Here is a 57,671-nt window from a genome sequence, read left to right on the forward strand (position 1 = left end):
TAGGTTTGCAAGATGAAAAAGACGAAACTTCGTTTTTTAATGATAAAATGGTTGGAGGTTCGCTGAACATGACGTCGGTAAAAATCGGTTAATTTTTCACTTCGATATGGGAATTTATTTCCAATAAAGCGTTTATAAACTCTTGCTTTTTCTTTGGAGAAATGTAAATATCATCAAATTTATTGTATTTGATAATCAGTCCTCTTGTACCCAAAGCGGGTTTCAATGTATTGCCGACAAGCCAGTTTTTCTGGTGCTCAATTGTATGGATTCTAAAAATGTCAATCTTTCCTTTTATTGGTCCTGACTTGTATTTTAAATAAGAGCCTTCGATTTTATAATTGGTTGCTAATAAAATCCAAAGCAATAATACGGCACTGACTACACATATAATAATGGGAATAAAAACAGCAATTTTGTCAAGATTATTTGGAGTTAAAAAAGGCGTTGCCAAAAGAAAAATTACGGCCAGCCACAAAAGAGAAACCGTTGGAATATGTTTATCAGAGTAAAATTTTTTCATAATTAAATTTAGGAAATAAATTAGGAACAAAAAAAATTCGGGACTTAAAAAATCCCGAATTTATATCAACCGAAGATTCACTGATTTGTTCTGAAATCTATCAATCTGCGGTAACTTTTAAAGTCCTAATTGCTTTTTAGTTTTCTTTACCAAAGCATCTCTGTGAACCAAAACTGAAATCGCTTTCAATCTCAAGTAAGGAACGCTCATATAAACAAAACCGTCGTTTCCAACGTTTTTTGTTCCCCAAGAATTTTTTACTTTGTAGTAAATGCTTCCGGCTTGGTCACGCACTTTTCCAACAATGTGCATCAAATGGTCGTCTGTCGTATTGAAATTTTCAAATTCTTGCTGACGGTATTCTGGCGTAATTTTTTTCTCAGGTTTGATTTCTGTCAAAATTGCTTTTTCATCAGCTTCATTTTCTGGAATCACGGCAATTCCGTTTCTTCCTGAAAAAGTTTTTTCGCTTACGTCAGCATCTAAAGCCACCGTAAATCCTTTGTCTAAAGCATTGTCGATGTTCGCCACAAATTCATCCAACGGCATATTGTAGAAGCTTCCGTTAGAAAAATTATCTGGAATATCTAAAATGAATTTTGAATAATAAGGCTCGTTTGTAAACGAAGTAATCGTCACATAATCATCCAAATTCAATTTTGTCATTTCTAAGAATGTCTTCGGAGTATATTTTTTAGTTTCATAAGTAAATTCAGTCACATCTTGACCCATATATTTATCAAGAATAACAGTCACTTCATCTTTCCATTTTGGCTCTAATTTTTTTTCTGGATTTGAGTACCATTTTACCACTTTTTCAATTTCGGCCACCATTTTTGTGTGGTCAAGTTTGTCAGCATTTCCAACTAAACCAGAATAAGCAACGTCAGGCACAAGTCCAAATTCTCTCGCGCTATTGATAACATCGTGGTTCAAACCGCCTTCTCCAAATTGTGCGTGACCTTGGCGCATTATAAAATTCCAAGCTTTTTTTGGATACGTATGACGCACGTTGTACATTTCAGAAAGGTCGATTTTTTTGCCCGTGATTCTGATGATTTCTGCCTCTAAAAAAGAAGTGGAAGAAAAGCTCCAGCATGTTCCGGTTGAACCTTGAGAAATTACGGGCGTACACGCGATGTCTTTAATTGATTGGAATTCATACTTTTGGGCGTAGCCCGAAAATGCCAAGCTCAAAAATGCGATGCTTAAAAAAGTCTGCTTCATTATTATTTAGTTTTGTTTATTCGTAGTTGTAAAAAATGAATTATTTTTACGCTAAAATAATAATAAAATGAGTGCAATAAACTGGGAAACTGTTAAAGATTTCGAAGATATAACTTATAAAAAATCAAATGGCGTGGCGAGAATCGCTTTTAACCGCCCGGATGTAAGAAATGCGTTTCGTCCAAAAACCACCGCAGAATTATACCAAGCGTTTTATGACGCGCAAGAAGACACGTCAATTGGCGTAGTTTTGTTGTCTGCAGAAGGCCCGTCGTCAAAAGATGGCGTACATTCTTTTTGTAGTGGCGGAGACCAAAAAGCGCGCGGAAATCAAGGATATGTTGGCGATGATGGAATGCACCGTTTGAATATTTTGGAAGTCCAAAGATTGATTCGTTTTATGCCAAAAGTGGTCATTGCGGTTGTTCCAGGTTGGGCAGTTGGCGGAGGTCATAGTCTTCACGTGGTTTGCGATTTGACTTTGGCAAGCAAGGAACACGCGATTTTCAAACAAACCGACGCTGACGTAACAAGTTTCGACGGAGGTTATGGTTCTGCATATTTGGCCAAAATGGTCGGACAGAAAAAAGCCAGAGAAATTTTCTTTTTAGGAAGAAATTATTCTGCACAGGATGCTTTTGATATGGGAATGGTGAATGCCGTAATTCCCCATGACGAGTTGGAAGATACAGCTTATCAATGGGCACAAGAAATTCTTGAAAAGTCGCCAATGTCAATCAAAATGCTGAAATTTGCCATGAACTTAACAGACGACGGAATGGTTGGACAGCAAGTTTTTGCAGGCGAAGCGACCCGTTTGGCATACATGACCGAAGAAGCAAAAGAAGGAAGAAATGCCTTTTTAGAAAAGAGAAAACCGAACTTTGAGAAGAAATATTTGCCATAATTAGTCGAAGGTCAAAAGTCGAAAGGCTTCACTTTGAGCAGTTCTACCTTGAGCCTTTCACCCAAAACCTAAAACCTTAATGGAAAACTTTACCAACGAAATTGTAGATATAAATTCACTTCCCAAATTCGAGGAAGTGAATTTTTCTCCTTTACATAAAAATTACCACAAAGTAGTTTACATCAATATCGCTATCACGTTGCTTTTATTTGCAATTGCAATCGGCGTTTTGATTTTCACAATTAAAGAATTACAAAATACAACGTCTTATTTAATCTCCGGAATTTCGTATTTTGTTTTTGCAACAATTGTGTTTTTTGCGAGCATTGCCAGCGTAAAAAAGCGCGGTTTTGCCATCAGAGAAAAAGATATTTTGTACAAAAGAGGATTGATTTCAACAACAACCACAATGATTCCGTTTAATCGAGTTCAACATGTGGCTATGCACGAAGGCGTTTTTTCAAGGATTTTTAATTTGGCGCAAATCCAAATATTTACCGCAGGCGGAAGTACAAGCGATGTAAAAATCTCTGGAATTGAAAAGGAAAAAGCAGAAAACATCAAAGAATTATTGATGCAGAAAATACAAAACCACGTTTAATGCAAATCGATTTTAAAATCCCACAAAGACAATCCATTTTGGGAATTGTCATCATGTTTGCCGATACTTTTCAAAGTGTTGTTCGGGCAATGTGGGCGCCATTACTGATTGTTTTATTCAAATTAGAACCTGAAAAATACATTATTGTAGGTTTAAGTTTTATCGGAATTGTGATTTTAGTGGCTGTAATTGCCTTTTTGCAATATCGAAATTTCACCTTTTTTCTCGATGAAGACAACCAAGAATTCATTTTGAGCAAAGGAATTTTAAACAAAAGCCGAATCAATATCCAGCTTTCAAAAATCCAGCAAGTCAACATTAATCAATCCATAATTCAGAAAATTGTTGGCGTTTATAGCCTAAATATCGACACCGCCGGAACCGATAAAAAAGAAATCAGTATTCGCGCGATTGACCAAGATTTGGCTTTAATTCTAAAAGAAAGATTACTCGATTATGATAACAAAGAAGAAGTTGTTTTAGACGAAAATCAAGAGATAATTACAAATGAAAATAGTATTGTAAAGCCCTTTATTAAAATAAGTTACGCGACGTTATTTAAAGTAGGAATTACATCAAAATACGGCAGAACAATTGCCATTTTAATTACATTCATCGTCACTTTGTTCCAAACATTTAAGGATGCTGTCGATACTTTTGAATTAGACGAATCACAAGTCGATTCTGTCTTTGAACAAGGTCTTGGATTAATGTCGGCATTGATTTTAATTTTGGGACTTCTGATTTTAGTTTTATTGATAAACATCGTCAGAACGTTCATCAAACATTTCGATTTTGAGATTGTAAAACAGAAAAATTCGCTTGTGGTGACTTCCGGATTATTAGCTAAGAAAAACACGCTATTAAATCCTTTAAAGGTTCAAATCACTTCTTTTAGTCAGAATTTCTTCCAAAGAAAATTCAAGATTTTAGACATGAATATGAAACAAGCTTCGAACAGCGAAGTGGAAGACAAGCAGAAAAAAAGCAATGTCATTGAGGTTCCGGGCTGTGATTCAGATGAAAGAAATGAAATATTGAAAATCATTTTAGGAAAAATCCCAGAAAAAGGCCAGGAGTTTGTTCCAAATTTTCGCTACCTGATTTTCAGAATTCTTTTCGCAGTGATACTTCCAATTGGCCTTTTTTCTGTGCTTTCGTTTACAGTTATTGACGATTTACAGTTTTATTTACCGCTGATTTTTGTATATTTAGGACTTATTGGAACCATGATTTACTTTGGATATAAAAATTACAGAATGTATTCAAATTCAGAATTTATCATCTTAAAACACGGCGCTTGGGATGTGGAGAACGAAATCATCCAGCCTCATAAAATTCAAGGAATTACGACCAAACAATATTTTTGGCACAAAAGTTCAGACGTCGGCCACCTGACTTTACACACCGCTGCCGGCGACGTTCACTTTCATTTCGGAAATTTTACCGAGATAAAGCAGCTGGTCAATTATTGGCTCTGTCAAGTGGAGACATCTACCGAAAATTGGATGTAACTTTGCAAAAGAAATTATTTACGAATAAACACTAAAAATGAAACATTGGGTTGAAGCAGCGCGTCTGCGAACGTTACCGCTGTCGGTATCAGGAATAATTGTAGGAAGTATGTTTGCGTTGGCTTATCCAACCACAAATATCTTAACGCCAACAGAAGTTTTTAATTGGCAATTATTTGGTTTTTCGATACTTACGACACTTGGCTTGCAGGTTTTGTCGAACTTCGCAAATGACTATGGCGACGGAATGAAAGGCACTGATAATGAAGACAGAATCGGTCCAAAACGTGCTATTCAAAGCGGTGTAATTTCTCCAGAAGCAATGAAACGCGCCATAATTATCACGTCAGTTTTGACGTTTATTTCGGCTCTTTTATTGATTTATTTTGCCTTTGGCGAAGCATATATTTGGTATTCCGTCTTTTTTATAGTTCTCGGATTATTGGCAATTGCGTCGGCAATTCGTTACACAGTGGGCGACACGGCTTACGGTTACAGAGGTTTTGGAGACTTTTTCGTTTTCGTTTTCTTCGGATTGGTAAGTACTTTGGGCGTCAACTTTTTATATTCAAAAGAAGTCGATTATAAATTACTTCTTCCGGCAATTGCAGTTGGATTTTTAAGCGTAGGCGTTTTAAATCTCAACAATATGCGCGACGAAGCTTCTGATAGAAAAGCAGGAAAAAACACAATTGTGGTAAAAATCGGTGGTGCAAAAGCAAAAATCTATCATTATTTCTTGATAATTTCGGCAATGGTTTTGGTTTTGATTTTCGCAATCTTAAAAGATTTCAACTTCGACCAATACATTTTTCTAATCGCTTATTTCCCGTTAATCAAGCATTTAATCACCGTTTCAAAAAATACAGAGCCAAGAGCTTTAGACCCAGAATTGAAAAAATTAGCGCTCAGCACATTCCTTTTATCGGTTTTGCTTTCGCTTTGCATGATCTTTTTCTTTTCAGATATTATTGTAAATAGTTAAAAATTAAGCATATGAAAATCACATTTTACGGACAGTCAAGCTTGGGAATCGAAGTCGCAGGCAAAAATATCATAGTTGATCCATTTATTTCTGCCAACGAAATGGCGAGTCACATCAATATCGACGAGCTTAAAGCAGATTATATTCTGGTGACGCACGCGCATCAAGACCACGTTTTAGATGTGGAGGCAATTGCAAAACGCACTGGCGCGACAATCGTTTCCAATGCAGAAATTGCAACATATTACGAGAAAAAAGGATTTAAAAGCCATCCGATGAATCACGGCGGAAGCTGGAAATTTGACTTCGGAAGCGTGAAATATGTCAGCGCAATTCACTCAAGCGCCTTTCCAGACGGGACTTATGGTGGAAATCCTGGAGGTTTTGTGATTGAAAGCGAGCACAAAAACGTTTACATCGCCGGCGACACCGCGTTGACTTTTGACATGAAACTAATTCCGTTGCGTACAAAGTTGGATTTGGCGATTTTGCCAATCGGAAACAACTTTACAATGGATATCGACGATGCGATAATCGCTTCAGATTTTGTAGAATGCGACAAAGTTTTAGGCTGTCATTATGATACTTTTGGATACATCAAAATAGATCACGAAGAAGCTAAAAAGAAATTTTTCGACAAAGGAAAAGACTTGATGTTGCTGGAAATCGGAGCTTCTTTAGAGCTTTAAAAAATTTTTTTTTGAGCGATTGGCTCGGGCTTTTTCAGCATACCATTTTCCTGCTGGTTGGCGGTATCTTTTATTTTTTAAAGAAAAAAATAAAAGGATACTCACCACCATCAGGGCTATTTAGTAAACCATTCCATAAAATGTCTACAAAAAAATTCTTGCTTTTAATTGTACTTTTTATCTCAAAAACCACTTTTGCACAGCAAGACGGCTATTGGGACAAAGATCGCGCGACTACAAAAGAAATCATCGTCACGGCAGGCGATAGAATGACTGTAAAAACAGAAGAACTCCCAACAGGAACAACTGAAGTTATTTACAGAATTACGTTGCTTGATGAGAATCAGCAGATGGCAAACAGCTTGGTTTCATTATTAAAAGCTATTCCAGATCCATACGGAATCGGGCAAGGTTCAGCAGGAGCCGTTTTTTTAATGTCGAAGGTTTCTGGCGATGATAAATGCAGGTATGCAATATTCTCAAATGATAAATCTGCCGCAGAATATCAAAAATACGGAAAAACGACAAACGCATGTTTGACCCAAAACACGCCATTAAGTAAAGACGCAAAACGATTAACGATTGATAAAACGACCTGTTTTTCAACTGAAAGCGAAACAATTTGGTTTGGTTTTGAAAGCCAAAACTGGATCATGAAGCAAAAAATTGTTTTAGAAGTTGTTCCTTGGGTTGACACGAAGCTTAATAAAGGTTGGAATCTTGAAAACCGCCAAACAATTTTAAAACAAATTAAAACTTCTGAATTAGCCAAGAAAATGATTAATTCAGATGATTTTTCGCTTTGCATATTAGAAAAATTGCAATCTAAATTTAAGTTCAAAGAGTTTCAAAATCTATTGGTCATCGAGAAAGCAAAGAGCTTAAAAGATTTCGGAAACGCCTGTCTTTCTGAAAAACCAGCAAATAAATCTATTTTAACAGCAATTCGATTAGACGCACAACAACTATTCAAAAATAAAAAATACGACGAAGCTATTGACTTAATCCAACTTGGAGTAATCGATAATGGAAACGCGACAGTTTTAGATTACAACGCGTTAGGTCAGTATTATTTGTATTCAAGACAATTTGACAAAGCTTCAAAAGCCTTGAAAGAAGCTGAAAAAATAGATAATTCAGAGCTTTTGGTTCAGTTGAATTTGGCGCATTTGTATTTGTTGAATGACGATTATAAACAAGCAAAAGAACTCCACAAAAAATATAAAACCCAAAATATAACTTCAAAAGTAAGCTGGGTTGAAAAAACAAAATCAGATTTTGCTGAATTGCAAAAAGCAGGTTTTAAGAATGATGGTTTTGAAAAAATTTTAAAATTGCTTGAAGATTAATTTAAGCACCTGCAAGGTTTTCCAAACTTCGTAGGTGTTCGTAGTAAAAGCTATCAAAATACCTACAAGGTTTTATAAACCTTGCAGGATTATGACTTTCTGCGTAAAACTATTAAAAAATGAAAGCTTCTTACAAAAAATATATCCTTGATTTTAAGCGACCTTCAGGAACTTCTCGAGGCGTGATGACTGAAAAAGAAACTTGGTTTCTTATTCTGGAAGAAAACGGCAGAAAAGGAATAGGCGAGTGCGGGATCTTGCGAACCCTGAGCGCCGACGACCGACCTGATTATGAAGAAAAACTACAATGGGTTTGCGATAATATTGATTTAGGAAAAGAAAAACTTTGGGAATCTTTGCTTGAATTTCCTTCCATTCAGTTTGGTGTGGAAATGGCTTTTCAATCTTTTGAAAGTGAAAATCCGTTTGTTTTATTTCCTTCAGAATTTACAAAAGGAGAAAAAAATATTCCTATAAATGGATTGGTTTGGATGGGCGAACCAGCTTTTATGAAAGCGCAAATTGAGGAGAAATTAGCGCAGGGTTTTGACTGCATAAAATTGAAAATTGGAGCGATCGATTTTAATAAAGAATTAGAATTATTACGCTTTATTCGACGAAATTACGACGCTAAAACTATTGAAATTAGGGTTGATGCAAACGGCGGATTTACTTCAAAAGAAGCTTTAATAAAACTAAATCAATTATCTGAATTTGAATTACATAGTATTGAACAACCAATACAGAAAAACCAGACTGACAGTATGTCAGAGTTGTGTAAATCGACTCCTTTTCCTATTGCTTTGGATGAAGAACTGATTGGTGTTTTTAATTACTCAGAAAAAGAAGAATTGCTTCAAAAAATCAAGCCACAATATATCATTTTAAAGCCAAGTTTGGTTGGCGGATTTCGTGGGTCAAGCGAATGGATTGCGCTTGCAGAAAAGTACAATATTGGGTGGTGGATTACTTCAGCTTTAGAAAGTAATATTGGCTTAAATGCGATTGCGCAATGGACATTTTTACAAAATAATCTGATGCCTCAAGGTTTGGGAACAGGCGGACTTTATACCAATAATTTTGATTGTCCGTTAGAAGTTAAAAATGGTGAATTGATTTATAATCCAGATTTGGATTGGAAGGTTTCTTTTTAAATCTTTTTTGAACGCTGATTTTGGCGGATTAAACGGTTTACCGCATATTTTTTTAGGTGTAGTTTATCGCCAAAGATTGGCCCAGAAGATTACAAAAGTGCCTAAAGCTTCTCAAATAACCCTGATGGTGTGATTGTCTGAGCTCTTGCTTTTGCGCTAGAAAAAGCAAAGCAAGTCACACCAGCAGGAAAATGGATGGCTAATTTTTTACTGACCAATCGTTTCAAATAAAATTATTTTTTCGTGATAATCGGTGCGCTCAAACAGCTTTCGGGAATATTATATGCGTTCACCAACGGTACCGCATTTTGGCGAATTTCCCAACATAATTGGTTGACAGCCTTTCTGATAGCCTTGGTTTTAACGCCTTCCATATAACCTTGTTCGAGATACCAACTTGCATTTTTTTCGATTGTGGAAAGTGCATAAAGTTGGCACAATTTCGTCAAAATTGTCTTTAAACCTTCGTCTTTTGTGCTTGCGATTTGATTTTGGAATTGTTCTAAAACGACTCTTTCCAGATAAGCCTGACCGACGTTTATCAAATGATGTTGCGCGATATTGAAAGCGTCAAATGAATCTAAACCACTGTCTAGCAATTTCTTAATTCGTTTTGCAGCAGAAGCTAAAATTTCTTTTTCACGAAATTGAAAAGCATGCAGATGAAATTCGTTGTCAACGAGATGATTTTCGTCAGTGTTTCGTGTGGCAAACGGATTTTTATAAGTTATGGAGGTTTTCGCTTGATCGACAACGTAGTTAAAAAGGCTCAACGCATTCATTTCTCCAAATTGATTTCTGAATTCTGAAAGGCGATTTTTGGCGACCAAATTCATCAAAACGGTATTGTCGCCTTCAAAAGTCGTGTAAACTTCGGTGTCATTTTTTAGCGCGCCAAAGCGGTTTTCAGATAAATAACCCTTGCCACCACAGGCTTCACGGCATTCTTGAATCGTGTCGCGCGTGTTCCAGGTGGAGTATGCCTTCATACCGGCGGCAAGCGCTTCAATTTCTTGCATTTCGGCTTCTTTTCGGTTCATAAAACGTTGTGTGACATATTGCAACGCAAAATGAATCGCGTAAGATTTCGCCAAATAGGGCATCAATCTTCGCTGGTGCATTCTATAATTCAAAATTGGGACTTCAGAACCGCCTTGCGGACCGAATTGTCGGCGTTGATCGCCATAACGAACGGCAATCGTCAACGCAGATTTTGCTGCAGCCAAAGCCGAACGAGGAATCCCGATTCTGCCTCCGACTAAAGTTCCCAGCATCGTGAAAAAACGTCTGTTGTCGCTCGCAATCGGACTTTCAAATTCTCCTTTTGAATTTACAGAAGCGAATCTATCAAGCATATTTTCCTTTGGAATAACTACATTGTTGAAATAGATCACTCCATTATCCACGCCGTTTAAGCCCATTTTGTGACCGCAATCTTCAATGGAAATTCCGTCCAAAACGTTGTTTTTCGAATCACGAATTGGAACTATGAAAGCGTTCACGCCGTGGTCTTTTCCGTCGATAATTAATTTTGCAAAAACAGTAGCCATTTGACCGTCACGCGCGGCGTTTCCGATGTATTCTTTTCGGGCTAATTTATGTGGCGTATTTACCGTAAAAGTTTTGGTTTTATGATCGTAAGTTGCTGTGGTTTCCAGTGATTTTACATTTGAACCGTGGTTGGTTTCAGTCATTGCAAAACATCCGGGAAGCTTTAAAGTTCCCACGTCTTTCAAATATTTTTTATAATGTTTTTCAGTTCCAAGCGATTGAATGCTCATTCCCCAAAGCCCAAATTGCACTCCGAATTTAATGACCAAACTAAGATCGTGGTAGCTCAAGGTTTCCATAATTGAAAAATAAGCTTCTACATCATCTTCACCGCCGTGTTCTTTTGGATAAGCCGTGGAACCGAGTCCTTCTTTGGCCAAAATTTTGCACCATTTCAAAACTTTTTCACGATAAACTTCAATGTCTGTTGATTCTTCGTATTTGAAAGTCGGTCGACTGATGATTTTTTTGACTTTGTTGATGGTTTCAGCTTGACTTCCGTCTAAGATTTCGGTGAGTTTTTCTACCTCAAAAGTGGCTTCTGTAGCATATTTTGAAGTAATCGTGTCGTGTCTTTCTTTGAAAGCAAAAACCGCTTCGTTGCTGATAATTCCTAATGATTTTTCTAATTCTTGCAGGAAAAAATAAAGCTTTTTTAATTTTTCAGTATCGATTTCTGGATTTTCTAGCAAAGCTAATTTTACGGCGACATCAGTTAACAATTCGTCATCGCTGTCTTCGTTTACGCCTTTTGAAATTATCTCTTTCCAATCGCTAATCTCAGTTCTAGAAGGTGGATTTTCGACATTTATTTTGGTAAAAAGTGTTTCTTTTTCAGATTTTGTAAGCCAATTTTGAGAATTGATCGCCTCTTTCATCGTGTTCATTTCTGTTTCTGTCAGCACGTCGTCAAACCACGAAATGTAAAATAAAGGCAGAAAAGAATGTAGTAGTGGATTTGCCATAATTGAAAATTCTAAGAATTGTGTTTCCTTAAAATTAAGCAATTACAGCTTGTTTGGATTTAAATGTATGTTAATTTACGGATTTTTTTGTTGGTATTTTCTTAGAGATTCCAAAGCTTGTTTCTGAACTTTTTTACGAAGAAATGATGTCCAGCCTAATAATAATCCGGTTGTTCCCAAAGCTTGTTTTGACCAATTATAAAAATCAAAATTGTCTGTATGCTTAATAATCAGTCCATCTTTGAACTCAAAATAAGCCTTTATTTTATTCACAACATTTCGGTTGGTTTTTGAAAAGTGATATTTCGCAACCCATTTTGCAGTACCGGATCTGTCGTTTGCTTGAATATCTGAAAACGAAATTTCCAAGTTTCCTTTGGCGCGTTCGATCAACATGTGCCACATATCAGAAGCGTCTTTTCCTTCTAATTTTCCAAACGCAGGATCTTCAAAAACAATGTCAGGATGATAACAGCTGGCCATTGTTTCGGCATTTCCTTCCGCGAAAGCGGCGTAAAATTCTTCTATGATTTGTTCGTTGGAATTCATTTTCAGGTAAATTAGAAACTAAAAATAGTCAAAAAAACAATGCAAATTACGGTACGTAAACATCAACCCAATCCGTAGATTTTATGGCTGAAACTTTATTTTCCTCGTTCATTGTTACTTGCAATTCTTTCTGCGTAAATTTTCGTTGATATTCAGCTTTGTATCTGAAAATTTGAGTGTTATCAGTATTGTTTTTGACAACTTCCACTAATTTGATGTCTTTAAATTGGCCATATTTTAAAAGATATTTTTGGCAAGTGCTTGATAATCTTTCCAATGTGGTGTTTTGGATGACTTTGTCTGTCGCTTCTTCTGTGGTAAATGGTTTAAATTTTGAAGTGTTGCACGTGTTCAAGATTCGTTTTCCCAAATCATACGCTTTTGATTTCAACGCCGGATTCACTTCTTCAGAAGCTAAAACCTCGATTCTGGCTTTTTTTGTTGAAGCTGTGGATGACGATTTTGACTTACACGCACTTAAAGTTGCGATTGCGATAATTACTAAAAATAGTTTTTTCATTTTAATTTATTTTTAAAAGTAGGTTGGGATCTGGGCAGTTTTCTAAGTAATAATCTAATTTATTTTTACTGCAAACACCTGGATAATCGCCAGAGTTTTGGTCTAAGTTTTTTATGATTTGAAAATGCAAATGTGGCGAATAACCTCCGTTGACTTCAGCATTTCCAAGTGTTCCAAGTTTTTCTCCTTTTTTAAATTCATCGCCAATTTGCAAATTCGAGATGCTTTCTAACGAAAGATGCCCATATAAAGTATAAAATTTTTCTTCCTCAAAAAGATGTTCCAAAATAATTGTTGGGCCATAATCTCCGAGTGAATTATTGAAATTGAAGCTGTGAACATTTCCGTTTAACGCTGCAGTAACTTCAGTTCCTTCCTTGGTCCAAAGGTCTAAACCGATGTGAATATTTCTTTCATCAAAATCTTCGCCATTGAAAATTGTACTTCTTTTATACAAATTCCGAACTTCGTTATAACCGCCAAAAGCGACAAGTGCGTTATTTTTTTGGAGATAATCTTCAATATAAATTTCAAATTTTTCAGCATCGGCCAACAGTTCTTTATTCAAATCTGGATTTTTATCAGAAAGATCAATCGTCACATAGTTGTCATAAGAAATTGTCGGTTCAATGACTTTTACATTTTCCAACTGTTTTAAAAATTTTTCGAAAGGAGACATTGGTTCGTTATAAATTATAAATAATTCAGCTAAAAGTTATTGGTTTTTTGGATCAGAAGTTTCCACAGGTGAACCTGGAGCCACGGTTTTTGGTTCTGGTTTTGGCGTTGGATTGTCAACTGGGGGCGTTTTTGGAACCGGCTTTGGTGTTTCTCTGCAGGAAATAAATGCAACTGCGATTATTCCAAATAGGATTACTGACTTTTTCATCTGAAATGATTTTGTGGTAATTTCAATTTTGAATTTACGCTTTTTAAAAATTGCTACCTAAAAAAGTCACTATTTTGACATTTTATTAAGATTCTCAAAACAAAATCATTGTCTAGAACATCCAAAATTTAATTTCCAATGTTAAGAATTGCCTCATAAGTAAAACTTAACATTGGCGAATACTTATTTATTGTAGTTTTGCTAACGTTAAAATAACATTAAGATAACAGTTAATATACCTATCGACTTTTACGTTATTTAATAAAAAATAAAAATCTATTTTAATAAATTAAGAAATTATATGAAACAGCCTGCCAAAAAAGAGTCTGATACAACTCAAGAAGTTTCTCAAGAAGCGAAGCCTAACGAATCTGTTAACGTTGTTAAAAATGCTGAAAATAGTGCCGACACGACACAAACTAAGCCAAAACCAGTTCGTAAACCAAGAGCAACGACAACTGCAAAAACTGTAAAGCCCGTTGCAAATAAAGCTATCGAAGAAGTCGTGAAGGAAGAAGAAGCTACAGTTCCCGCTGAAATTAGCACAGAAGAAACGCAAGAAGTTAATTCGGAAAGTACTGAAGAAGTTAAACCGAAAAAAGATAAATCTGATAAAAAGAAAAACAAAAAGATGAAAGAAAAGGAAAAAGAGAAGAAAGCGAAATTGAAGGCTAAAGCAAAAAAGAAAGAAAAAAAGGCTAAAGAAAAAGAAAAAGCGAAGTCAAAAGCGAAAGCGAAAGCCAAAAAAGACAAGGCGAAAAAGCAAAAAGCAAAAGATAAGGCTAAAGCAAAAAAGAAAGAGAAAGCAAAGAAAAGAGCTAAAGCTAAAAAGAAATCAAAAGCGAAAGGAAAAAAGAAATAATTGAAAACCGATGTTTAAAAGCATCGGTTTTTTATTGCAGTTTGGTGAAATATTCTAGTTGCCATGTTTGGGTTTTGATTGCCTGTTGATTTTCTGCAATATCCCAAGGTGGATAAACTCTAATTGCGCGTTTTCCTTCTTTTTTATCTGTAAAAATTCCTTTTTCTATGAGTACTTTTTTTGGAAAAATAAAGTGACCAAGATTAGCATCTTTTTGAACGGCAATAATTACAAATTCAATGGCATCTGAAACATCAAAAGGTTGAATTGGACCGTTATTTTCTCTTTTCCAAAGAGTTACAAACTGGCCAATTTTCTTCGGAGTTATTTTTGCGAGTCTAAATTTGGCTTTATTTCCTTCAAAATTTATATCACAAGCAACATATTCTGAGCTTTCTTTTTCAGGAATGAAATCAGTAATGTTTATATTATTTTCAGCAAAGTAATTTTTCCAAAAATCAATCATCTGTATCAAAGTGCGTTTTGTTAATAATCAGCGATAATTATAAGATAAAGCTCTCACGATCTTTGCGATTGCATTATCAGACAGCTCATAATTTTCTCGAATAAAACTATGACTAGCCTTGCAAGATAGCACCAAGTCATAATCCCTCCAAAATTCCACACCGCTTACTTTGTTCCAAAGTTCTTCAAATTTTTTTGATTCATCGACACTCAATGCTTTACTTTTTAATATTGTTTCGCGAAAAGTCCAAGGTTGCGACCAATTATCAAATGAAAGAATTGTGTTCTCTAAATTTTTCATAATAAAATTCAATTTTAAGAGTATTAAATTTTCTTAATTTCATCAGAAAGATAAATTGTTATTCCAGGTTTTTTTATTAAAGTTACCGCCATTATTGCCCTTCCGATTATTTTTGCGTGAATTGGTCTGTAGTTTTTTAAAGATCCAACGAACAGCGGACTGATGATTTTTATAATTGCAAGTCCTACTTTTTCTCCAAATCTTTTTTCCTTTCGCTTTCCGTCGATGATTGACGGTCTGAAAATGGATAGGCTTTCAAAACCAATATTTTGCATCGCAATTTCCATTTTTCCTTTAACTTGATTATAGAAAAATACTGAATTTTCATCAGCTCCCATCGCAGAAATTACGGCACTTATTTTGCAACCATTCTCATATAAATTCTTCGCTAAATAAACAGGAAGTTCGAAATCGACTTCTTTAAAAGCTTCCTTTGAGCCGGCTTTTTTTATCGTAGTTCCTAAACAACATATAAAAGCGTCGGCTACAACTTTAGAAGTCAATTGGTTGTCTATTAGAATTACTTCTTCTAACTTTGGATTTTTGATTCCGGTAGATTTTCTTCCGATGGCAATAACTTTTGTGATTTTGATCTGAAGTAAAAGAAAATCAAGGCAATAACTTCCTGTAAGGCCTGTCGCGCCCGCGATTGCTACAATCATAACTTGGGGATTTTACTTAAAGTTAGTCATTAGCCATAAAAAAAGCCGGAATCACTTCCGACTTTAAGAATATTTTATGCAATGTTGAATCAAGCGATTTTTATCTAAAAACTAATTTGCGTTTCCATAAAAACAACCATTCGAAGACCGATGGCCATAACTCCGGCGGCCACTTTCATAAAATCTTCGACTGAACAATTGCAAGTTTTGATCGCTACACTATTATTGTTGTATGGTTCATAAACTTCCGGTTGAGAAATCGAAAATAGTCCAACGGTTGGCGTTTGAACTGAGCTTGCCAAATGCATTATACCGCTGTCTGCGCCGATGAAAAGTTCTGTGTTTGCGATCAAAGCGCCAATTTCGCGAACATTTTTGCTATAAAACGTCGGCGCTTTGAAATTTATTCTCGAAATATTTTCTATTGGCAGCACTTCAATAATATTATAATCTGGATATTTTTTTAGCAATGCGTCATAGAAATTTTCCCACCATTCTTCAGAATAACACTTATCGCCAGTTGCATTGGTAAAAATACAGATAGTTTTTTTGTCATTTTTTACAATTTCTTGCAAAGCATTTTTACCAAAGTCAATTTCCGAATCAGTCAGTTTTAAATCTAAGGAAGGAATTGGTTTTTCATTCAAAGGAAATCCTAGCGCAGTTAAAAACATTCTGTAATTGTAAACAGGATATTTGGCAATGTGCTTTTCGTCATTACACTTTTGTTCTCCAAATGGATCACCAAAAAATTTGAGTTTTGAATTTGAAAATTGCGTTGAAAGACGTCCAGACGAAGAATTTTTGGTAACATTAATTACCAAATCATATTTTTTTCTTCTTAGAGAAATCCAGCTGGCAATATATTTCGCTAAATTCTTAAAAGGTCTTTTTGGAAGTTGGATAATTTTATCGACGTTTTTATAATTTTCAAAAAGGGTGGGAGCCAGTCCGCCTTTTACCAAAAGGTCAATTTTGCAATTTGGGAAAGTGTTTGAAACGTCTTGTAATAAAGGTGTAATTAGCAATAAATTTCCTAAGCGTCCATTTGGTCTGCTAATTAAAATTCGGTTGATTTCGGGTAATTCGCCAAATTCATTTTTGATTTTTGATTGCTTGCCAATATTTTTGGTCAAACCTTGCATAAATTTCCTCCTAATGTGGTTTATTTTCTTTGGAACCTTCATTTTGCTTAACTATAAAATTTTAAATATTCTGAAACATCAAGCTAAGCAACTCGATAATTCTGGAATTTTTTTGGAATTGAATTTACAAAGGGGATAAATTCTTATCACAATATAGAAAGAAAAATAGAGCGAGATGGTTAAGGAAAAGTGAAGATTTATGGTAAATTTGATATAAAAATGGAACAAAAAGCACTTTAACGGCGCTTTAATTACTGACATTTAAGTCAAACCGTGTAATTTCTTTATTTTCAAATATTTTTGGATAAAAAAATCCCAATCGAAATTGGGATTTGATTTTTAAAATAAGTTTTTTTAGAACAAATTTGGATATTTTGAAGGATTAACTTCGCTCATAATTGCATAAACTTTTTCATAAATATCTTCAACAGAAGGTTTTGAAAAATAATCACCATCGGTTCCATAAGCTGGTCGATGTGGTTTTGCAGCTAAAGTTTCTGGTTTGCTATCTAAGTGTTTGTAACCATTTTGAACGTCTAAAATTTCTTGTAAAATATAAGCAGAAGCTCCACCAGGAACATCTTCGTCAATAACCAAAAGTCTATTGGTTTTGGCCAAAGATTTTACTATATCATGATTTACATCAAACGGAAGCAATGATTGAATATCAATAATTTCTGCATCAATGCCAATTTCTAACAATTCTTTTGTCGCCTGTTCTACCAAACGCAATGTCGATCCATAAGAAACTAAAGTTATATCTTTTCCTTCTTTCAAAGTTTCCACAACACCAATCGGAGTTTTAAATTCACCGATGTTTGTTGGCATTTTTTCTTTCAAACGGTATCCATTTAAGCATTCAACAACCAAAGCCGGTTCGTCAGTTTCTAATAAAGTATTGTAAAAACCTGCCGCTTTTGTCATATTTCTTGGAACCAAAACGTGAATTCCACGGATGGCGTTGATGATCATTCCCATTGGAGAACCTGAATGCCAAATTCCTTCTAAACGGTGACCGCGAGTTCTGATTATTAAAGGTGCTTTTTGCTTACCGCGAGTTCTGTATTGCAATGTGGCCAAGTCATCACTCATGATTTGAATTGCATATAAAAGGTAATCCAAATATTGAATTTCGGCAATTGGGCGAAGACCTCTTAAAGCCATCCCGATTCCTTGTCCCAAAATTGTTGCTTCGCGAATTCCAACATCGGCAACTCTGTGTTCGCCATATTTTTCCTGCATTCCTTCCAAACCTTGGTTTACATCGCCAATGTTTCCGGCGTCTTCACCAAAGATCAAAGTTTCTGGATATTTGCTAAAAATCGCATCAAAGTTATCGCGAATGATTAATCTTGCATCAACTTGTTCCGCAGATTCATCATACGTTGGAAGCACTTCTTTTACAGAAAATACATTTTTGTCAGATTCTGAAAATAAATTTGAACTGAATTTTTTCTGAATCGTTTCAGTATAATTTTCAATCCATTTTGCCAATTGATTTCTGCTATTTTCTTTTACGATGATTCGTAGAACTTTTCTAGCAGTCGTCAAAATATCTTTACGAATTGGTTCTTTTAATCCGGCTAATTCGTTGCTATATTTTTGTATAAAAACTTTGTTGTCGCTAGAATCTGCAATAGTTTCCAATAAAGCCACCAATTCTTTTTGTTCTTTTTGAATTGGTTCTACGAAAGCATTCCAAGCCGCTTTTTTTCCTTCCAAAACTTGCTTTTTGATAGTTGCTTCCATTTCATCCAATTCTTCTTGCGAAGCCATATTGGTAGCAATCATCCACAATTTCATCTGACGAAGACAATCAAAATCAGCTTCCCAAGCCAATCTTTCTTCGTTTTTGTAACGTTCGTGCGAACCAGAAGTGGAGTGACCTTGCGGTTGCGTCAATTCTTGAACGTGAATTAAAACCGGCACGTGTTCTTCTCTCGCAATCTGCGATGCTTGCTCATAAGCTGTGATCAAAGCTGGATAATCCCAACCTTTAACGCGAATGATTTCGTATCCTTTATTATCTGAATCTCTTTGAAAACCTTTTAAAATTTCAGAGATATTTTCTTTTGTAGTTTGGTGTCTTGCGTGAACAGAAATTCCATATTCATCGTCCCAAACGCTCATTACCATTGGCACTTGCAAAACTCCGGCAGCATTTATGGTTTCAAAAAACAAGCCTTCAGAAGTACTTGCGTTTCCAATGGTTCCCCAAGCAATTTCGTTTCCGTTGATGGAGAAATTCGTTTTATTATTGATTCCGGTAACGTTTCTGTAAATTTTTGAAGCTTGCGCCAAACCTAATAATCTCGGCATTTGCCCAGCAGTAGGAGAGATGTCAGCACTTGAATTTTTTTGCATTACCAAATTTTTCCAAGAGCCATCTTCGTTCAAACTGTGCGTTGCAAAGTGTCCGCCCATCTGACGTCCCGCTGACATTGGGTCGTGCTCAATATCCGTGTGCCCATACAAACCGGCAAAAAATTGCTGGATTGACATTTGACCAATTGCCATCATAAAAGTCTGGTCGCGGTAGTATCCTGAACGAAAATCTCCGTTTTTGAACGCTTTTGCCATTGCCAGTTGAGGCACTTCTTTTCCGTCACCAAAAATTCCGAATTTTGCCTTTCCTGTCAAGACTTCGCGTCTTCCTAAAAGGCTACATTCTCTACTGGTTACGGCAATTTTATAGTCATTAAGTATTTCTGTTTTGAAATCTTCAAACGAAAGTTCTTTTTTGGAAGCTATTTGTGTCATAAATGAAATTTCTTGTATGTAAAACAAATTTAATCAAATATCCTTATAAAACAAAATAGCGATGATTTAATTATGTGCAATCGATTTGCAATATGAAGTAATTTCAATGAAAGATAATCAGCAAAATTGATTTAAAATTGTTTTAAATGTAATTTTAAGGCAAAATAGCACGAAGTTGAAATTATAAAATCAGGAAATTTAGAATACTACAATTTTATTAGAACCATTTTCTTGTGAAAAGGTTTGTCAGCGTTTTTGGGCTAATTGTAATAATAAATCGAATTTTTTCATTGTAGTTTGGTTGTGAAATTTCCCAGCCGTTATTCGAATAAATAGGGAAATATAGCTCAAAATAATCGGTCACCAGATTTAAACGAATTCCACTGTCATAAACAAAATCGGGATTGCTGGAATGGTCTTTTAAAAAACCGATATCGCCATAAGCTTCAATCCAATTCCAGATGCTGACGCTTCCGTTTAAGGTTGTCATCCATTGACTGGCAAAGGGATTGGCCAATTTCGACTTAAAACCGCCTTCAGAAATAATGTACTGCTGGCTGAACAATCCGGTGCTTTCTGAACGTCCCAAATAGTTGTAATCAAACAAATAATCGGTCGGTCGGTCCAACGCAAAACTAAAGAAATCGGTGTCGGTTTTATTGTAAATAAAAGTTCCGGCGAATAAACGAAGATTCACTTGCCTGTTGCTGTCAAAAAGTTTTCGGTACTCAATTTCTGTCGCTAATTTCCCAAATTTTCCGGATAACTGAAGGTCGGTATTGAAATTAAAATGATTGGTAACTTCTGTTTTTGTATTGAAATATTTGGCATTGAAAACCGTGTAATTTTCGGTTCTTTCCACGTCATACATCGACCTTTCACGTTCCACAATCACTTGCCTGAACTGAATTGCCTGTTTTCTATTGTCACGAAAATCGGGCTCACGAATTCGCATCACTACCGAAGGTGTCAATTTTAAATAAGTTGCATCGGGCGCGTAATGAAAATACGAACCGCCAACACCGTATCGTATATTGTAAAGGTTTGAATCTCTGTTGTTTTGGTTCACGCTCAAGCCAAATGACCCAGAAAGCGACTTTGTTTTCGACGAATAAATTGGGTTGATGTCAAAAGTGAACGGCTTGTCTAAAATCGTCTTGTTGTGAAATCGGATTCCCGGAGAAATTCCGTCGTATAAATTATAAGTAATCGAAGGAACATAAAGAATTTGGTTGTAATAAGGGTCTTCCAAATCCTTCATAAAATTAAATTTTATCGGACGATTTTGCGATAAAAAACCTTTGAGCGATTTCCAATTATTTCTAAGATTGTATTCGGGAACTTCGTTTTTATAATTCAGGATGATTTTGTCCGCATCGTGCCTTGAAACGGTAAAAGTCGAGTCATTTTCAAATCCGTCCAGCCATTTTTTAAACACGACTTCACCTTTTTTTACACCAAAAATAGGAATTGGGACAACAGCATTTGTTTTGTTTCTAACAGTAAAAGTCACGCTGTCTTTGGTTTTTGAAACATCCGTGAATTTGTAATCCACAATATCTCTGGAATCAATAATTGTTTTGAAAAACCAATTAATGTCTTTTTTAGCGTTTGATTTCAAAACAGTTTCCAAGTCATTTCTTGTAGTCAATTTCTGCTGATTCAAACTATAAAATTGCTGAATGCTGTTTTCAACAATGTCGTTTCCAAGATAGTTGTCTAAATATTTCAAGCTCAATCCAGCGCGGTATTTGCTTGCAATTTGTTCGTTGAATTTAATCAAAGCTGTTTTTGGGTCGCCCAGCGATTGGTCTAAATTTTTTCGAGCCATCAGCATATAAAAATAGCTGTACTGCTCGTTAAAATCAATCGTTGTCAAATTATAACTTTTCAGCAAACGCCACTGCGCTACGCGACCCATCATCTTGCTATCCGGATGATTTTCTTCGATATATTTCATCATCGCATAAATCTGGATTCCGTCGTAAACCCAGTTGTCATAACGCGGATTCAGACGTAAAGAAGTCTTGAGGTAATTATTCAGATACGTCTTTAAAAATTTAATTTCAAACAAAAATTCATCTGAAAAAGGACTGATAAAAGCCGGAAGCTGATTCAATCCATAAAACGGACTTCTTTCATAATCTGCCTGCGAAACCGTGATTTTTTCGTGAGGATATTGCCCAATATTTTCATTGACATAATTCACAATTCGGTCAATGACAATCGCCTTTTGAATATCATCCAAACGATTTTCTTTCATATTGGTTTCAATATTTACAACGCTATTTTTATAGCTGTAAAAAGTGGTCTTTGGCTCTATAAATAAGTTGAAATCACTACGATTTTTTCCGGATAATTCATAAGTTGAAATCGTACCTTTTTTAACGCTAATTTCGTTCAAGTCTGAAGTTGCCTGAAGATTTTTTGGCACTTTCAATGAAATTTCATAATCGGCAATTCCGTTAGAAATGTCATCTAAATTATTGTTGCTGTATTTTAAAAATTCGTGATTTTCAAAGCGGGCGGGAGTGAGGTACCAGTTTTTTAAATTGAAATTTCCGTTATCGTCCCAGCCATATTTTGTAAATCGGTCTTTTGGAAATTTTACGACGTAAGTCAATTTCAAAATTACCTTTTGATAAGGCGCCAATTTCTCGTTTAAATTCACTTCAATCACATCAGGATGCTTTTCAAAGCGATGCCATTTTAAGAACGATTGGCTTCCGTCGATGATTGTAACATTGCTTGTATTTCCTCTTTCGCTGTCTTTTGCCAGATGAAAACTACGAACAAATTCATCCGAAAATCGTTTTGCGAAAGGCGTATTTTTATCAGAATAAGCTTGGTTCCAATCGTTTAAAATTATCGAAGAAATCGTGTCGCCAGATTGATTATAAAATGTAATTTCTTGCTGGACATACGCTGATTTTTCTTCATCGTTAATCTCAACATTCATTTTGATATGATGTTGGGCATTTCCTTTTAAAGAAAATAAACTCACGAAAAGCGCGAGGAAAATTTTTAGTATTGTATTCAAGCAGTTTTTTAAATTATATACGGTAAAACGTTTAAACAAGTTTAGTTATAATTAGATACAAATCCTAATAAAGGTTGCTTTAGATTTATAAAAAGAAAAGCCGTCGATGAAGACAGCTTTTGGTATTATTATGACAGCGATTTAAACTTTGCAACTTAGTCGCTTTGCAACTTTGTAACCCTTTTTAAAAATTCGGGCTCAAATTGTATTTCTTGTAGAAATTATCCAAAACCGTCAAAACTTCGTCTTCATTGTCCACAATTTTAATCAAGTCCATATCGCCAGGAGAAACGTTTGCATATTTTTCAATTAGCACAGTTTTTACCCAATTCATTAAGCCAGACCAGAAATCTCTTCCTACCAAAATGATTGGGAATTTACCAATTTTCTTAGTTTGGATTAACGTAATCGCTTCAAATAATTCGTCTAATGTTCCAAAACCTCCCGGCATAACCACGAAACCTTGCGAATATTTCACGAACATCACTTTTCTTACGAAGAAATAATCGAAATTCAAGTTTTTGTCTTTGTCAATATAAGGATTGTAATGCTGTTCAAATGGCAATTCGATGTTCAAACCAACAGAAGTTCCGCCACCTAAATGTGCGCCTTTATTTCCCGCTTCCATAATTCCAGGACCACCGCCAGTGATGACTCCGTAACCTGCTTTACTGATTTTATAAGCAATTTTTTCGGCCAATAAATATTGCGGGTCGTCCGGTTTTGTTCTGGCAGAGCCAAAAATAGAAACACACGGACCAATTCTTCCCATTGTTTCGTAACCGTTCACAAACTCAGACATAATTTTAAAAATTGCCCAAGAATCGTTACTTCGAATTTCGTTCCAAGTTTTTTGTTGTAATTTGTCTTTTATTAAATCGTCTTCGTTATCGAAAATCTCTTTTTTCATCTTTCTTAAATTTTTTTCAGCCTGCTAAAGTAATTCTTTTTTCAAGAATTTGGCAGTGTAGCTTTTTTTATTTTTAGCAACTTCTTCCGGAGTTCCTTTGGCAATCAGCTGTCCGCCACCTTTTCCACCTTCAGGACCAATGTCGATGATGTAATCGGCAAGCTTAATTACGTCCATATTATGTTCAATAATCAAGACCGTATTTCCTTTATCGACCAGTTTTTCAATGACTTCCATCAAAACCCGGATGTCTTCAAAATGCAAACCTGTTGTGGGTTCGTCTAAAATATAAAACGTGTTTCCGGTATCTTTTTTGGATAATTCTCCAGCCAATTTAATTCGTTGCGCTTCTCCTCCAGAAAGCGTCGTACTTTGTTGACCAAGAGTGATATAACCCAAACCAACATCTTCTAAAGCTTTGACTTTTCTGTAAATTTTTGGAATATTTTCAAAGAAAGGTACGGCTTCTGCAACGGTCATATTTAAGACATCAGAAATCGATTTTCCTTTGTACCTAATTTCCAAAGTTTCTCTGTTAAAACGCTTTCCTTGACACGTTTCACATTCCACATAAACATCTGGAAGAAAGCTCATTTCAATTGTTCTCACGCCCGAACCTTCGCAGGTTTCACATCTTCCGCCATTCACATTAAAGCTAAAACGTCCCGGTTTATAACCACGAATCATTGCTTCAGAAGTCATCGTAAACAAACTTCTTATTTCTGAGAAAACTTCGGTATAAGTCGCTGGATTTGAACGCGGTGTACGCCCGATTGGAGATTGGTCAATATCAATAATTTTGTCAATGTGTTCCAAACCTTCAATCTTTTTATAAGGCTGTGGTTTTTTTACGCCATTGAAAAAATGTGCATTTAAAATCGGATACAATGTTTCATTAATCAACGTAGATTTTCCGCTTCCAGAAACTCCTGTCACGCAGATTAATTTTCCTAAAGGCAATTCAATCGAAACATTTTTTAAATTATTTCCAGTTGCTCCAGTCAATTTCAGGAGTTTTCCATTTCCTTCACGACGTTTTTTCGGAACAGCAATTTCCATTTCGCCGTTCAAATACGAAGCTGTTAGAGTGTGTTCTTTCAATAATTCTGCAGGCGTTCCTTTGCTGATAATCTGTCCGCCATATTTTCCTGCTTTTGGTCCGATATCAATCACATAATCAGCGCGTTCAATCATATCTTTGTCATGTTCCACTACGATTACAGAATTTCCGATATCGCGTAATTGTTCCAAAGAATGAATCAGTTTTTCATTGTCTCTTTGGTGCAAACCGATACTTGGTTCGTCTAAAATATATAAAACGCCAACCAACTGCGAGCCAATTTGCGTAGCCAATCGAATACGTTGCGCTTCACCGCCAGAAAGCGATTTCGAACTTCGGCTCAAAGACAAATAATTCAAACCAACATTCACCAAAAAGCTCAATCTCGACTTGATTTCCTTTACAACTTCAGAAGCAATTTTTTTCTGTTTTTCATTCAAATCTCGGTCTAATTCTTCAAACCAAACAGCCAAATCAGAAATGTCCATATCGGTCAATTCAGCAATATTTTTGCCGTTGACCTTAAAATATAATGACTCTTTTTTCAAACGAGAACCTTCACAAACCGGACATTTAACTTCGTCCATAAATTCTTTTGCCCAACGTTTTATAGAAGTGGAACCGCTTTCGTCAAATTGATTTTTGATAAAGCTAGAAATTCCTTCGAAATCAATTTTATAGTCTTTGGTAACACCTAAAGTCTTGGAAGAAACCTCAAATTTTTCTTTTCCGCCGTGCATAATTACTTCCATCGCTTCCGCGGAAATTTTTTCCACTGGGTCAGTTAATTTGAATCCAAATTTCTCTCCGATAATTTCCAATTGCTTGAAAATCCAAGAACTTTTATATTCTCCCAAAGGTGCGAAACCGCCTTGTTTTATAGACAATTTCGGATTTGGGACAATCTTTTTCATATTAATTTCATTAACAGTTCCAAGTCCGTTACAGCTGTCGCAAGCACCTTTTGGCGAGTTGAATGAAAAATTATTTGGCTCCGGATTTGGGTACGAAATTCCAGAAGTCGGGCACATCAAATTACGACTGAAATATCTGGCTTCCTGTGTATCTTGATCGATAATCATCAAAATATCTTCACCATGATACATCGCAGTTTTGATACTTTCGGTCAAACGTTTGTCGTTTTCTGGTGTATTTTCAATCAACATTCTGTCTATAACCGTTTCAATATCGTGCGTTTTATAACGGTCCAATTTCATTCCTGGCGTAATATCTTTGATGTCGCCATTGATTCTGACTTTTAAAAATCCCTGTTTGGAAATTTGTTCAAATAACTCACGGTAATGTCCTTTACGTGAACGAATTATCGGAGCCAAAATATTGATTCGCTTTCCTTCAAAATTCTCAAAAATCAGCTGTTTGATTTGTTCATCGCTATAGCTTACCATCTTTTCTCCAGTCACATAACTGTAAGCGTCGCCGGCTCTTGCGTAAAGCAAACGCAGGAAGTCATAAATTTCTGTAATGGTTCCAACAGTCGAACGCGGACTTTTGCTCGTCGTTTTCTGTTCAATGGCAATTACGGGAGAAAGTCCGTCGATTTTGTCTACATCAGGACGTTCCAAACCGCCAAGAAATTGTCGCGCATACGCAGAAAAAGTTTCGATGTAACGACGTTGACCTTCGGCATAAATCGTGTCAAAAGCCAGTGAAGACTTGCCAGAACCCGAAAGTCCGGTAATCACAACGAGTTTTTCACGAGGAATGGTAACGTCTATATTTTTTAAATTGTGAACGCGGGCGCCCAAAACTTCAATGTTATTTTCAGTATCTAGCATAGATTTTTTGCAAAATGCAAAGGTACAGCTTTGTAATCTAATTTTAGTTAAAGATACTTGCCCAAAAACTTAAATTTGTGTCAAAGAAAGTATTGAGAAGTGAGTTTTTAGAATTAAAAAAAAACGCAAACAATTATCGTTTGCGTTTTCTGTTAGTCATATAATTTTCGATTGCATCTTTTGTGGTGAGCCAATTTCGGCCTTCTTTGTAAGCGTCTATTTTTCCTTGTCGCGCCAAAAGACTGACATATTCTTGACCATAAGGAAAGTTTGGTTCTTCGACAATATTGCTGATTTCCTGAAAGTTATAATCATTATCAGGAAGCGAAGTCACATAAATATTCAGCGTTCGTTCAAGCGATTGCGACATCAGCAAAGTCAGTTTTTGGTAATTTCCTTTATTGGCTTGATTCAGCGCGTCATAATATTTCTTTCTATCATTTTTTAAAATAATCGCCGGCGGAAAACCCTTTCGCATCAATAATAAGTTCATCGCGAGGCGAACCGTTCTGCCGTTTCCATCAAAAAAAGGATGAATCCAAACGAGTTTATGATGAAAAATGGTAGCCAACTCAATATCGTTCAAGCCAAGCGGATTTTCATTCACAAAAGCAATCAATTCATCGAGCAAATCTGAGACTTTGTTGGCATTTGGCGGAACAAAATTGGCTCCGGTAATTCGAACGCCAGCATTTCTAATTCTTCCGGCAAAATCATCCTCAATTGTTCGTAAAACCAATCCGTGGAGCGAAAGAATATCAATGCTTCTCAAAACATAATCTTGGCTTACAATTTCATACAAATAATCAACTGCTTTATCGTGATTTTTTGCTTCGAAATGTTCTCTTAAAGATTTTCCTTTAACGGTAATTCCTTCTTGGATAACCATTTGCGTTTCGCGAAGGCTCAAAGTATTTCCTTCAATGCTGTTTGAATTATAAGTCCATTCGACGGAAAGTGTTTCCTTGATTTTCTGTAAAGCGATGTTTGGCAAGGGTCGGCTTTGGTTTAAGACGGCTTGTTTTTCATACAATCTTTCAAAAGTTGATTGCATTTCTTTGCGATATGTTAAGTCAATATTCCACATACCACAAAGATATAATTAATATCGGATAATTCAAAATTTATATCTATCCGATATTAAGTTATTCGATGACCATTTCTTTGAGTCTTTTTCTATAGGATTCCAAGACTTCGATTTTTGAAATAAATCCGAAATATTTATCGTCTTTTAAAACCGGAAGAAATTCGCAATGGCAGGTTTCAAACTTCTCCATTACGGTTTCCATTCCTTCTTCTACAGAAATTACCTCTTGCGGAATGGTCATGACTTCTTGAACTGTAGTATATTTTATTCGAAATGGATTAAAGACTATCGGTCTTAATTTTTCAAATTCGATAACACCCAAAAGTTCGTTTTTAGCATTCACAACCGGATAAACTTGTTGTCGTGAAGTTGTCAAAAGTTCTACTAAACTTTCCAATTTATCTTCCAAACGAATTGTTTTATATTCCGAATTGATATGACTTAAAATGTCAATATTTGAAAGGATATTTTTGTCTTTATCACTTGTAAAAACGTCACCTTTGTCAGCCAAATGTTTGACATCCATCGAATGCGGTTCCAATTGTTTTGAAACAGCAAAACTTATAGAAGACACAATCATCAACGGCACCATCAAGCCATAACCGCCCGTAATTTCTCCGATAAGGAAAATTGCAGTCAAAGGCGCGTGAAACAATCCGCTCAAAATTCCGGCCATTCCAACAATTGTAAAATTTCCGACAGGCAGTTCTCTTGTAAATCCTAATAAGTTGAAAAATTTGGCTACAAAAAAACCAAGATAAGAACCAACAAAAAGAGAAGGAGCGAAGTTACCTCCGTTTCCACCGCTTCCTAAAGTCAATCCGGTCGCGTAAACCTTTAAAAGCATTGTAATTCCTACGAATAATAACAGAATCCATTCACTACTTTTATATTCAGAAAGCAAAGTATTGTTTAAAATAGCTTGCGGATTTGTATTTGCAAGCGTCTTGATACTTTCATAACCTTCTCCAAAAAGCGTCGGAAAAAAGAAAATCATTACCGCTAAAATACAAGCTCCGAACAATGCCTTTTTGTACGCGCCATTTTTAAACCTTGAAAAAAAGCCCTCAATTTTCTGGAAGTTTCTCGCGTGATAAACAGAAACTAATCCCGCTAAAATTCCAAGAATTATATAAAAAGGAATATTATGATAATCAAAGGTTTGTTGCTTTTTGAAAGACAAAAGAACATCCTCATTCAGCACAATTGTGGAAATCAAAGCGCCAGTTGCGGCAGAAATCATAATAGGGATAAAAGCGGTAATCGCAACATCGGTTAAAACTACTTCAATTGCGAACAAAACTCCTGCAATTGGAGCGTTAAAAGCAGCTGCAATTCCGGCAGCTACACCGCATGCTAGAAGCAAAATTCTGTCTTTTTGGGAAAGTCGATATTTTTGGGCAAAATTCGAACCAAAAGCAGCTCCGGTAATTGTAATTGGTGACTCCAAACCAGCAGAACCGCCGAGTCCTACAGTAAGGGAGCTTGTTATGATTTGGGCATACATTTGCTTCCTTGGTAAAATTCCGCCTTTTTTAGCTACGGCATATAAAATTCTTGAGCTTCCTTTTTCTAGTCTTCCGTTCAAGAAATTTCTGATGACAAAAACGGTCAGCAAAATTCCGATTATTGGCAAAATACTATTAATGAAAGGAAGTTTCAAATATCCGTTGATGTAAGTTGCAAAAACAAAAACAGAATGCGCAAAAGCTTTTAAAATAATCACGGCAAACGCACAAGAAATCGCAACGACCACGCAAGAAAGATATAAAAAGTGTCTTTCTGAAAGAAAATCTTTGGCGATAAAAAATAGCGCTTCAAATTTCTTGGAAATTTTTTTAAAAAATACTTGTGTGCGAGAGGGTTTCTTGTGAGACATTTAACTTGAAAAACGTTAGGAATAAAGTGCTAAAATACGATTTTTGTTAAAATTTACCAGCAAAAAAGGTTATAAAGTTTTCAATTTTTCTTCAGCAAAATCTTTTAATTCTTTGAAAAACAGCGTGAATTCCTGTTCAAATTCGGTGTAAAATTCTTTTAGCTCTTTTACCGAAAGTCCCATATTTGACTGATGTTTTGTGCGATGGTCCATTTGAGAAAGTACTCTCTCAATTTCATCAATAAACTGATAATTGTAAAGCCAATTTCCTTTTTTCATGTAAGGAAGCATATTTTGAGTTTTCAACGTCAGTATTTCAAAATTATCATCTAAAGATTTATAAAAGCGGTTGACAAAACTGGAAAGTTTTTCATCAGAATAATTACCCCAATTTTTAGCCAAAAAATGGTCGTAAAAAACGTCGATAATTACGCCCGAATAATGGCCGTATTTCTCGTGAAGCCTGTGTTTGCTGATTCTAAAAATCGCGTGCGCATCAGTAAATGTATCAATCGCGCGATGCAAAATAATTCCTATTTGAACATCTTTTGGGAAATGTTCATAATCTTTTCCCCGAATTCCATCCGCCATCAAGCCTCCAATTTTAATAAAATCGTTATTTCCGGAAAGATAAATGTGGGCTAAAAAGTTCATATTTTTCGTCGATTATTCTCAAAGATACAAGTTTCAAAATAATTTGGATGTAAATTTTATCTTCTTAAAAATTTTTTACACTAAAACTTTCCAACTTTGTATCTTTGAAACTTAAAATTAAACTCAAACAAATGACCTTAATAAAATCTATATCAGGAATTCGTGGCACAATTGGCGGAAAAGTGGGAGATAACCTGACTCCTGTTGACGCTGTGAAATTCGCTTCGGCTTATGGAACTTGGCTGAAACAACATTCAAAAAAAGAAAAATTGACTGTGGTGATTGGTCGTGACGCCAGAATTTCTGGACCGATGATTCATAATTTGGTGGTCAATACATTAATAGGTCTTGGAATTGACGTAATTGATTTGGGTCTTTCCACAACGCCAACTGTTGAAATTGCTGTGCCTTTGGAAAAAGCGGACGGTGGAATTATCTTGACTGCAAGCCACAATCCAAAACAATGGAACGCATTAAAACTGCTGAATGAAAAAGGAGAATTTTTGAGCGGAGAAGCGGGCGCCATTATTTTAGACATTGCAGAAAGAGAGGCTTTTGATTTTTCTGACGTAGATAATTTGGGAGAAATTACCCAAAATGACGCGTGTATGGATATTCATATTGACGAAGTTTTAGAGTTACCTTTGGTAGATATCGAAGCAGTGAAACAAGCCAAATTTAAAGTGGTTGTTGACGGCGTAAATTCTTCTGGAGGAATTATTATTCCAAAAATTCTTGAATTAATGGGCGTGGAGTGCGTAAAATTATACTGCGAGCCAAACGGACATTTTCCGCACAATCCAGAACCTTTGAAAGAACATTTGACCGATATTTCTGAATTGGTTGTCAAAGAAAAAGCTGATTTCGGAATCGTGGTTGACCCAGATGTGGACCGTTTGGCGTTCATTTCTGAAGACGGCGAAATGTTTGGCGAAGAATATACTTTGGTGGCGATTGCAGATTATGTTTTGAGCAAAACTCCAGGAAATACGGTATCGAATATGTCGTCTTCGCGCGCGTTGCGTGACGTGACGAATCTTCACGGCGGAACGTACGAAGCAAGCGCTGTCGGCGAAGTAAACGTGGTGGAATTGATGAAGAAAAATAACGCGATCATCGGTGGCGAAGGAAATGGCGGTATAATTTATCCAGAGTCACATTATGGCAGAGATTCTATCGTTGGCGTGGCTTTGTTTTTGACACATTTGGCACATAAAAAGATGAAGGTTTCTGAATTGAGAGCGTCGTATTCGCAATATTTTATGAGCAAAAATAAAATTGAATTGACGCCACAAATTGACGTTGACGCGATTTTGGTTGCAATGACTGAAAAATATAAAAACGAAAACATTTCTACGGTTGACGGCGTAAAAATCGACTTTGCCGAAAACTGGGTACACTTGAGAAAGTCAAACACAGAGCCAATTATCAGAATTTATACCGAAGCAAAATCACAAGAAGAAGCTGATAAATTGGCATTGAGAATCATCGACGAAATTAAAGCCGTTGCCGGAATTTAATATGGAAAACCAACAACCAGAATTCCAACAAAGAGAATATTACACACCAAACCGCCGTCCGTCGTTACCAAATTCGACGACGGTTTTGGTTTTGGGAATTATATCAATCCCAACAAGTTTTTGCTATGGTTTCATCGGTATCACGCTGGGAATCATCGCTTTGGTTTTAGCTAAAAGAGACTTGAAATTGTACCGAGAAAATCCAGATTTCTTTTCAGGATACGAAAATTTAAACAGCGGAAAAATTTGTGCAATCATCGGATTGTCAATTGGTTCTGTAATATTTTTAATTTTATTAATGTACATTTTGTTCGCTGCGTCCATCGTTCTTTCGGCTCTTCCTTTTGCAAATTAATTTATGAAAAACGCAATTCAAATACTTTTTCTGCTTCTTGCCGTTTCGGTTTCTGCTCAAAAATTCTCAAAAGAAGAGCGAAAAATAATCGAATCTGGCGACAAAAAAACAATGCTCAAAGTCATTGAAATCACTGACGAAAAAGAACTAAAAATCTTGAAATCGGTTTCAAAAGACATCGACCCAAAAGACGATTTGCTACCATTATTGGCCGAAAAAATGTATTTGTCAATGCGCGACCCAAACAATCCCGGAATCGGAATCGCCGCGCCACAAATTGGCATCAACAGAAATATTATTTGGGTGCAACGTTTTGACAAAGCAGGCGAACCGTTTGAATTATACATCAATCCAAAAATCGTTTGGCGTTCGCAATTGCTCCGAAAAGGACCAGAAGGATGCCTTTCAATCCCAGATATTACGGGCAATGTCTTGAGAAATTACACAATAAAATTGACGTATCAAGACAAAACAGGAAAGCAATTTGAAGAAATAATCGAAGGTTTCACAGCCGTAGTTTTCCAGCACGAAACCGACCATTTAAACGGAATTCTGTTCACAGACCGAATGACGGAGCAAGAAAAAATCGAAGTTTCTTTAATCAACAACGAAGTAAATTTATACCTCGAAAATAAATTAAGAAGACAATAAATCACGCTCGCATAAATCTAAAATCTGAAGTCTGAAATTTTTTAGAAGCGAATCGTCGGGCATTTTCAGGAAAGGCAATTCCCGCTGGATGGCACTCGCTTTTCCCGGCTTTGGTCAGCCGTGAAAGAGCTCAAACAAAGCCACCATCGGGGGCTATTTGAGAAACCATTTGAATTTTTGTAAACTTTCCGAAGATTGCGTGCTAAGCGAACTTAATTAGTTCTCAAAAATAAAACTTTGCGATCTTGCGACTTTGCGAGATATTTTTTTTCAAACAAAAACGTTATCTTTGAAACCAAACTACGATTGCATGACTACAACTGAAATCTCAACTCAATTAGAGCAATATTTTCAAAAATTCCGAAACAATATCATCGGAATTGACCAAGAATTTGTTTCGCCTTTCGGAAAAAAGAAAATAATCTACACCGACTGGACCGCCAGCGGACGATTGTACCGCCCGATTGAAGAAAAATTGATGAACGAATTCGGGCCGTTTGTAGCCAATACGCATACCGAAACCACCGTTTCAGGAACCGCAATGACAATGGCGTATCACCACGCCAGAAATATCATAAAAAAACACGTAAACGCAAATTCTGACGACGTCTTAATCACAGACGGAACAGGAATGACAGGCGTTATCAACAAATTCCAACGAATTTTAGGTTTAAAATTGCCTGAGAATCTTCGTGAGTTTACCAATATTCCAGACGAGAAAAAACCAGTCGTTTTCATTTCCCACATGGAACATCATTCTAACCAAACTTCTTGGCTGGAAACTATCGCAAAAGTGGAAGTGATTCCGGCTTGTGAAAAAGGCTTGCTTTGCTTAGATGGATTTCAAGATTTATTAGAAAAATATAAAAATCATACGATTAAAATCGCTTCGATAACTTCATGTTCAAACGTGACAGGAATCAAAACTCCTTATTATGAAGTAGCAAAATTGATGCACCAAAATAACGGCGTTTGTTTCGTGGATTTCGCGTGTTCGGCACCTTACGTAGAAATAAACATGCATCCAGAAGACAGCGAAGCATATTTAGACGCCATTTTCTTTTCGCCACACAAATTTCTTGGCGGTCCTGGAACTTCAGGCGTTTTGATTTTCAACAAGAAATTGTACAAAAATATGATTCCAGACCATCCGGGTGGTGGAACGGTTTCATGGACAAATCCTTGGGGCGAACATAAATATTTGGACAATATCGAAGAAAGAGAAGATGGCGGAACTCCTGGATTCTTGCAAGTAATAAAAACCGCTTTGGCTGTTCAGTTAAAAGAACAAATGGGTATCAAAAATATCTTGGAAAGAGAACACGAAATCATTGATTATGTGTTTTCTGAACTAGGAGCTGTTTCAAATATTAATATTTTAGCAGACCAACATAAGAATAGGTTAGGCGTAATTTCTTTCTATATTGATGATTTGCATTTCAATTTAGGTGTAAAACTTTTAAACGATAAATTCGGAATCCAAACACGGGGCGGTTGCAGTTGTGCCGGAACTTACGGTCATTATTTGCTTCACGTGGACCAAGAAACTTCAAATGATTTGACCAATTTAATTACAGCCGGAGATTTAATCAGAAAACCAGGCTGGATTAGAATGTCAATTCACCCAACGACCACAAATGCTGAAATTCAGTACGTTTGCGACAGCATAAAATCTTTGGCAGAAAATCACCAAGATTGGAAAAAAGACTACGATTACAATAAAAATTCAAACGAGTTCACGCACAAAAACGCTTTGCATTCTGAAAAAGATTTAGTTAAGCAATGGTTTGGAGAATAATTCTTCGATTTCTATGAAATTTAGAATGTAAATTGCTTAAACCAAACTATGGAAGAATTTTTCGGTTATCTCGGTGCGCTTTTGATTGGTTTGGTTTTAGGGCTGACTGGTGGAGGCGGTTCGATTATGACAGTTCCGGTTTTGGTTTATTTATTAGGGATAAATCCGGTGATAGCAACGGCTTATTCGCTTTTTATTGTGGGATCAACTTCCACATTTGGCTCTATTTTAAACTACAGAAAAGGTCTTGTTGAAGTAAAAACCGGATTGAAATTCGCAATTCCTTCCTTAATAGCTATTTATTTTACGCGCAAAATTGTTGTTCCTGCAATTCCCGAAATACTTTTTACAGTCAAAGAAATTACTGTCACAAAAGAATTTTTTATAATGGTTCTTTTTGCGATTGTAATGATGTTGGCTTCGATTTCAATGCTTTCTGACAGAAAAATTCCAGTTTCGAAAAAAGAACCAAATCTGATTTTCACGATAATTCAAATTTTTATTGTCGGGATAATTATCGGCTTAGTTGGTGCTGGCGGAGGATTTCTTATAATTCCAGCGTTGGTTTTTCTGGCAAAGCTTCCGATGAAAAAAGCAATTGGAACTTCCATTTTTATCATCGCCATAAATTCCTTGATCGGATTTACCGGAGACATCGGCAATATAAATCCAGATTGGAGTTTCTTATTAATTTTCTCTTTTATTTCAATTTTAGGTATCTTTGCAGGGATTTACCTAAATAAGTTTATCAACGAAAAAAATCTCAAAAATGGTTTCGGATGGTTTGTTTTGGCGATGTCAATCTTGATTTTGACCAAAGAATTACTTTTCTAGATTCCAAATTATATTATTATGAAAATCGAACAAATTTATACAGGATGTATCGCTCAAGCGGCTTACTATTTAGAAAGCGATGGCGAAGCGGCGATTTTTGATCCATTGCGTGAAGTTCAGCCTTATTTGGACAAAGCTTCTAAAGATAATGCGACAATAAAATACATTTTCGAGACACATTTTCACGCTGATTTTGTTTCCGGACATTTAGATTTGGCCAAGAAATCAGGAGGGCAAATTGTTTACGGACCTACGGCGAAGCCAAATTTTGAAGCGATAATTGCTGAAGATAACCAAGAATTTAAAGTTGGAAAATATACAATTAAAGCGATCCACACGCCAGGACACACGATGGAAAGCACGTGCTATTTGCTGATTGATGAAAACGGCAAAAACCACGGAATCATTACGGGAGATACCTTGTTTATTGGTGATGTTGGTCGTCCAGATTTGGCGCAGAAGATTTCAGGAGATTTGACCCAAGAGAAATTGGCGTCTTATTTATATGACTCGCTTCGCAATAAAATTATGGTTTTGGAGGATGATTTGATCGTTTATCCAAGCCACGGTGCAGGAAGTGCTTGCGGAAAAAATATGAGCAAGGAAACTACAGACACTTTGGGTAACCAAAAAAGAACCAATTATGCGTTGCGTGCCGATATGACGCGTGACGAATTTATCACGGAACTGCTTGACGGTTTGGGAGCGCCACCGGCCTATTTTCCTCAAAATGTGATGATGAATATTGAAGGTTATGAAAGCTTGGATTCTATTATTGAAAAGTCTGTTAAACCGTTGTCAGCAAAAGAATTTGAAGCAATTGCCAATCAATCAGAAGCTTTGGTTTTAGACGTAAGAAATGAAAATGACTTCGTAAAAAAACATATTCCGGGATCGATTTTCATCGGAATTCAGGGCGGATTTGCTCCTTGGGTTGGCGCTTTAATCAGAGATGTAAAACAGCCACTTTTGTTGGTAATTCCAGCAGGAAGAGAAGAAGAAACAATCACCAGATTATCACGAGTTGGTTTTGATAATGCGCTTGGTTTCCTTGACGGAGGAATTGAATCTTGGGAAAAAGCAGGTTTTGAAATTGATTCAATCGAAAGTATTTCACCAGAGCAATTTGCTTCAGAATTGACTGAAAAAAGTATTATTGTAGATGCCAGAAAACCAGGAGAATTTGAAGCAGAAAATATTGAAGGAGCTGTAAATATTCCGTTGGATTTTGTTAATGAACAATTGGCCGAAGTTCCAAAAGAGGATCAATTTTATATTCATTGTGCTGGCGGTTATCGTTCTGTGATTATGGCTTCTATATTAAAATCGAGAGGTTATCACAACATGATTAACGTGGAAAAGGGGATGAGCGGCATCAGAAATACAGACGTGAAGCTTTCAACTTTTCAATGTCCAACAACAAAATAAATATTATTTAAATTTTGCTTAAATAATCCTTTAAGATTAGAATTTTAAATACTTTTGCAAACTAAAATCAAAAAATTAAATTAAAATGAAAAAAATCCTTTTATTGCTTTCTGTTATGGCAATTATGGTTTCGTGCAACAAAACAGATAATGAATATACTATCACAGGAACAGCGACTGGTTTTGAAAATGGACAAAAAATTATCCTTCAAACAGCTGATTCTGTAGCAATTGGTAAAATGAACCCAATTGATACTATCAAAGTTGAAAACGGAAAATTTGAATTTAAAGGAGTTGCTGGAGAACCAGAAGTTTCGGGTCTTTTAATAGAAGGAAAAGGTAATATCGACTTGATTCTTGAAGGCGGAACAATTGCCGTTGCTCTTGATAAAGATACAATTAGAAATTCAAAAGTTACGGGAACTTATAATAATGACGAATTAACGCAATACAAAAAAGATATTGCTGTTACTCAAAAACAGATTCAGTCAAAAGCAATGGCGTTTCAACAAGCCAACATGAAAAAGTTCCAAGATGCTCAAGCAGCAAAAGATACTGTGGTTATAAATGCTTTGGTTAAAGAAAATCAAGCAATTATGAAGCCAATGGGCGATCAAAATTATACTTATGCAGAATCACACCCAAAGGCATTTTTGAGCGTAATTCTTGTTGAAGGATTTTTATATTCTCCAGATCCAGACTTTGCTAGAATTAAAAAAATCTATAATAGCTTCACTTCTGAGTTGAAAAACACACGTCACGGAAAAGTTATCAAACAAAAATTAGACGCTCACGATTCTGTTGAAGTTGGTAAAATAGCTCCAGATTTTTCTGCAAAATCTCCTGAAGGAAAAACAATTTCATTGAAAGAAGCAAAAGGAAAAGTAACGATCGTTGATTTTTGGGCTTCATGGTGTGTTCCATGTCGTGAAGAAAATCCAAACGTTGTGGCTTTGTATAACGAATTTCATGATAAAGGATTGAACATTATTGGTATTTCATTAGATAATCCAAAGGATGACGCAAAATGGAAAGCTGCAATTGCTCAAGATAAATTAACTTGGACACAAATTTCAAATCTACAAGGTTGGCAAGATCCAATTGTAAAAAAATATAATGTAACAGCGATTCCTGCTACTTTTCTTCTTGATGCATCAGGAAAAATTGTTGCAAAAAACCTTCAAGGTGAGGAATTGAAAGCAAAAGTAAAAGAGCTTTTGGGAGCTTAATTAGCTTTAAAATATAAAATTTAGAAAAATCTCCCTTGTGGAGATTTTTTTATTTTATTCAATTCCAAGAAGTTAAAAAATAGTTCAAAATTATCTTTCAAAAACGTTTGCACAAATAAAAAACAGTACTATATTTGCACCCGTAAGAAGGAAACGCTTATGGGGAGATACTCAAGCGGCCAACGAGGGCAGACTGTAAATCTGCTGTGAAAACTTCGCAGGTTCGAATCCTGCTCTCCCCACAAAAAGAAACCTGAGCAATTAGTTCAGGTTTTTTTGTTTCATATAAATTAATAAAAAAAGCCTCGAATTTCGAGGCTTTTTAAGTTTATAAATTATTTTTTAGTCTAAAACAAAGCTGATTGAAACGTTTGATGTAATCTCGATTTCGCCAATTGCCAAAGTTTCTTGTGGCATTCCGTCTGCGCTTTCTTTCATTGACGCCATTGCATACATTCTTGGTTGAGGGAAATTTGTTTGAGAATTATCTGTAACAAAAATTGCTTTTCCTGTTTTTTGGCCTAATGCAGTTGCATAATCAGAAGCTTTTTTCTTTGCGTCCACAACGGCTGCTTTTCTAGCTTCAGCTTCGTGTTGCGCTAAGTTTGTCGATTTGAATTCCACGCCCTGTATATTGTTAATTCCGGTATCAACCAGTCCCATCATCATTGTATCGTATTTTGTCAAATCTCTTAATGTCACTGAAATTTGCTGTGATGCTACAAAAGATGTTTTCTTTTTATTGTAATCATAATTTTTATGAAGGTACACCTGTTTTGTCTGGTAATCTGCCGGAGCAATTTTAAATCCTTTTAAAAACTTGATTACTGCGTCAACAGTTTGATCGTTTTTCTTTTTCACTTCTGCGGCGTCGTTTCCAGTGTTTTCTACACCTATTGAAATGATTGCGTAATCTGGAGTTACTTTTATTTTTCCTTCGCCAGAAACGCTAATTTGGGGAATTTGCTTGATTTCTTGGGCGCTTGCTAATGTTGTCATAACGATTGTCATTAAAACTAAAATTGTTTTTTTCATAGTGGTTGTATTTATTTTTTTATAGGTTTTCAAATTGCGTGCCAATTGTAAAAGTTTACAGATATTAAAATAATTTCCCAACTAACCCTGATGGTTGCGACTATCCTTTTGTGCTGGGGTTCAGCACAAAAGATAGTGCATCCAGCAGGAAAATGGATTCCAAAAATTCACTGACCATTCGTTCAAAATGATTTTAAAGCTTGCCTAATTTTGCCATTATAAATAAAATAATGATGGGAATTGCCAATAAAATTACGGCCAGCGTGTTTTGCGAAACAAGTTGCGGTACTTGAGAAATGGTGATTAAATAACCGCCAATTGCGCCTCCAAAATGTGCCGTATGGCCGATGTTATCTGCTTTGGCGCGCATTCCATAAATGGAATATAGAAGATAAATTATTCCGAAAATATACCCTGGCATAAAATAAATTTCGAGATTTGGTTCTAATAATATTCCGGCATAAACGATTCCGATTACCGCTCCAGAAGCACCCACAGCGCGATAATTATAGTCGTTTTTGTGGAGAAGCATGGTAAGTAGGTTTCCGAAAATAAGACTTCCGAGGTAAATGATGATGAACGGAGGCATTCCTAAATTACCGATTACATAAGGCGCAAAAAGGTATAAAGTCAACATGTTAAAGGCGAGATGTGCGATGTCAACGTGCAGAAATGCCGATGTAAACATCCGGATTTGCTCGCCGGCACGAATGCTTCCGACGTGAAATTCATATTTTCTAAAAAACGAAAGGTCGTTAAATCCTTTAAAGCTGACAAGGCAGTTGATGGCAATGATAATGATGAGCGAAATATCCATAAAATGTAATTTGTAGGTAAAAATACAAACAGTTTTTGTATGATTTATAAGCGTTGTATTAATATTGTGCTTAATGCTTATATTTGCAAAAACTATCCTCGAATGCAGTTATTAATTTTCATTATTTTCTACCCGATTCTTTGGTTTATTTCGTTGCTTCCGTTTCGAATTCTGTATTTTTTTTCTGATTGTACTTATGTTTTGGTTTACAGAATCATTGGTTACAGAAAAGATACTGTTCGAAAAAATCTGCTGATTGCATTGCCGCATCTTTCAGAAAAGGAACGTAGAATTATTGAGAAAAAGTTTTATCATCATTTTGTAGATGGTTTTTTTGAGATGATTAAAACCAGAACGATTTCGGATAAAGAACTTTATAAGCGTTTTAAATTTACGAATTTAGAGGTTTATCAAAACATGGAAAAACAAGGAAAAAGTATTGCCTTGTTATGCGCTCATTATTCAAGTTATGAATGGTTGGTTTCGATGAATAAGCACATTAGTTTTAAGGGAATTGGTATCTATAAAAAGCTTAGAAATAAGTATTTTGATAAGCTGATCAGAGACATTCGTTCTAAGTTTGACGCGGATTTAGTGGATACAAAGGAAACGATTAATGTGATAGTTGCCAATGAAAGAAAGGGAATAAAAGGTGTTTATGGCTTTGCTGCAGATCAATCTCCAAAACTTTCAAAAGCATATCACTGGGGAGAGTTTTTTGGAGTTAAAGTACCTGTTCACACTGGTGCCGAAATGATTGCAAAGCGTATGAATATGAACGTTATTTTCGTGAAAGGCAGAAAAATTAAACGTGGTTATTTTGAAGCGACTTTTGTGGAAATGGTCGATAATCCAAAGGAAGTTCCGAATTATCAGATTACAGATATGTTTTTGAAAATGGTAGAACAGCAAATTTTAGAGGCGCCAGAATATTATTTATGGACGCACAAACGCTGGAAATATGCTGCAAAAGATCAAGAGTAAATATAAAATACCGATTTAATGTCGGTATTTTTTTTGCCTTGTCATTAAAATTTAGAAACATTCTCTTAACGTTAAAGTGCTTTTAATCAAGCTTTATTTGTTACTTTTGAGGAAAATTTTCCCAATGGTAAAAAAATACATTTTAGGTCTTGTTTTGACTCTCGCAACGTCAATTTCTTATGGACAAATTGTTATCAACGAAATCGATTCTGATACTCCAGGAACTGATACTAAGGAATTTGTGGAACTGAAAACCGCAACTCCAAATTTTCCGCTTGACGGATATGTTTTAGTTTTTTTCAACGGAAATACTTCTTCTGCAAGCACCGGAAACAAGAGTTATTTTGCGATTAGTTTAAACGGAGTTGTTACCGATGCAAATGGTTTGGCGCTTATCGGAAACGAGTTGGTTGCACCGGTTCCTGCAAAAGTATTTGGAAACGCTTCTATTCAAAATGGGCCTGATGCTGTGGCTGTTTACCAAGGTGCTTACGCTGATTTTCCTTTGGGAACGCTTGCTACGACTACAAATTTGATAACGGCTCTTGGTCACGGAACGCATACTGGCGATGAAATGGCCGCGTTATTGGTGTTGCTTGGAAATCCGCCGTATGCGAAAGAAGGAACTACGACGACGCTTTCTCAAGCAAATTCTATCCAAAGAAAACCTGACGGAACTTATGAAGCAAAAGCACCAACTCCGGGCGCAAATAACGACGGAAGCGGTATCACTTTTAACGGAGTTACGATAAGCGTTCCAGCAAATCTTTATAATGAAGGCGATAGTTTTCCTATAACTTTTACCACACAAACTGCAGTTTCAAGCCCGCTTACTTTTACATTTTCTTTGAATAATGAAACGTTTGATACCGCAGATTTTACCGGAAACACAATAGTTACAATTCCGGCTGGTTCGACAACTTTTACGTCCACGATTCAGCTTGTTGATGACACTTTTGACGAAGGCGATGAATTGCTTAAGATTAAATTTGGGACACTTCCTTTCGGTTTTATCCGAATGAATGATAATGTCGAAATTCAAGTTGTGGATAATGATTTCACGACTTCACCTTGGGGAACGCCTTTAAATCCTACGTACGGGAATGTTGCGAATACAATTCCTGCCGGATATTATGATTCTTTAAACGGAAAATCTGGTACTCAATTAAAGCAAGCGGTTCAAGATATTATTGCAAATCCTGCTGTTGTGAGAGCTCACAATTATGGAGATATTGTGGAGATTTTGAAAAAAGCAGACCAAAGTCCGTTGAATAGCAATCAAGTTTGGTTGATGTACAAAGAAGTGCCTCGTGCCAAATATTTGTATCAAGGAGACGAAAGTAGCAGTACCGGAAGATGGAATCGCGAACATATTTATCCGCAATCAAGAGGCGGTTATGCTGGTGGAACTTCAAGCACCGCAGATGGTTTTGATATTTGGGTTTCGTCAAGCGCAGACAGTTTGGCGCACGGTCACGCCGATGCGCATCATTTGAGAGCAGAAGACGGACCTGAAAATAGTTCAAGAAATAACAAAGATTATGGGCTTTCTGACTACAACGGTTTTGCCGGAAATCTTGGAAGTTGGAAGGGCGATGTGGCGCGTGCAGTTTTTTATATGGCCGTTCGTTACAACGGATTGCAGGTTGTGGAAGGAAATCCTGCTGACGCAACCGTTGGGCAATTGGGCGATTTAACAACCTTGCTTCAATGGAACACGATGGATCCGGCGGATGATTTTGAAATGAACCGAAACAATTATATCCAGACTTGGCAGAAAAACAGAAATCCTTTTATTGACCATCCAGAATTGGCGAGTTATATTTGGGGAGCAAATGCCGGACAAGTTTATAATCTTTCTACTGATAATTTTGACGAGCTGAAGTTGGCTTTGTATCCAAATCCTGCGAAAAACATGATTACAATTGCCGGAATAAATGCTGATGCAACAATCGAAATTTACAACGTTTCTGGACAAAAAGTGATGACGAATAATTTTAACGGAACCACATCAATTCCTTTGAATTTGACATCAGGGGTTTACATCGGAAGAATTACTTCAGAAGGAAGAACTTCCGTGAAAAAGATTGTGATACAGTAATTTAAGCTAAATTACTTAAATGAAAAAGCGAATGTCAATCATTCGCTTTTTCTATTTTTAAGAAGTTTTCTAAAGTCAACGGTTTGCTGAAATAACCTGAAATTCCTGCAAAGGTTTTTGCTTTTTCTTTATCAGAATCTGCAATCGAAGAACTGACAATATAAATCACGATTTTCTTAGAAATCATCGGCTTAATTCTGTCAAAGGAAGCCATAAAATCCCAGCCGTCCATAACTGGCATATCGATATCTAAAAGGATTATATTGGGCAACGCATCAGGTTTGTGAACGTTTGAAACAAACGCTTCAATTGCTTCGGCGCCGTTTGAAAAAGAGATAATCTCCTTTTTTGTGTCTGTCTTTTTAATAATTTTTTTTGTAATTATCTGATAAATTGGGTCGTCATCGATAATACAAATCAGGGCATTGTTCATTTAAAGTAGATTTTGAAAGTGGTTCCAATGTTTGGCTCGCTTTCAACGGTCACGTTTCCATCCATCGCATCAATTTGGTTCTTGGTTATAAATAGCCCAATTCCCTTTGAATCTGGATTCTCGTGGAAAGTTTTGTACATTCCAAAGAGCTTATCTCCATATTTTTTTAAGTCAATTCCAATTCCGTTATCAGCGATTTCGAGAACGGTTTTTCCATTTTCGATATAGCTTTTCAGTGAGATTGTAGGCGTTCTCATCGAGTGGCTGTAACGAAGCGCATTGGAAATAAAATTGAGCAAAATACTTTCGAGGTAGGCTGGATTGTAATTTACAAAAACTTCTGGGGCAACATTATTTTGTATGATCGCTTTCTTGAATTGAATCTGCTCAGAAAGGATATTTAAGGTCTTATTTATATTTTTAGCTAAATTTAAACGTTCAATAATCAGATTTATATTGGTCTGAATATTAACTACTTCGTTCAAATTGAGCATCGTTTCGTTTAAAGTTGTCGAAACATTTTGAAGCATATTTACCAATTCAAAACGTTCTTCGTCACTTTCAGAACATTCGATCAGAGATGTTATCGACTGAATATTACTGGTGTGGGAGCGGAGATTATGCGAAACGATATAACTGAAATTCAGTAGGCGTTTGTTCTGTTCCGTTACCAAATTGAAGGAGTTATTGAGGTCTTTTTCGGCTTCTTTGCTTTTGGTAATATCAATCATAATTCCTTTTAAAGAAACCGGTTTTCCGTTTTCTTTAATGACATTTACGATATCGCGAATCCAAATTATGGAGCCGTTTTTGGCTAACATTCGGTACTCAAAATCATATCTGGGGTTAGTTTTTGACTGAATCGAGCAGAAATTTAAAACCCATTCGCGATCTTCAGGGTGAACTGTTTGTCCCCAAAAATCACCGTCGCTCATCCATTCTTCTTTCGAGTAGCCAGTAATTTCTTCAGCTTTATTATTAACATAAGTAAAAATAAAAGTGTCGAAATCGCATTCCCAAACTATTCCGTCGATAGTGTCAATCAACGATTCTAATTTCTTTTGAGATTGTATAATAATTTCTTCGGAAGCCTTTCTGGCAGTAATATCTTCGGTAGATATGATCACGCGGTCAAGGGTTTCTTCGTGGCCAGACATCACATTCCATCGAAGGGAAATATCCCTGTATTCTCCGTCTGATTTTTTTACTTTTGAATCAATGATTAGGCGATTTTCTCCTTTAGAAATTGCCAAAATTTGCGCTTTAAAAGAATCCATTGCGTCATTATTCAGCACATTTCCAAGTTGCGACATCAGATCGCTTTTAGTTTTTGGATGATGAAGCGTCAAGCATTCATTATTAATGTTGATGATTTTTACAAGCGAAATGCAATGTCTTACAAACTCTGGATTTGAATCTAAATATTCTAAAATTTCTTCTTTTGATTTGTTCCTAAAATTATTTTGGTCTAAAAATTTTTTAAGCTCTGAAAAATCTTCTTCCCACAAAGCAATCGGTGAATCTTCAAACAAACTTTTAAAACGGATTTCACTTTTTATAATTGCTTCTTCTGATATTTTTTGTCGCGTAACATCTTCAATTATAGAAATATGCGTGCTTGGTTTCTCGTTTTTCTTCCACAAAGGAGAAGTCGTCATATTAACCCAAATGATACTTCCATTTTTATGAATGTATCGTTTTTGCATTGAAAAACTTCTGATTTTTTGATTTTTTAAATCATCAAGTTTTGCATAATTTTCTTTCAAATCATCAGGATGCGTTACGTCTTTAACCGATTTTGTAAGTAATTCTTCGAAACTATAACCAAGCATTTCGCTGAATTTCTTATTAATCTCTATTAGTTTTCCAGTCAACGTATCCACGTGAACGATTCCCACCGCAGCTTGTTGAAAAATTGTTTTGAATTTCAGTTCATTGTTCAACAAATTCGTAGCTTGATCATGAACAAGTCGTTGCAATTCGGCAGGTTTTTTTAGTAGTAAAAATATAAAAAGAGATAAAAAAGCAGAGAATAAAAATCCCAAAACAGAAGAAGGAAGGACGTCAATTATAATTCCGTACTTGCTTTTATTGATGAGATAAATTTTCCAGTCGCCTTCTGGAATTGACAAAACTTGGAAATTTTTGCCATTGAAATTTTCCTGATTTGGGAGAAAAAAGTTTTCTTTTCCTGTTTCTGTATTGATTTTAGAAAACTGGAAATAATATTTTGAATCGTCAATAGAGTTAATTCCAGAAGCTTTGAGCAAGGTTTCCAAGCGAATTAAAACGGCTGAAAAACCCCAGAATTTTTCGTTTTTATAAATGGGCAAGCGCCCGATAATTCCCAAACCGCCTTGTTGCAATTCAACAGGTCCCGCAAAATATATCTTGTCTTTTTTGATTGCCAAAAGCGCTTCTTCCCTATGAATTTTAGAATTTATAACATCAAAATTCAACGCGCTTTCGTTTCCTTTCAAAGGATAAATGTACTTAATCACGCCATTTGGAACCAATTGCACAGCGTCAATAAACGGATTTGACTCGACTAATTTTTGTCCTACAAAATCAAAATTCTCGGGCTTTCCTTCGTCATTTAACGTTAACGAAAGTGTGAGCGTTGTTGTATAGCAGTTTTTTAAATTTTGATTGATATTCTGTTGAACAACTTGCAGGATATTTGACATTTCACGTTGCTCATTGTCCTGGATTATATGGTAACGCCGTGAAACAATGTATGAAATTGTAGAAAGTAAAACTATAAAAAGTAGGAAGCCTGTCAACTTTGGGTTGGAAAAAATCCAACCCGAAAAGCGTGGTGATTTGCTTTCTTTTTTCATCGGGGGTTTGTGGTGTATGCTACAATTTAGTGACTAAATTAGAAATTAAATTCTAAATTCAATCGTCACTTCGACAATTCTTAAATAAAAATTAAAATTTCAAGGGGATTGTTTTTTAATCGATTGTCAATGAGTGTTTTATCTATAATACTAATTCGTTGAAAAGTCTTACAGTTACATCGTCTAAGTTGGAACACAAGCCAGGATGTGGTCTTGAAGTTTGAATTACAGAACTTCGAACCGCTGTTAACCAGCGAAATCTTGACGGAACATCAAACTCAGCAATTGGTCCGCCATCTTTTTTTCCTTGGCTTATTTTTTCAAAAGCGAGCAGGTTTTTTTCGAGCTGTTCAAAATCTAAATCGTCTGAAAAAAGACGTAACTTTTCTTCGTTTATTTTATAAATGACTTTTATAAAACGCTCTTTTTTGCAGAACAGAATGATGCCTGCGTTCACGAATTCTTCGCGTTCCACCTTTGGAACCACCCGAATTACGGCATATTCATATAAGTGTTTTTCTTGCATTTTGCGCTTCTTTTATAAAAATTTCTGAATTTGATAAACGTGTGATTAAAAACTGTGCATAAATGGCACGAATTTCATCTGGAGTTTCGTCGGCATCTTCCCAATCAAGCCAATCTTGCGGAATTAGATCTACAATTAATCGGATATTTTCTTCAGTTAAAATTGATTTGAATAAGGTGTCAACTTCGTCTAATTTAGTTGCTTTTGCCAATAAAACGTGGTCTTTAATTAATGCAAAAGGACTCTTCGCGTGATTTTCCCAATTGGTGAATGAATGGTGAAAATACAGGCAAGCACCGTGATCGATCAGCCAAAGTTCTTTGTGCCAAATCAGCATATTTGTATTCTTGAAAGTGCGGTCAACATTGGTAATGTAAGAATCTAGCCAAACAATTTTCGAAGCTAAATCAGCATCCACATCCGTGACAACGGGATCAAAAGTGATTGCGCCAGAAAGATAATGAAGTGCCAAATTTAATCCTTGGCTTCCTTGCAAAAGGTCTTGAATTTCTTCGTCGGCTTCAGTTCTACCAAAGGCTTCGTCAAGATTTGCAAAAACCAATTCTGGAACCGGAAGTTCTAAAAGACGCGCAATTTCTCCGCCGATTAATTCTGCAATTAACGCTTTTATCCCGTGACCAGCGCCTTTAAATTTTAAGACATATTTAAAATCATCGTCAGCATCTGCAAGGGCTGGGAGCGAACCGCCTTCGCGCAATGGCGTGATATAACGCATCACGTTGACCGTTCGTAAAGAAAATGGATTATTCATAGGCAAATCTTTTGCAAAAAATTAGGGGACAAAAATTATCCCCTAAATTGTGTTCGTAAATTTACGATATGAATTTGAAATCTTAAATCAAATTTGCTCTTTTTAGCTTTTTCGATGTAAGTTTTATAAAAAGTGTGTTTGTAATCACCAATAATCCCAAAATGAGTTGAGGAAGAAAAATAGTTTCATAAAAGCCGTATAAAAACGGAGAAACTAATAAAAACAATCCGAGGAAAAAATCTACTTTTAAATGTGTTTTTACATGCAAGATTCTTGCAAGACCTAATTTGTGATATGTGATAAAGTTGACCAAAAGGATGCTCAACCCAACGGTAAACGTAATTCTACCGGCCATATTTTCTGATCCCATTTCAAAAATCCACGGTGAAACCATCAGCAAAACCGCTAATACGTAATCGATATAATTGTGTGCTTTTACTTTTTTTAATTGTGCTTTCATAATCATTACTTTATCTGGAGTTTAAATTTTATAAATAATTGCTAAATTCTCAATAAATCAATAACTATGCCTTATATAACTAATTAATTTTTTTATATTATTTTGATCTTTTCGTAGAGCTTTTTTTTATGATTTAAATGTTGTCCGTTTTTACCCAAATTATTTTTCTCTAAAGTTTCGAAGGTTTCTTGAGCTTTTTCAGTGATTTCTGAACCGTTTTTGTTTTTTATAGCCAAATTTCAATACTCATAATTTTAGTACCTTTGTAAAAATTGATTTTAAATGGGAAGGAGAAATGAGACAAATCGGCTGAATCACAAGAAAAAAGTCGATCAAAAGAAAGCCCGTGAAAAAGATGCAGAACAGCTTCGAAAAGATAAATTAAAAGAAATATCCAGAAAGTTCAACAATCTGGATGAAAATAAAAAATAGCAATGGATACAAGACCTTACGAAGAATTAAAGAAAAATGTTCAGGAAATTATTGAGCTGATTGCCGAGAAAAATATGCGCGACGCCAACAATAAATTGACTGTTGTGAGTGAAACATTAGACGAACTTTTAGACCACGCCGAAGAAGACGATGAATTGCTGGAAATCAGCCGATACCAAGTTCTATTAAATCAGTTATACCAAAAAATTAACGCAGAATAATGAGCAAAAATTGTTACTGTGGCAACGTAAAACCATTTGCAGAATGTTGCGAAATTTTCATCAAAGAAATTGAAAAAGCACCAACAGCAGAAAAATTGATGCGTTCAAGATACAGCGCTTACGCAACGCATGCTGTTGATTATTTGGTTAACACAACACACGTTTCAAAAAGGAAATATCACTCAAAAGAAGATATTTTAATTTGGTCGAAATCGAACCAATGGATAAAGTTAGAGATTTTAAATTCATCAGAGAACACGGTCGAATTTAAAGCGTATTATATTGACTCTGACTTGAAAGCGCAAGTTCATCATGAAAAATCCGGGTTCAAAAATGACAACGGACTCTGGTTTTATGTTGATGGAGAGTTTTATTAAAAAAAAAGAGAGATAAAAATATCTCTCTTTTTTAAAAACTACAATTTTTTCACTTCTTTTAATGCAGCGTCAGTTGCTTCTTTTATGCTGATTGCATAACCTCCGCCCGGTGCGATGTATTGTTTCAGCTTACTTTTTGATGTAACTGCTACTTTTGAAATCACATAATTTTGTGGTTTTTCATTCCAGTTGGCATCTTTTGCATCTGCATAAATTGTTGCAATGTATTTTTTACCTTTTGGAAGATATTCAAAATTTATGCTTGACGTTCTTGAATTTTCATCTGTAATTCCGCCAACGAACCATTCATTTTTACCTTTCGCTTTACGAGCAATCGTAATGTAATCTCCTGGTTCAGCTTCTAAAATATAAGAATTATCCCAGTCAACGGCCACATCTTTAATGAATTGGAAAGCATCTGGGAAACGCTCATAATTTTCAGGCAAGTCAGCCGCCATTTGCAACGGACTGTACATTGTCACATAATACGCCAATTGTTTTGCTAAAGTCGTGTTTACGCGTTGGTTACCGCCAGTTTTATAATAGGTCAAATCAGTTTGGAAAATCCCCGGGGTATAATCCATCGGACCGCCCATTAATCTTGTGAAAGGCAAAATTGTGGTGTGTTCTGGAGCCAATCCGCCCATTGCTTCAAATTCAGTTCCACGAGCTGATTCTTGCGCAATCCAGTTTGGATAAGTTCTATTCAAACCTGTTGAACGAACCGCTTCGTGGCTGTTCACCATAATTTGATAATCTGCCGCTCTTTCCGCAACGTGAGTGTAGTGATTTACCATCCATTGCCCGTCGTGGTGCTCGCCACGCGGAATAATTGTACCAACATAACCTGTTTTTACAGCGTTATAATTGTTGTCTTTCATGAACTGAAACGCTCTGTCCAACCTTCTTTCATAGTTTGTTGCAGAAGCCGAAGTTTCGTGGTGCATGATGATTTTCACGCCTTTTGATTTTGCATATTCTCTCAATTTTACGACATCAAAATCTGGATAAGGCGTTACAAAATCAAAAACTTCTTCTTTCCAGTTTCCGATCCAGTCTTCCCAACCGATGTTCCAACCTTCGACCAAAACTCCGTCGAAACCATTTGCAGCAGCAAAATCAATGTAGCGCATTACTCTTTCGTTGGTAGCTCCGTGTTTTCCGTTTGGTTTTAATTTGCTGAAATCGTCAGTTAATTTCACGTTATTTTCAGTTCCATAAGCCCAAGTGCTTTTTCCGGCAACGAAATATTCCCACCAAACTCCGATGTATTTTACTGGTTTTATCCAAGACACATCTTTGTATTTTGTTGGTTCGTTTAAGTTCAAAATCAATTTTGAAGCTAAAATTTCTGTTGCTTTATCGCTGACAACAATTGTTCTCCAAGGCGATTGCGTGTCAGTTTGCATATAACCTTTGTTTCCAACAGCGTCTGGTGTCAAATGCGAACTCATTGTCATCGTTGCCGTGTCCACGTTCAAGAACATTGCTGGATAATTGATCAACGCCGCTTCGTGAATGTTGATGTACAATCCGTCAGAAGATTTCATCATTGAAGGCGTTTGAACCGAAGGATTTTTAATTGGCTGTTGCGCGTTGATTTCAATCGTAGCTTTCTTCTGCAATCCCGGAATTTCAGAGATTTTTGAAGTCGTATAAGCATATTCATTGGTGTCATAATCTCCCGGAATCCAGAAAATTTTGTGGTCACCCGCTAATTTGAATTCCGTGTGTTCTTCTTTGATTATGAAATAACTCAAATCTTTTTGCTTCGGAAATTCATATCTAAAACCCAATCCGTCGTTGAATAATTTGAATCTTAGATTGATATATCTGTTGTTATTTTTCTCTTGCGAAAGCGTAACAAGCAATTCAGTATAATTATTTCGGATGGTTTTTTCTTCGCCCATAACCGGATCCCAATTGGTATCAACAGTCGATTGCGCTGTGTTTTTTACGGTAAATCCCTCCATGAAAGAAGGCGCGTCTTTGATTTCAATTCCTAGTTTACTTGGCTTGATTACTGGTTTTCCTTTGTAAGTCAATTCATAGGAAGGTACTCCATTTTTAAGCTCAAACTTTAACGAAAGGTTTTTATTTGGCGAAGTTATGGTTTGTCCGTTCACCAAAAATGGTGCTACGAAAAAGACAAGCAAAAGAGCTAATTTTTTTGTTGTAAAATTCATTGTGTTATTTTAATTATTGGTATTGCCAAAATTAATTCTTTAAAATTAAATATTGGTATGGTGCAAGCGTTATTTGGTTTGCCAATGGCGAAGGTTGTGCTGTCAAAGCATTCGTCCAAGTGGTTGCAGAAAGAGCAGAAGGAACGATGTAATTTGTTGAAGCATTGGTCAAATTCACCAAAACCAAAACTTTTTCAGTTCCTTTTACCATCGTAAACGCTGAAATTGCATCACTGCTGTAACCTGTGAAGCTTCCTGATTTTACGGCGTTGCTTGTTTTTCTGAAAGCGATTACTTTTTTGTATTGCTCCAAAATTGAATTGTCAGCTGTTGTCCAATCAATTGGAGTTCTGTTGAAATATTCGAGTCGTTGCGCATAAGCAATTTCTTGTCCGTTATAAATCATCGGAACCGATTTCATGTAAGAAGCCACAACAAACGCAGCCATTGCGCCATCTTTTCCTCCAAATAATTCTGTTGGAGTTCCGTCAGTCCAGTTCACGTCATGATTTGTCGTGTAACGAACCACGCGCTGTGATTCTACATAATTTGTAGCATATTCAGTCGCATTTGAAGTTTGCAGAGTTGTCGCTGAAAGATTTTCTTCGAAAAGATTTTTCATAGCTCCAAAGAAATTAAATCCGAAAGTGTAATCAAAGCCAGATTGAAAGTGCGTTGGTTTCGAACCTTCAGCCAACATCAATAACTGTTGGTTTTTGATAGAACGTAATTTTGTGATTGCTTCTGTCCAAAAATTCTGTGGCACCATGTCAGCATAATCACATCTAAAACCGTCAATATTTGCATTATAAACCCAGTAAGACATTGCGTCGATCATTGCAGCACGCATTTCTTTATTGTTGAAATTTAATTGTGCAACGTCAGCATAATTGGTGTTTGGAGGCATGATGATATTTCCGTCAGCATCTTGCTGGTACCATTCTGGATGCTCAGTAATCCAAGCATTATCCCAAGAAGTGTGATTGGCAACCCAATCTAAAACCACAGCCATATCCATAGCGTGCGCTTCGTTAACCAAAGCTTTAAGATCTTCTAAAGTTCCAAATTCTGGGCTTACTGCTTTGCAATCTTTTACAGAATATGGCGAACCCAAACCACCTGCTGAATTTAAAACCCCAACAGGATAAATTGGCATTAAGTAAACAACATTTGCACCTAAAGCCTTGATATCAGACAGACGAGCGCGAACTCCGTTGATTGTTCCTTCTTGGCTGAATGAGCGAAGATTAACTTGATAAATAATAGCATCCTCTTTTTTTGGCATGTTTGCAAAAGGAGTTCCGTATTGCTGATAAGGCGAATTTGTTCGAGAATCATCAGAATTACTGCAGGAAAGCATCGCAAGCGAAAACAAGAATGCGTAAAGTATGTTGAATTTTAATTTCATTTTTTTTATTGTTAGAAGTTTATATTTAGATGTAAATGTCCCTCCAAAGTAGAGCAGGAGGGACTTTACAAATAACTAACCCAATTTATTTTTGCCTAATCAATTTTATCTACAGAATAAACAGCAGTTGCCGGAGGCTGATTTATTCCAAAAGTCACTTTGTAAGTTCCGGCTTCGTTGATCGTGTGTGCTCCTGAATTATCTAAAAGTACGGTTCCGTCAACGATTTCTCCGTTTTCGCCATTGGCTGAACCATAATTTACAGTCCAAGCATCATTCAAACGGAATTTTAAAGCTCCAGAAATCAACGGACCTGTGAATGTCCAACGTTTTGCGACATGATCATAAGTCATATCAGTGTCAGCGTCCCAACCGCCAGCTGTTGCTGTTCCAATAATTCCAAAAGTATAAGGAACTGCCGTGATTGTCAACGTGTTTAAGTTTACCGTAATTTGGTAGCTTCCCGGCGCTGGAACCGAAAGATCAGTGTCAGAACCAAGTGCGATTATACCGTTTCCGTTAGCACCATAAAATTGATCCCAATTCATTTCGGGAGTGATTTTGAAAACCAAACTTCCGGCTGGGAAAGTCGCATATCCACGAAATACTCCGTTTTCAATTGCTGTCAAAACCGAAGCTGTCGCTGGATTCCAGCCTTGGTAAGCGCCCGGCATATAAATTTCTGTAATCGTAATTTCTTCTACAAAAGGAGTTACGTTTAAAACAATTGATTTTGAATAAACTGTTCTGTCCATTGTGGCAACGGCTCTCACAGCGATTTGATTTTCAACATCTACTTCCAAACCAAGATCAAGTGCCAAAGCATTTAAATCAGTTCCAAGAAAAGATTTGCTTAAAACATCTTCACCAACAACAATTCTTGTGGCATTTACCCAAGCATTCGCTCCGATTGTATCCGTAGGAATATCAAATTCTAAAGTATAAACTACCGGAGCTTCGATTGGAAAAGCAACGTCTTCCCAAGAAATTGTGGTTACCGGAACATATTTATTTTCTGGAGTAAGAACAACAGTGCTCGGACTTGCTTCTAAATTTCCGTCAAAATTAACGGTTGCTAAAGTTGTAAGTTCGCCATCGTCTGTACAAGAAGCAGCAAAAAGTGCGATGGCGCCAAGTGCTACAATTTTGTTAATATATTTTTTCATAATAGCTGATTTTTAGTATCCAGGATTTTGTTGAAGCAATAAATTGGCATTCAAAGCATCCGTTGGAATTGGAAATAATTTTCTGAATTCGCTTGAAGCACCTCTAAAATCATTAGGAAGCAAAAACTTATTGAAACGAATCATGTCTTGTCTTCTGTGACCTTCCCAGTTTAATTCAAAACCGCGCTCGTCATAAATATCATCTAATGTTGGGTCAGCAGCCAAAGCATTTAATCCGGCACGAAGTCTGATGGCGTCAACGTGTGGTTTTGCAGCGCCAGCATTTCCTAAACGAACATTACATTCAGCAATCATCAATAAAATGTCTGCATATCTGTAAATTGGGAAATCATTTGAGGCACCGCCGCCGTCCATTTGACCCACAGGATAAAATTTCAATCCGCGAACTCCGGCTTGTGGCGCAGCACCAGGGTTGTCTAAAGAAGCAACTTCCAAAGAATAATTGAAACCGCCTGGTTGAGGACCAAATCTAAATTGATTTCTACGGATGTCATTTTCGTCATATTTTTCGAAGAAATCTGTTGGAACAATCGTTCCGTTCCAACCGCTAAATCCGAATAAAGCTTGAGCGTGAGCACCATACAAACTTCTTACGCCATAAATATTTCTTGAAACTACATTTGCAGTAGCAAAAATTCCCAAGATTGTTTCGTCTTCTGGCAAAACATCTCCAAATAATTCAAAATATTGATTTCCGTTTGGGCTTGACGCATTTGCTGACGCGCCGTGAAGAGAAAATCCGCCTTCAGTTACTTTTTCAAGAGCTGCAAGAGCTTCTGTCCATCTTGGCGTTCCGGTATAAACTTGTGCGTTCAAATATACTTTTGCCAATAAAGTGTAACCTGCCCATTTGTTGAAACGGCCATAGTAATTTCCACCTTTTGTAGCAGAAAGCAATTCTACGTTTTCAGTCAATTCGCTTACCACGAAATCATAAACTTCGGCACGACTTGCTTGCGGAATTTGATCTACGGTTAAATTATTTTCTGTATAAAAAGGAACATTTCCATAATCGTCCATCAATAAATAATAGAAAAATGCTCTTAAAACCCTAGCTTCCGCAATTTTTGAAGGATCGGCATTCGCATTTTCTAAAAGTGAAACCGCAAGATTGGCATTAAAAATAGATTTGTAAAGCCAGTTCCAAGTGTTTCTGATCATCAAATCTGTTGGTTGCCATTCGTGTTTGTAAACTCGGGCAAAATCCAACTGCCAGTCGCCAGTATTTCTGTGCGGAATCACCTGTTCGTCAGACGACATACAGTTCAAATCATACCATCCGTTATCGGCTCCGGCATAACCAACACCGTCCCAGTTTCCCGCAACTTGAGCATAAACGCTTGCCAGCGCGGCATCAGATCCTTCTGGCGAAGCATAAAAATCATCAGCAGTATATTTGTCATAAACATTTTCGTCTATGTCTGTGCAACTTGTTAATAGAAGGCTAAAACCAGCTATCAGTAACGCAAATTTCATTTTCATTTTCATATCTTATTTAAATTTTACATTTAATCCAACAGCAAAACTTCTTGTTCGAGGATAAACTCCATTATCACCACCAGCACCGTTTCCGCCGCTGAAGTTTAATTCTGGATCCAATCCTGAATAATCTGTGATCAAAATCAAGTTACTTCCCGTTACCGAAAGACGAAGCGATTCGATGTATTTCATTTTTGTAACTGGAATGTTGTAACCAAGAGTCGCGTTATCAAGTCTGATAAAAGATCCGTCTTCCAACCAAAGATCTGAGCTGTATTGCGAAGTATAAATTCCCATTGGAACAGAACTTGCCAAAACATTTGACCTACCGATATTTTCTTGGTAGCTTAAAGTCGATCTCAAGTTGTTGTAAATTTTATTTCCTCCAGAACCTCTCCAAAGCATTGAAAAATCGAAATTTTTATGTTGAACAGTTGGGTTGAAGGCAAAAGTGTAAGTTGGCAACACCGAACCTTTTATAGTTCTATCAGCACTTCTGTTTCCTTGGTCAATAACACCGTCGCCGTTAGCATCAAGAACTGTTTCTGCATTTGAGCCGTCAACTCCAGAATGTTGTAAAATATTAAAAGTACCGATCGATTCACCTGTAATTAAATAACTGCTTGGTCCCCAAGAAACATAATCTGTATTCAGCGGAACTCCGTTAATGCTTCCGCTTAAATTCAAGACTTTATTTTTCATGAAAGTTGCGTTTCCGGCAAGAGTTACCGTTGTATTATCAGTTTTTAAAACGTCATAAGCAAGTGCAACTTCCAAACCTTTGTTCATGATACTTCCCACGTTTGCCATAATCGTTGGGAACGGAAATGGTGGTTGAGGAACAGTATAATTGAATAACAAATTGTCAGTTACCGCTCTATAAACATCCACAGAACCTCTTAATCGCGTGTCAAGCATGGTGAAATCTAAACCAATATTGGTCTGTTTTTTTGTTTCCCAACGTAAATCTGCGTTTGCATTTTGAGTCACGTTATAATTAGGAATCGGAACTCCACCAAAATAAACCACTCCAGCCGAACCTACTAAAGAAATAGAATTCTGAGGATACAAACCTTGTTGATTTCCGGTTACACCATAACCACCGCGTAATTTTAATTGACTGAATATCTTTTGGTTAGCCATAAAAGGCTCTTGTTCAATTTGCCATCCCACAGAAGCAGAAGGGAAATTTCCCCATTTGTTATTTTCTCCAAAAACAGAAGAACCGTCACGTCTTAAACTTGCTGTAAAAAGGTAACGGTCTAAAAGTGTGTAGTTTACACGCCCTAAGAAAGAAACTAAAGTTCTATCATTCTTATAAGACGAAATGTCCCCCGGAAGCACGCTACTGATATCACCAAGTTGCAACGCATTGTAAGTTGCGATGTCATTGATAAAACCTCTTGCTTGTGCAAAATTTCCTTGGTAAGCTTGGTTTTGCCACTCATAAAGCGCCAAACCATTGATAGAATGAATTCCGAATTCTTTTTTATAGTTCAAGCTGATGTTCATCAACCTTTCGTTTTGTCTGTTGTTCGTTACGTTTGCGATGCCTTTTTGGTCAATTGCATACGAACTTGTTGACTCCACTGGAATGTAGTATCCGGTTGCGCTGTCTGTTTTTCTCCAGCTTCCGAACCAACCTGCGGTGAAACCTTCAAACAATTCAAGATCAGCTTTCAAGCTTCCGAATAAATTATCAGTCTGGTTTTCATTGGTAACTGTTTGAGCCACAGCATAGGGATTCAAATATTGGAAAACGTTTGGATCTGTAAAATAACTTCCATCCGTGTTAAAAACAGGATCAGTCGGACGCATTACATAGGCATTTGTAATCAAATTTGAAGTAAAAGATGCTCTTCCGATACTTTGAACCATTCGCGTATCTTCGCTGACGCCGCTGTTCAAGTTGAAAGTTAATTTCAATTTATCATCCAATGCCGATTGCGTTGCTTGAACACGACCGATGTATTTTTTGTTTTGTGAATTGATCACAACTCCATCTTGCAAAATCGCTGCAATTGAAGCACGGTAACTGAATTTATCAGTTCCACCGCCAAAAGACAAAGTATAGTTTTGCGTAGCACCACTTTTTGTCAAAATATCATACCAGTCAGTGTTTGCTCCGTGATTTGCAGAAGCTGGCACGCCAATAGCTTGCGCAGCAGACCACCATTCGTCAGCATTTAACATGTCTAATTTCTTTGGGATATAATCGTAAGAAGTTGTTGCAGAAAATTCTACCGTTGTTCTTCCCGCAGCACCTTTTTTAGTGGTAACGATAATTACACCCGGAGCTCCACGAGATCCATAGATGGCAGTTGCCGAAGCATCCTTTAATACATCGATTGAGGAAATTTCGGTAGGAGGAATTTGGTTCAATAAATCCATATTTCCTTGGATTCCGTCCACAACTACCAATGGATCATTTCCTCCAATCAAAGAAGAAATTCCGCGAATTCTCACATAAGGCGCGGCACCTGGCTCGCTACCTGTTTGCGTGATGTTTACACCGGCAAGTTTTCCGCCGATCAATTGTAACGGATTTACCAATG

Annotated in this window: 50 protein-coding genes, 1 tRNA gene and 2 pseudogenes (2 of these 53 running past the window's edge); 22 read left to right on the plus strand and 31 right to left on the minus strand. The window is 36.3% G+C overall.

Annotated features, from left to right (window positions below; all coding sequences use genetic code 11):
- A protein-coding gene (ygiD, locus tag ACFPVY_RS01370) for a 4,5-DOPA-extradiol-dioxygenase (RefSeq protein WP_379790260.1) crosses the window boundary here: on the plus strand, window positions 1-92 show its 3' end. It extends 742 nt beyond the left edge of the window; 92 of the gene's 834 nt are visible here — the last part of the coding sequence; its start codon lies beyond the left edge, outside the window; its stop codon occupies window positions 90-92.
- Here ygiD and ACFPVY_RS01375 read toward each other — a convergent pair.
- Together ACFPVY_RS01375 and ACFPVY_RS01380 are read right to left on the minus strand one after the other, a co-directional pair.
- Window positions 89-523 (minus strand): PH domain-containing protein, encoded by a 435-nt coding sequence (locus ACFPVY_RS01375; protein ID WP_379789892.1) that lies wholly within the window; start codon window positions 521-523, stop codon window positions 89-91. The two genes, ygiD and ACFPVY_RS01375, sit on opposite strands and share 4 nt — an antisense overlap.
- Before the next feature lie 117 nt (window positions 524-640).
- Complete coding sequence (locus ACFPVY_RS01380; RefSeq protein WP_379789893.1) at window positions 641-1,750, minus strand: C1 family peptidase; 1,110 nt, start codon at window positions 1,748-1,750, stop codon at window positions 641-643.
- A 67-nt stretch (window positions 1,751-1,817) separates the two neighbouring features.
- On the opposite strand from ACFPVY_RS01380, the gene ACFPVY_RS01385 reads away from it, so the two are divergent.
- The 7 genes from ACFPVY_RS01385 (at window position 1,818) to ACFPVY_RS01415 (ending at window position 8,949) form a co-directional block, all read left to right on the plus strand.
- Window positions 1,818-2,657, plus strand: coding sequence for a 1,4-dihydroxy-2-naphthoyl-CoA synthase (locus ACFPVY_RS01385; protein ID WP_379789894.1), 840 nt, complete (start codon window positions 1,818-1,820; stop codon window positions 2,655-2,657).
- Between the two features lie 79 nt (window positions 2,658-2,736).
- Window positions 2,737-3,258 (plus strand): PH domain-containing protein, encoded by a 522-nt coding sequence (locus ACFPVY_RS01390; RefSeq protein ID WP_379789895.1) that lies wholly within the window; start codon window positions 2,737-2,739, stop codon window positions 3,256-3,258.
- On the plus strand, window positions 3,258-4,772 hold the full coding sequence (locus ACFPVY_RS01395) for a PH domain-containing protein (protein WP_379789896.1): 1,515 nt from the start codon (window positions 3,258-3,260) through the stop codon (window positions 4,770-4,772). The genes ACFPVY_RS01390 and ACFPVY_RS01395 overlap by 1 nt, the downstream gene beginning before the upstream one ends.
- A 37-nt stretch (window positions 4,773-4,809) precedes the next feature.
- A complete protein-coding gene (gene menA / locus ACFPVY_RS01400; RefSeq protein ID WP_379789897.1) occupies window positions 4,810-5,757 on the plus strand; it encodes a 1,4-dihydroxy-2-naphthoate octaprenyltransferase in 948 nt (315 codons plus the stop codon).
- A gap of 11 nt (window positions 5,758-5,768) precedes the next feature.
- A complete protein-coding gene (locus ACFPVY_RS01405; protein ID WP_379789898.1) occupies window positions 5,769-6,446 on the plus strand; it encodes a metal-dependent hydrolase in 678 nt (225 codons plus the stop codon).
- A gap of 140 nt (window positions 6,447-6,586) precedes the next feature.
- Entirely contained in the window at window positions 6,587-7,795 is a 1,209-nt protein-coding gene (locus tag ACFPVY_RS01410; protein WP_379789900.1) for a tetratricopeptide repeat protein, read from the plus strand.
- 119 nt (window positions 7,796-7,914) lie between these two features.
- On the plus strand, window positions 7,915-8,949 hold the full coding sequence (locus ACFPVY_RS01415; protein WP_379789901.1) for an o-succinylbenzoate synthase: 1,035 nt from the start codon (window positions 7,915-7,917) through the stop codon (window positions 8,947-8,949).
- Between the two features lie 233 nt (window positions 8,950-9,182).
- On the opposite strand, the gene ACFPVY_RS01420 is transcribed toward ACFPVY_RS01415, so the two are convergent.
- The 5 genes from ACFPVY_RS01420 to ACFPVY_RS01440 form a co-directional block, all read right to left on the minus strand.
- Window positions 9,183-11,465 (minus strand): acyl-CoA dehydrogenase family protein, encoded by a 2,283-nt coding sequence (locus tag ACFPVY_RS01420; RefSeq protein WP_379789903.1) that lies wholly within the window; start codon window positions 11,463-11,465, stop codon window positions 9,183-9,185.
- 75 nt (window positions 11,466-11,540) lie between these two features.
- The gene (locus ACFPVY_RS01425) at window positions 11,541-12,014 is read right to left on the minus strand and encodes a nuclear transport factor 2 family protein (RefSeq protein ID WP_379789905.1); all 474 of its coding nucleotides are present in this window, start codon (window positions 12,012-12,014) and stop codon (window positions 11,541-11,543) included.
- Window positions 12,015-12,060: 46 nt separating this feature from the next.
- A complete protein-coding gene (locus ACFPVY_RS01430) occupies window positions 12,061-12,534 on the minus strand; it encodes a hypothetical protein (protein WP_379789906.1) in 474 nt (157 codons plus the stop codon).
- Between the two features lies 1 nt (window position 12,535).
- A complete protein-coding gene (locus tag ACFPVY_RS01435) occupies window positions 12,536-13,213 on the minus strand; it encodes a peptidoglycan DD-metalloendopeptidase family protein (RefSeq protein WP_379789907.1) in 678 nt (225 codons plus the stop codon).
- 36 nt (window positions 13,214-13,249) lie between these two features.
- Window positions 13,250-13,423, minus strand: coding sequence for a hypothetical protein (locus ACFPVY_RS01440; RefSeq protein ID WP_379789908.1), 174 nt, complete (start codon window positions 13,421-13,423; stop codon window positions 13,250-13,252).
- 301 nt (window positions 13,424-13,724) lie between these two features.
- On the opposite strand from ACFPVY_RS01440, the gene ACFPVY_RS01445 reads away from it, so the two are divergent.
- Window positions 13,725-14,285 carry a hypothetical protein gene (locus ACFPVY_RS01445; protein WP_379789909.1) on the plus strand — a complete coding sequence of 187 codons (561 nt, stop codon included), beginning with the start codon at window positions 13,725-13,727 and terminating at the stop codon, window positions 14,283-14,285.
- Window positions 14,286-14,316: 31 nt separating this feature from the next.
- Here the strand turns inward: ACFPVY_RS01445 and ACFPVY_RS01450 are convergent, their stop codons facing one another.
- From ACFPVY_RS01450 to ACFPVY_RS01500, 11 genes are all read right to left on the minus strand, one after another.
- On the minus strand, window positions 14,317-14,751 hold the full coding sequence (locus ACFPVY_RS01450) for a MepB family protein (protein WP_379789910.1): 435 nt from the start codon (window positions 14,749-14,751) through the stop codon (window positions 14,317-14,319).
- Window positions 14,752-14,778: 27 nt separating this feature from the next.
- Complete coding sequence (locus ACFPVY_RS01455; protein WP_379789911.1) at window positions 14,779-15,051, minus strand: hypothetical protein; 273 nt, start codon at window positions 15,049-15,051, stop codon at window positions 14,779-14,781.
- A 23-nt stretch (window positions 15,052-15,074) separates the two neighbouring features.
- Window positions 15,075-15,713 (minus strand): Rossmann-fold NAD(P)-binding domain-containing protein, encoded by a 639-nt coding sequence (locus ACFPVY_RS01460; RefSeq protein ID WP_379789913.1) that lies wholly within the window; start codon window positions 15,711-15,713, stop codon window positions 15,075-15,077.
- Between the two features lie 104 nt (window positions 15,714-15,817).
- Window positions 15,818-16,900, minus strand: a complete 1,083-nt coding sequence (locus ACFPVY_RS01465) for a glycosyltransferase family 9 protein (RefSeq protein ID WP_379789914.1) — start codon at window positions 16,898-16,900, stop codon at window positions 15,818-15,820.
- 312 nt (window positions 16,901-17,212) lie between these two features.
- The gene (locus ACFPVY_RS01470) at window positions 17,213-19,618 is read right to left on the minus strand and encodes an alpha-ketoacid dehydrogenase subunit alpha/beta (RefSeq protein WP_379789915.1); all 2,406 of its coding nucleotides are present in this window, start codon (window positions 19,616-19,618) and stop codon (window positions 17,213-17,215) included.
- A 217-nt stretch (window positions 19,619-19,835) separates the two neighbouring features.
- Window positions 19,836-22,577 carry a gluzincin family metallopeptidase gene (locus ACFPVY_RS01475; protein ID WP_379790261.1) on the minus strand — a complete coding sequence of 914 codons (2,742 nt, stop codon included), beginning with the start codon at window positions 22,575-22,577 and terminating at the stop codon, window positions 19,836-19,838.
- A gap of 265 nt (window positions 22,578-22,842) precedes the next feature.
- Entirely contained in the window at window positions 22,843-23,568 is a 726-nt protein-coding gene (locus ACFPVY_RS01480) for an LOG family protein (protein WP_379789916.1), read from the minus strand.
- Between the two features lie 24 nt (window positions 23,569-23,592).
- Window positions 23,593-26,424, minus strand: a complete 2,832-nt coding sequence (uvrA, locus tag ACFPVY_RS01485; RefSeq protein ID WP_379789918.1) for an excinuclease ABC subunit UvrA — start codon at window positions 26,422-26,424, stop codon at window positions 23,593-23,595.
- 133 nt (window positions 26,425-26,557) lie between these two features.
- Window positions 26,558-27,511, minus strand: a complete 954-nt coding sequence (locus ACFPVY_RS01490; protein ID WP_379789920.1) for a Fic family protein — start codon at window positions 27,509-27,511, stop codon at window positions 26,558-26,560.
- Between the two features lie 58 nt (window positions 27,512-27,569).
- Window positions 27,570-29,390: a chloride channel protein gene (locus ACFPVY_RS01495; RefSeq protein ID WP_379789921.1), complete on the minus strand. Its 1,821-nt coding sequence runs from the start codon at window positions 29,388-29,390 to the stop codon at window positions 27,570-27,572.
- A gap of 69 nt (window positions 29,391-29,459) precedes the next feature.
- On the minus strand, window positions 29,460-30,044 hold the full coding sequence (locus ACFPVY_RS01500) for an acyl carrier protein phosphodiesterase (RefSeq protein WP_379789922.1): 585 nt from the start codon (window positions 30,042-30,044) through the stop codon (window positions 29,460-29,462).
- A 131-nt stretch (window positions 30,045-30,175) separates the two neighbouring features.
- Here ACFPVY_RS01500 and glmM point away from each other — a divergent pair, with 131 nt between their 5' ends.
- The 8 genes from glmM (at window position 30,176) to ACFPVY_RS01540 (ending at window position 38,100) form a co-directional block, all read left to right on the plus strand.
- Window positions 30,176-31,564: a phosphoglucosamine mutase gene (glmM, locus tag ACFPVY_RS01505; protein WP_379789923.1), complete on the plus strand. Its 1,389-nt coding sequence runs from the start codon at window positions 30,176-30,178 to the stop codon at window positions 31,562-31,564.
- 1 nt (window position 31,565) lies between these two features.
- Window positions 31,566-31,919 (plus strand): CCC motif membrane protein, encoded by a 354-nt coding sequence (locus tag ACFPVY_RS01510; RefSeq protein WP_379789925.1) that lies wholly within the window; start codon window positions 31,566-31,568, stop codon window positions 31,917-31,919.
- 3 nt (window positions 31,920-31,922) lie between these two features.
- Window positions 31,923-32,570, plus strand: coding sequence for a peptide deformylase (gene def / locus ACFPVY_RS01515; protein ID WP_379789926.1), 648 nt, complete (start codon window positions 31,923-31,925; stop codon window positions 32,568-32,570).
- Window positions 32,571-32,880: 310 nt separating this feature from the next.
- Window positions 32,881-34,368 (plus strand): aminotransferase class V-fold PLP-dependent enzyme, encoded by a 1,488-nt coding sequence (locus tag ACFPVY_RS01520; RefSeq protein ID WP_379790262.1) that lies wholly within the window; start codon window positions 32,881-32,883, stop codon window positions 34,366-34,368.
- A 48-nt stretch (window positions 34,369-34,416) separates the two neighbouring features.
- A complete protein-coding gene (locus tag ACFPVY_RS01525) occupies window positions 34,417-35,202 on the plus strand; it encodes a sulfite exporter TauE/SafE family protein (protein ID WP_379789927.1) in 786 nt (261 codons plus the stop codon).
- An 18-nt stretch (window positions 35,203-35,220) separates the two neighbouring features.
- Window positions 35,221-36,630 carry an MBL fold metallo-hydrolase gene (locus tag ACFPVY_RS01530; protein ID WP_379789928.1) on the plus strand — a complete coding sequence of 470 codons (1,410 nt, stop codon included), beginning with the start codon at window positions 35,221-35,223 and terminating at the stop codon, window positions 36,628-36,630.
- 85 nt (window positions 36,631-36,715) lie between these two features.
- Window positions 36,716-37,858 carry a redoxin domain-containing protein gene (locus tag ACFPVY_RS01535; protein ID WP_379789929.1) on the plus strand — a complete coding sequence of 381 codons (1,143 nt, stop codon included), beginning with the start codon at window positions 36,716-36,718 and terminating at the stop codon, window positions 37,856-37,858.
- Window positions 37,859-38,019: 161 nt separating this feature from the next.
- Window positions 38,020-38,100, plus strand: a tRNA-Tyr gene (locus ACFPVY_RS01540).
- A 100-nt stretch (window positions 38,101-38,200) separates the two neighbouring features.
- On the opposite strand, the gene ACFPVY_RS01545 is transcribed toward ACFPVY_RS01540, so the two are convergent.
- Window positions 38,201-38,893 carry an SIMPL domain-containing protein gene (locus ACFPVY_RS01545; protein WP_379789930.1) on the minus strand — a complete coding sequence of 231 codons (693 nt, stop codon included), beginning with the start codon at window positions 38,891-38,893 and terminating at the stop codon, window positions 38,201-38,203.
- Window positions 38,894-39,086: 193 nt separating this feature from the next.
- Window positions 39,087-39,710, minus strand: a complete 624-nt coding sequence (locus ACFPVY_RS01550) for a rhomboid family intramembrane serine protease (RefSeq protein WP_379789931.1) — start codon at window positions 39,708-39,710, stop codon at window positions 39,087-39,089.
- A 102-nt stretch (window positions 39,711-39,812) separates the two neighbouring features.
- On the opposite strand from ACFPVY_RS01550, the gene ACFPVY_RS01555 reads away from it, so the two are divergent.
- Together ACFPVY_RS01555 and ACFPVY_RS01560 are read left to right on the plus strand one after the other, a co-directional pair.
- Window positions 39,813-40,694: a lysophospholipid acyltransferase family protein gene (locus ACFPVY_RS01555; protein WP_379789932.1), complete on the plus strand. Its 882-nt coding sequence runs from the start codon at window positions 39,813-39,815 to the stop codon at window positions 40,692-40,694.
- A 124-nt stretch (window positions 40,695-40,818) separates the two neighbouring features.
- Window positions 40,819-42,795 (plus strand): endonuclease, encoded by a 1,977-nt coding sequence (locus tag ACFPVY_RS01560; protein WP_379789933.1) that lies wholly within the window; start codon window positions 40,819-40,821, stop codon window positions 42,793-42,795.
- Between the two features lie 34 nt (window positions 42,796-42,829).
- Here the strand turns inward: ACFPVY_RS01560 and ACFPVY_RS01565 are convergent, their stop codons facing one another.
- The 5 genes from ACFPVY_RS01565 to ACFPVY_RS01585 form a co-directional block, all read right to left on the minus strand.
- Window positions 42,830-43,228, minus strand: a complete 399-nt coding sequence (locus ACFPVY_RS01565; protein WP_379789934.1) for a response regulator — start codon at window positions 43,226-43,228, stop codon at window positions 42,830-42,832.
- The gene (locus ACFPVY_RS01570; RefSeq protein WP_379789935.1) at window positions 43,225-46,068 is read right to left on the minus strand and encodes a PAS domain S-box protein; all 2,844 of its coding nucleotides are present in this window, start codon (window positions 46,066-46,068) and stop codon (window positions 43,225-43,227) included. Before ACFPVY_RS01570 ends, ACFPVY_RS01565 begins: the two co-directional genes overlap by 4 nt.
- 142 nt (window positions 46,069-46,210) lie before the next feature.
- Window positions 46,211-46,594, minus strand: coding sequence for a DUF3037 domain-containing protein (locus ACFPVY_RS01575; protein WP_379789937.1), 384 nt, complete (start codon window positions 46,592-46,594; stop codon window positions 46,211-46,213).
- Window positions 46,572-47,366, minus strand: a complete 795-nt coding sequence (locus ACFPVY_RS01580; protein ID WP_379789939.1) for a HipA family kinase — start codon at window positions 47,364-47,366, stop codon at window positions 46,572-46,574. Before ACFPVY_RS01580 ends, ACFPVY_RS01575 begins: the two co-directional genes overlap by 23 nt.
- Before the next feature lie 82 nt (window positions 47,367-47,448).
- Window positions 47,449-47,826, minus strand: a complete 378-nt coding sequence (locus ACFPVY_RS01585; protein ID WP_379789940.1) for an SPW repeat domain-containing protein — start codon at window positions 47,824-47,826, stop codon at window positions 47,449-47,451.
- 282 nt (window positions 47,827-48,108) lie between these two features.
- Between ACFPVY_RS01585 and ACFPVY_RS01590 the strand changes: the two genes are divergently transcribed.
- From ACFPVY_RS01590 to ACFPVY_RS01600, 3 genes are read left to right on the plus strand one after another with little or no spacing between them, the layout of a single operon-like run.
- Window positions 48,109-48,258, plus strand: a complete 150-nt coding sequence (locus ACFPVY_RS01590) for a hypothetical protein (protein WP_379789941.1) — start codon at window positions 48,109-48,111, stop codon at window positions 48,256-48,258.
- Between the two features lie 2 nt (window positions 48,259-48,260).
- Window positions 48,261-48,479 carry a hypothetical protein gene (locus ACFPVY_RS01595; protein ID WP_379789942.1) on the plus strand — a complete coding sequence of 73 codons (219 nt, stop codon included), beginning with the start codon at window positions 48,261-48,263 and terminating at the stop codon, window positions 48,477-48,479.
- Window positions 48,479-48,856 (plus strand): YchJ family protein, encoded by a 378-nt coding sequence (locus ACFPVY_RS01600; protein ID WP_379789943.1) that lies wholly within the window; start codon window positions 48,479-48,481, stop codon window positions 48,854-48,856. Before ACFPVY_RS01595 ends, ACFPVY_RS01600 begins: the two co-directional genes overlap by 1 nt.
- Window positions 48,857-48,894: 38 nt before the next feature.
- Here the strand turns inward: ACFPVY_RS01600 and ACFPVY_RS01605 are convergent, their stop codons facing one another.
- The 6 genes and pseudogenes from ACFPVY_RS01605 to ACFPVY_RS01630 form a co-directional block, all read right to left on the minus strand.
- On the minus strand, window positions 48,895-51,042 hold the full coding sequence (locus ACFPVY_RS01605; RefSeq protein ID WP_379789944.1) for a glycoside hydrolase family 97 protein: 2,148 nt from the start codon (window positions 51,040-51,042) through the stop codon (window positions 48,895-48,897).
- Between the two features lie 31 nt (window positions 51,043-51,073).
- Window positions 51,074-52,450, minus strand: coding sequence for an alpha-amylase family glycosyl hydrolase (locus ACFPVY_RS01610; RefSeq protein WP_379789945.1), 1,377 nt, complete (start codon window positions 52,448-52,450; stop codon window positions 51,074-51,076).
- 95 nt (window positions 52,451-52,545) lie between these two features.
- On the minus strand, window positions 52,546-53,616 hold the full coding sequence (locus ACFPVY_RS01615; protein ID WP_379789946.1) for a SusE domain-containing protein: 1,071 nt from the start codon (window positions 53,614-53,616) through the stop codon (window positions 52,546-52,548).
- A pseudogene (locus ACFPVY_RS01620) lies at window positions 53,600-53,659 on the minus strand (hypothetical protein); the annotation flags it as partial. The pseudogene ACFPVY_RS01620 and the gene ACFPVY_RS01615, both read right to left, overlap by 17 nt.
- Window positions 53,644-55,125: pseudogene (locus tag ACFPVY_RS01625) on the minus strand (RagB/SusD family nutrient uptake outer membrane protein); the annotation flags it as partial. The pseudogenes ACFPVY_RS01620 and ACFPVY_RS01625, both read right to left, overlap by 16 nt.
- A gap of 3 nt (window positions 55,126-55,128) precedes the next feature.
- A protein-coding gene (locus ACFPVY_RS01630) for a TonB-dependent receptor (RefSeq protein ID WP_379789947.1) crosses the window boundary here: on the minus strand, window positions 55,129-57,671 show its 3' portion. It continues 718 nt past the right edge of the window; the window shows 2,543 of its 3,261 coding nt (coding positions 719-3,261); its start codon lies off the right edge, out of view; its stop codon occupies window positions 55,129-55,131.

The organism is Flavobacterium qiangtangense, assembly GCF_042658345.1.
Taxonomy (GTDB): Bacteria; Bacteroidota; Bacteroidia; order Flavobacteriales; family Flavobacteriaceae; genus Flavobacterium; species Flavobacterium qiangtangense.

Coding starts and splice junctions, on each gene's coding strand:
- ACFPVY_RS01375 (WP_379789892.1), bottom strand. CDS start 523: ATGAAAAAATTTTACTCTGATAAACATATTCCAACGGTTTCTCTTTTG.
- ACFPVY_RS01380 (WP_379789893.1), bottom strand. CDS start 1,750: ATGAAGCAGACTTTTTTAAGCATCGCATTTTTGAGCTTGGCATTTTCG.
- ACFPVY_RS01385 (WP_379789894.1), top strand. CDS start 1,818: ATGAGTGCAATAAACTGGGAAACTGTTAAAGATTTCGAAGATATAACT.
- ACFPVY_RS01390 (WP_379789895.1), top strand. CDS start 2,737: ATGGAAAACTTTACCAACGAAATTGTAGATATAAATTCACTTCCCAAA.
- ACFPVY_RS01395 (WP_379789896.1), top strand. CDS start 3,258: ATGCAAATCGATTTTAAAATCCCACAAAGACAATCCATTTTGGGAATT.
- menA (WP_379789897.1), top strand. CDS start 4,810: ATGAAACATTGGGTTGAAGCAGCGCGTCTGCGAACGTTACCGCTGTCG.
- ACFPVY_RS01405 (WP_379789898.1), top strand. CDS start 5,769: ATGAAAATCACATTTTACGGACAGTCAAGCTTGGGAATCGAAGTCGCA.
- ACFPVY_RS01410 (WP_379789900.1), top strand. CDS start 6,587: ATGTCTACAAAAAAATTCTTGCTTTTAATTGTACTTTTTATCTCAAAA.
- ACFPVY_RS01415 (WP_379789901.1), top strand. CDS start 7,915: ATGAAAGCTTCTTACAAAAAATATATCCTTGATTTTAAGCGACCTTCA.
- ACFPVY_RS01420 (WP_379789903.1), bottom strand. CDS start 11,465: ATGGCAAATCCACTACTACATTCTTTTCTGCCTTTATTTTACATTTCG.
- ACFPVY_RS01425 (WP_379789905.1), bottom strand. CDS start 12,014: ATGAATTCCAACGAACAAATCATAGAAGAATTTTACGCCGCTTTCGCG.
- ACFPVY_RS01430 (WP_379789906.1), bottom strand. CDS start 12,534: ATGAAAAAACTATTTTTAGTAATTATCGCAATCGCAACTTTAAGTGCG.
- ACFPVY_RS01435 (WP_379789907.1), bottom strand. CDS start 13,213: ATGTCTCCTTTCGAAAAATTTTTAAAACAGTTGGAAAATGTAAAAGTC.
- ACFPVY_RS01440 (WP_379789908.1), bottom strand. CDS start 13,423: ATGAAAAAGTCAGTAATCCTATTTGGAATAATCGCAGTTGCATTTATT.
- ACFPVY_RS01445 (WP_379789909.1), top strand. CDS start 13,725: ATGAAACAGCCTGCCAAAAAAGAGTCTGATACAACTCAAGAAGTTTCT.
- ACFPVY_RS01450 (WP_379789910.1), bottom strand. CDS start 14,751: ATGATTGATTTTTGGAAAAATTACTTTGCTGAAAATAATATAAACATT.
- ACFPVY_RS01455 (WP_379789911.1), bottom strand. CDS start 15,051: ATGAAAAATTTAGAGAACACAATTCTTTCATTTGATAATTGGTCGCAA.
- ACFPVY_RS01460 (WP_379789913.1), bottom strand. CDS start 15,713: ATGATTGTAGCAATCGCGGGCGCGACAGGCCTTACAGGAAGTTATTGC.
- ACFPVY_RS01465 (WP_379789914.1), bottom strand. CDS start 16,900: ATGAAGGTTCCAAAGAAAATAAACCACATTAGGAGGAAATTTATGCAA.
- ACFPVY_RS01470 (WP_379789915.1), bottom strand. CDS start 19,618: ATGACACAAATAGCTTCCAAAAAAGAACTTTCGTTTGAAGATTTCAAA.
- ACFPVY_RS01475 (WP_379790261.1), bottom strand. CDS start 22,577: ATGAATGTTGAGATTAACGATGAAGAAAAATCAGCGTATGTCCAGCAA.
- ACFPVY_RS01480 (WP_379789916.1), bottom strand. CDS start 23,568: ATGAAAAAAGAGATTTTCGATAACGAAGACGATTTAATAAAAGACAAA.
- uvrA (WP_379789918.1), bottom strand. CDS start 26,424: ATGCTAGATACTGAAAATAACATTGAAGTTTTGGGCGCCCGCGTTCAC.
- ACFPVY_RS01490 (WP_379789920.1), bottom strand. CDS start 27,511: ATGTGGAATATTGACTTAACATATCGCAAAGAAATGCAATCAACTTTT.
- ACFPVY_RS01495 (WP_379789921.1), bottom strand. CDS start 29,390: ATGTCTCACAAGAAACCCTCTCGCACACAAGTATTTTTTAAAAAAATT.
- ACFPVY_RS01500 (WP_379789922.1), bottom strand. CDS start 30,044: ATGAACTTTTTAGCCCACATTTATCTTTCCGGAAATAACGATTTTATT.
- glmM (WP_379789923.1), top strand. CDS start 30,176: ATGACCTTAATAAAATCTATATCAGGAATTCGTGGCACAATTGGCGGA.
- ACFPVY_RS01510 (WP_379789925.1), top strand. CDS start 31,566: ATGGAAAACCAACAACCAGAATTCCAACAAAGAGAATATTACACACCA.
- def (WP_379789926.1), top strand. CDS start 31,923: ATGAAAAACGCAATTCAAATACTTTTTCTGCTTCTTGCCGTTTCGGTT.
- ACFPVY_RS01520 (WP_379790262.1), top strand. CDS start 32,881: ATGACTACAACTGAAATCTCAACTCAATTAGAGCAATATTTTCAAAAA.
- ACFPVY_RS01525 (WP_379789927.1), top strand. CDS start 34,417: ATGGAAGAATTTTTCGGTTATCTCGGTGCGCTTTTGATTGGTTTGGTT.
- ACFPVY_RS01530 (WP_379789928.1), top strand. CDS start 35,221: ATGAAAATCGAACAAATTTATACAGGATGTATCGCTCAAGCGGCTTAC.
- ACFPVY_RS01535 (WP_379789929.1), top strand. CDS start 36,716: ATGAAAAAAATCCTTTTATTGCTTTCTGTTATGGCAATTATGGTTTCG.
- ACFPVY_RS01545 (WP_379789930.1), bottom strand. CDS start 38,893: ATGAAAAAAACAATTTTAGTTTTAATGACAATCGTTATGACAACATTA.
- ACFPVY_RS01550 (WP_379789931.1), bottom strand. CDS start 39,710: ATGGATATTTCGCTCATCATTATCATTGCCATCAACTGCCTTGTCAGC.
- ACFPVY_RS01555 (WP_379789932.1), top strand. CDS start 39,813: ATGCAGTTATTAATTTTCATTATTTTCTACCCGATTCTTTGGTTTATT.
- ACFPVY_RS01560 (WP_379789933.1), top strand. CDS start 40,819: ATGGTAAAAAAATACATTTTAGGTCTTGTTTTGACTCTCGCAACGTCA.
- ACFPVY_RS01565 (WP_379789934.1), bottom strand. CDS start 43,228: ATGAACAATGCCCTGATTTGTATTATCGATGACGACCCAATTTATCAG.
- ACFPVY_RS01570 (WP_379789935.1), bottom strand. CDS start 46,068: ATGAAAAAAGAAAGCAAATCACCACGCTTTTCGGGTTGGATTTTTTCC.
- ACFPVY_RS01575 (WP_379789937.1), bottom strand. CDS start 46,594: ATGCAAGAAAAACACTTATATGAATATGCCGTAATTCGGGTGGTTCCA.
- ACFPVY_RS01580 (WP_379789939.1), bottom strand. CDS start 47,366: ATGAATAATCCATTTTCTTTACGAACGGTCAACGTGATGCGTTATATC.
- ACFPVY_RS01585 (WP_379789940.1), bottom strand. CDS start 47,826: ATGAAAGCACAATTAAAAAAAGTAAAAGCACACAATTATATCGATTAC.
- ACFPVY_RS01590 (WP_379789941.1), top strand. CDS start 48,109: ATGGGAAGGAGAAATGAGACAAATCGGCTGAATCACAAGAAAAAAGTC.
- ACFPVY_RS01595 (WP_379789942.1), top strand. CDS start 48,261: ATGGATACAAGACCTTACGAAGAATTAAAGAAAAATGTTCAGGAAATT.
- ACFPVY_RS01600 (WP_379789943.1), top strand. CDS start 48,479: ATGAGCAAAAATTGTTACTGTGGCAACGTAAAACCATTTGCAGAATGT.
- ACFPVY_RS01605 (WP_379789944.1), bottom strand. CDS start 51,042: ATGAATTTTACAACAAAAAAATTAGCTCTTTTGCTTGTCTTTTTCGTA.
- ACFPVY_RS01610 (WP_379789945.1), bottom strand. CDS start 52,450: ATGAAATTAAAATTCAACATACTTTACGCATTCTTGTTTTCGCTTGCG.
- ACFPVY_RS01615 (WP_379789946.1), bottom strand. CDS start 53,616: ATGAAAAAATATATTAACAAAATTGTAGCACTTGGCGCCATCGCACTT.